The following is a 55,577-nucleotide window of genomic DNA, read 5'->3' on the forward strand; positions in this document are numbered from 1 at the left end:
AGCGTCTGTGACCCACCCGATCCCATCCCGAACTCGGCCGTGAAACCAGTCTGCGCCGATGGTACTATTGCTCAAGCACTGGAAGAGTAGGGCGTCGCCAGGCATTGAAGCTCGCGCATATATCGGACAAACATAAAACCCATTCATAACGTCTCATAAAAGGGCGACCCAAAAGGTCGCCCTTTTACCGTTGGTGACGCGGGATGAAGCAGCCCGCCGTCAGACCGCAAAAGCGGGATGACAAGCAAAAATGCTTCGCAGGCTGCAAAACGCAGCCCATGTTGGTGACGCGGGATGGAGCAGCCCGGTAGCTCGTCAGGCTCATAACCTGAAGGTCGCAGGTTCAAATCCTGCTCCCGCAACCACAGAAACCGACATACCGGGCCCCCCTGATGCGAAAGCATCGGGGGGGCTGTCGGCATTGGCGCAATTGCGCCGTTCCAGCCATTCCAAGATGGTGCCAAACTCGCCGTGCAGCATGGCGTTGACCTCGCCCCGTTTGGCGCCGGGCGTCAGAACGATGCGCTCGATGAGCGCGCGCAGCGCGTCGGCCGCCTCCTGCCGCTCCTGCGGATGCGCCAGGGCTTCCGCAAACCGCTCAACCTTGCGGCGATAGATCTCCGAGATATTCGGATGGATGTCCGGTACATCGGCGGGAGCCGCGGCAAGCCGCGCGCGAATGGCGTCTTCCTGCGCCTCGAGTTCGAGCAGTTGATCGACGAGCGAGCGCGTTCCCTTGCCTTCCGTTGCGAGCGTCACCAGTCCCTTGATAGCTTTGAGGACCTTGTCGAGCTCAGCCCGATCTGCGCTGTCTGTCGCGCGACGCTGGCGATTGATGCGATTGGTTTCTTCAACGCAGGTACGAATGGCTTCGGCCGCTACTTCGGGACTCATCAACCGGTCACGAAGACCGTCGAGAACGCGCGCCTCCAGCTTGTCGCGCGCAATGCTATGCCCATTGGAACAGCTTCTCGTGTCTATGTGGTTCGAACATGCAAACCGCCCCTGCCCGCGAAGGGTATAAGACCCGCCGCAGCAGCCGCAGTAGACAAGGCCCGACAGCAGGCTCTTCGGGCGATGAGTCCTGTTCATCGCATTGTGCGCCGAACGCGTCGCTTCGATGACGCCGGCATACTGGATCGCGATATCTTCCTGTCGCGCTTTTGCGGCCTGCCAGAGTTCGTCGTCCAGGATCCGCAGATGAGGCACGTCGGTAACGATCCACTCGGACTGCGGATTGATACGGGAGACACGCTTGCCGGTCTGCGGATTCTTCAGATAGCGAAGCCGGTTCCAGACCAGCTTGCCGATATAGAGTTCATTGTTGATCAAGCCCGTGCCACGCTTTGCGTGACCCCGGATCGTGGTCGATGTCCAGAGCTTGCCGGTCGGTGCGGCTATCCCCGCTTCATTGAGGCGGCAGGCAATCGCATGCGGACTGAGGCCATTGGCAAACTGCCGGAAAACCTGACGTACAACTTCCGCTTCAGCGTCGTTGATGGTGCGCTCGCCGTGAACTGCCTCACCTTCGCTGGAGAAACGACGCACGACGTCATAGCCGTAGCAAAGGCCCCCGCCTGATTTGCCCTTTTCGACACGCCCGCGAAGGCCACGATGGGTCTTCTTGGCAAGATCCTTAAGGAAGAGGGCGTTCATCGTGCCCTTGAGGCCGACATGCAGTTCGGAAACCTCGCCTTCAGCCAATGTAACGATCTGCACGCCCGCAAACTGAAGGTTCTTGTACAATGTCGCGACATCGGCCTGGTCGCGCGACACGCGATCAAGAGCTTCCGCGAGCAGCACATCGAAGCGGCCCATCTGGGCGTCCTGGAGCAGCGCCTGAATACCGGGCCGCAGGATGACACTCGCCCCCGAGATTGCGGCGTCCTTGTAGCTGCCGACGATGCGCCAACCTTCGCGAGCAGCCTGTTCGCGGCAGACCAAAAACTGATCCTCAATGGAAGCAGGGCTCTGCTTGTCATCGGAATAGCGGGCGTAAAGCGCTGCGCGGGTCATTTTTGTCTCCTGGATGGAAGGAAACGTAACATGATCTGCTTTGCAGGCCAAATATGCGCTGGTTGCGGCCAAAGCACTCGTCCCATCTGATGCCCCTGGCGGCCCCGGAAGGGAGCAATTCCCATCCCTGCCTTGCCAATGGCTCCACGTCGCTTGGAAATCCGCTGTTCTGGAAAAGAGCCTGAGGCTTACCGGAACATATGGCGAAATTCCGTAAACCGGCTATGCTCCCTTGGAGCAAATTTACGGCAAGGAACGATGGCGCGCGGTGAGTTGATGAAAAAGCTGCTGGCGAGCTACGGGCGCGAGGAGGAATTCCGCGCCGTCGCCGAGGAAATTATCGGCGAAGAGGAGAAGAAGAACAACCGCGTCCTGGCTCGTTCGCTTCGCCGCTCGCTCGATGCCGGCCCGGCCCGTTCTTCCCGTCCAAAAGCCTTAGCGCCGCTCATTCCGTTTCCGGAAGCAGCGGGTGATTTCGTCGAACTGGTTGAGCCGAAGCACGACAAGCAGGACATTATCCTGTCTCCGGAAAATATCCGTATTTTTCTTGGGCTGCTGCGTGAATCCAGAGCGGCGGACTCGATCCGCAGGCGGGGTCTTGCCGTACGATCAAAGCTTCTCTTCTGCGGACCGCCCGGTTGCGGCAAAACGCTGTGCGCAGAGATCTTCGCCGGCGAGCTGGGGTTGCCTCTCTACATCGTAAAGCTTGATCGGCTGATCTCCTCCTATCTGGGAGAAACGGCGACCAACGTCCGCAAGATTTTCGAGTTTGCCCGCAAACAGCCTTCCGTGCTGTTTTTCGACGAATTCGATGCCCTGGCCCGAGCACGTGACGAGGATGGCGAGCACAATGAACTGCGGCGCGTCGTCAACAGCCTGCTAATCTTCATCGACCGGATTCAACCCAAGGGTTTTGTGGTCGCTGCCACCAATCTCGACCAATCGCTCGACCCGGCCATCTGGCGCCGCTTCGACGAGGTGATCTGGTTTGATCGCCCTGACACGAGGATGATCGCGCGCTTTCTCAAAATGCGTTTCAGAAATGTTGCCGTGAGCTTCGAGCCAGAAGCGCATCTTGCCGAGCTTGAGGGCTATTCCTACGCTGAACTGGAACGGATGTGCCTTCAGGCGATCAAGGCATCCATCATTGATAAAAGAAAACTCGTCAGGGAGAGGGACTTTTTGGATGCTATTGCCGACGAGCGACGCCGCCGGCGCCGGACTTCACGCATGACCACTGCCTGATCCGCCCCCAGTGGCGCAATATGATCATTTGCAGCTCGTCCGCTTGCCCGAGCGGATGCCGCGCCGAAAAACCGGGGGCGGTGGACCGCCGCCGGCACGCGATCCTGGTGGGCATAGCGATCGTCTAGCCCAGGAACTCGATCAGGCAGTTGCGGTTCAGCAACGTCGACGCCGCGCCGATGCCGTCGATCCCGCATTGATCCTTCGGGTCCAGATGAGTGGGCCGCTGCTCGAAGAGGAATGGAACAAGGTCGGACTCACGGTCCTCTCGATCGACGAGGATCGTACACTGGTTCTGTTCTCGACCGGTGATGAACTGATCGCTTTCCGCCGCAAGCTGGAGAACTACGGCAGAGGTACTCCGGCAGGGCAGCAAAACCCCTCCTTCGCCGGGTTCATCGCCAATATTGAATCGATCGACGAAGTGGCCCCGCGAGATCGGATTGGCATGCGCGCGCGAGAAGCTGGGCTGGTCGAGGTCGAGGACTTCCAGCCGGGCCAATCCTATGTCGTCGATATCGAGCTATGGGATCTCGGGCGCCGCGAACTGCGCGAGCGCAAGATCGACGATATCGTGGCCTATGCCGAGGCCCGTGAAGGCGAGGAACTCGACCGGCATATCGGCCCTAATCTGACTCTGGTCCGACTACGCTGCGATGGTGGGCTTGTGCGAACACTACTGACGATCGAGGAGATCGCGGAAGTGGATTTTCCCCCAGAACCCGATCTCCTCACCGCGCAACATATCGACCAAACCCTCGCCGAACTTCCGGAGCCGGACGCACTCGACGATGACGCGCCGCTCATCGGCATCATCGATAGCGGGGTGAACGACCATCCGCTGATTGAGGATATCATCGTCGGTTCTATCGCTATTCCCGATATTCTGGGCACTGCGGATGATCATGGCCATGGGACCTTCGTCGGAGGGATTGCTACTTTCGGAGATCTGCGTGCCCAACTCGGCACCCAGAGTTTGGTGCGCCAGGCCCGGCTCTGTTCGGCGAAAGTCATCGACAACTCTGGCAATTTCCCTAGCAGTCGCCTGGTCCCGCGCCTCATGCGTGAAGCCATCACCCGGCTGAATGAGGAGTTCGGCTGCCGCATCTTCGTCATCGCATTGGGCGATCGTACCAAGGTGGTTGAAGGTGGCAAGGTTGGTCCATGGGCGCAGACGCTCGATGAGTTGGTTCGCGAACTTGATGTCGTCATTGTCGTTGCCGCAGGAAACCGGCAACCGCGGCGAGGAATGCGGATCGAGGAAGCCGTCACCGACTATCCGGCCTATCTGATGGAGGATGCAAACCGATTGTGTGAGCCGGCCGGCGGCATGAATATCGTGACAGTCGGAGCGATCGCGCATGGCAATGGACTTAGTCGACGCGCCCAAGACAATGTTGGGGTGCGGCCTATCACCGATATGTTCGAGCCATCGCCTTTCTCCCGCGCAGGACCGGGAGTGCGTGGCGCGATCAAGCCGGATTTCACCGACGTCGGCGGCACCCTGATCTACGACGGGCCTACCGCTTCTTTGCAAGGCGGCGAAGTTCGCCCCGAGGCCGGTATCATGTCGCTTCATTACCGCCCGGTCGATCGGTTGTTTGCGGCCCGCTCAGGTACGTCACATGCGGCGCCATTGGTAGCCTTCAAGGCCAGCCAGATTTTGGCCCGCTTTCCCGATGCTTCAGCCAATCTCGTGCGCGCGCTCCTGGCTGGCAGTGCGTCCATCCCGGACGAGACCACACGGCGTCTCGCGGGTCTTGGTGACGCGGCAGAGCGGGCCTTGTGCGGCTATGGCCGAGTGGACAGTGAGCGGGCGGCTTTCTCCGACGATGCGCGCGTTGTTCTCTACGCCGAGGATACCCTGTCGATCGATCATTTCGCGGTCTATCAGATTCCGATTCCTGAACCATTCCAGACCGAACGAGGGCGACGCACGATCCGGATCAGTCTCGCTTACGATCCGCCGGTGCGGCACAGTCGACTGGATTACAACGGCGTCTCAATGAACTTCCGGCTCATTCGCGGTTGCGCGCCAGAAGATATCTTCGAGCATTTCCGTCGGCGAACGGCGGCGGAAGGCGCTGTCCCCGACATGGCGTCGCGCTTCAACTGCAAACTTTTGCCTAGTTCGACCCTTCGGGAGAAGTCGAGCCTGCAAACCGCAGCCGTGACCTTCTCACGCGACATCAGCACCTATGGGGACACCTATTATTTGGTGGTGCGATGTGCAGGAGGGTGGGCGGGAGACGCCGGGCAGCAAGATTTCGCAGTCACCGTGGAGATATCGCATGAAGCGGAAGTCGCGCTCTATGAGCGACTCCGGCAACGCGCTCGCGTGCGGCTCTGATATCGACGGTTGGTCCCTATGCCACTCGCCCACATTCTATATCTGTCTGATCGGGTAGTTAGCAGAGGTTCGGAAAATTTTGCCTCTGCGGATTCTTCAAAATCCAGCGGCGTAGTGCCGGCTTGATCCGCCTGGCCTTGATCGAGTAATTTACCATATCGGTAAGGCCAAGACGTTAGGCCGCACCGTCGATTATTTCTACCGACGGCGGAAAGCTGGCTTCGGAACTGGCGAAGACGACACGATTGCCTCTTCGTTCCGCTGGAATTGCGATTGCACGGCCATCGAAACTTGCGGCTATGCGACGAACGAGTGTCGCGAAGGCCATGGAATTGTCACAGAGGTTGGCGACCAGCAGGCCATCAGGGCCAAGACGTGCGCGGCAGTTATCATAAAAGGCCTGCTGACTAAGCGTTGAGGGAAGGCCTTCGCTGTCGAATCCGTCGATGAACAGAATATCAGGCTTGCCAGCCGACGCGGCGAGATAGTCGGCGCCATCGGCACATATGACGCGAAATCTGTGATCGTCCGGCGGGATGTGGAATTGCTGCCGCAGGGCGATCACCTCCGGATCGATCTCGATCACCGTGATGTCGCAATCCGGAAGCGAGCGATAACACGCCTTGGCAAGCGATCCGCCGCCTAGGCCAATCATCTCGATTTGCTTTGGCGCTGCCCTGAACAGCCTGAACCCCATCATCACGCGGGTATAATCGAACAGAAGATGATCGGGATCGCTGACCCGCATGCCGCTCTGAACGGTTGACCAGCCGAACAAGAGCGACAGTATGTCTCCAAAGCGAAGCAGCATCGGACCGGTTGGACCGAAGGGGGCCTCCAGCGAAACCGAAATATGTCCGGCACTCTCATAGCGATCAGGAAGATCCGAGCCAGGCTCTGGGCGTTCGAGGCGCAAGCCAAGGACGAGATCGTGAAACACATCGAGATCGACGTCTGCAGAGAGCGCGGATCCGTCAGTCATTTGCCCGCTTTCTTAATAGGAGTTGCGAAGGGGACTGGCCGGTGATGAAGCCATGATGCCAAAAGGAGCGCCGCGCCTGCGGCGACCCATATCGCTGAGTGCCCAACAACCCGATAGCTTAGCGCACCCAGGATGGCGCCCGTTACCAGGCCAATCCACAGCAACAGATAGGGCAACCACCCGAAGCGATTGCCGCCCATCAACGCGGAAAGCAGGTGCTGCCCGAACTTCACAAGCGTGCCAGTCATATAGGTGAGGCCGATCTGGACCTCTCCATCGCGCTCGAAGAGCGCGTTCTCCGCGCCCATCGCCATCGCCAGCACGGCGGCGGCTGCCCAATTGGCGCCGAACATGGCGAGGAGCGCCGCCACCGATAGCATTACCGCGATGAGATATATCAGCGCACTATGCCTGGAACGCTGAATGACACGGCCACAAAACGAACCCAGCATGACGCCGACCACAAACGACCCGATCAATCCGGCCGCCGTCGCGGCGTCCGCGAAATGCGTACTCAGGCCGACCGCAAGCCGCGTCGAGTTGCCGCTCATAAAGGAGACGAAAAAGCCTCCGAGATAGAGGAAGCCCAAGGCATCGACATAGCCTGCAAGAGCGGCGAAACACGCTGCAAGCCCCCATATTTTCCGGCCATACCGGTTCATTCGGCGTGATCTTTACCAAACGGCTTGCTCGCGCCGCCACTCGAAAGATCGCTGTCCCACCGGGCAATTTCCTGGAGATTCAGGCTTGCTACCTGGTTCAGGCGCGCGGCGTCCTCAGTTGCGAGCGATCGATTAGCCAGGCCATGTCGGATGAAATCCTTCAGCATCATGTTCTGGAGCAAAAGGAACCCCCTGAATCGCTCTCCCAGCTTCATGACACCTCGCCTGCCTGTGGGCTATCCACGGTTCCGAGGCAGGCCATGGTCATCGCAAACAGCGCCTCTTCCGCCCGTTCGCGGGGTAATGAATCCGGAGAGGCCAGATCGGAACGCAGCCATTGCGGTAACCGCTTGAGCAGCCTGTGAATGGCTTCTCCGCGCGCGGCATCGGGCATGTCTGCGCCCTCGATCGGGGCCAATCCATCTGAATCATTCCTTATACTCAACGCAGCCTCTGAGATTCGAACCGTCGATGCGCCTTCGTTCATAAATCGGGGTTCATCGCTCAGCAGGCAGTTCACATCTCACGTCCCCGGTTCACGAACGAAGGCGCATGAACACGAACGCTCACCTAACATATGCATCATCAATTTGTAAGATTGAACTCTGATGTGTGAAGCATCATAAAGGGGGATGATTACATCACAGCAGCTGCGAGCGGCGCGCGCCTTGCTTGGGGTCGACCAGAAAGAACTGGCGGCGCTCGCCGGCGTATCGCTGCCGACCATTCAGCGCATGGAAACGTCCGGTGGGCAGGTGCGGGGAGTCGTGGACTCGCTTGTCAGGGTCATTTCAGCACTGGAGCGAGCCGGTATCGAACTCATTGGCGACAACGCGCCCAGCCAGGGCATGGGTCGTGGCGTACGGTTGCGGGACGCGCCCTCGGACCAACGCTGAAAACAAACAAGAGCAAGGATTAGATGATGCAGCAGAGCGACGATTATGTTTATGATGAAGCGAGCGGCGAATGGATGAGCGCCGCTGACGTGGCGCATCGTAGCGCGGAAGCGGAGCGTGTTGAGGTTCGCGATGCCGTCGGCAATCTGCTGGCGGATGGCGACAGCGTGACGCTGATCAAGGATCTGGTGGTAAAGGGCGCGAACCAGACGCTCAAGCGCGGTACCGTCATCAAATCGATCCGCCTGACCGGGGATGCGCAGGAAATTGATTGCCGGCACGACGGCATCAAGGGCCTCGTGCTGCGTGCGGAATTTGTCCGTAAGCGCTGATCGCACAGGGTTGGAGTAAAACTCGGAGCTGATGAACCAATGATCGTCCGCTCCCGCATCGGATACCAAAGGCAGGGGTATTATGAGCGATATAGCCGAACGCATAACCGAGATCGTCATCGAACATATGGGCGTCTATCCGGATCAGGTCACTCCCGAAGCTCGTTTCCTCGAAGATCTAGGGGGCGACAGCCTGGATGTTGTGGAATTGGTCATGGCGCTGGAAGATGACTTCGGTATAGCCATCCCTGATGCAGATGTTGAAGGCATCAAAACCGTGCAGGATGCAATTCGTTATGTGGAAGCAGCCGGCCGTACCTGATCTTCTCCAGGCACCTGTTCTCAGCCAGGGGTGACGGAATGGAAATGGCACTCTGTCCTCATACAATCGTCGCATCTACTTTTCCGGCTCGAGTCTGCGGCTCAAGTATGTCTGGTGTTGATTTCAATCTGACGCATCACGACGCTTGTGCGCATGATGGCAGTGGCAGGCGCGCTCGCAGATCCCTGACCCTTCGGGTCTTCTGGATCGCTGCATTGACCGCAGCGGCAGTAACCCCAAAGCGCTTTCCGATCTCCGCACCGCTCATCCCGTCCTCGTGGCAAAGCTTCAGCATCGTTTCGCCAAGCTTAAATCTCTCCGCACGTGTTGCCGCACTCTGTCTGATCATGCGCAGATAACGAGGAAGGGAGGAACCTAAAAGCTCCAGCGCCGGAGGTTGCGGCTCACCCGTCCAGCGATCGTGAAAACGCCAACCGTAGCAGTCCATGACGGCTGCGATCTCGCAGTAGCATACGCGGCCCAGGTTGGGGAGCCGAAACAGATCCACTCGCTCGCAATGCGACAGGTCGCTGAGCTGCATATTTTCAATCCGAACACCAGCCACGGTCGATGCCGGCTCTGTGGGCCTGTTCAACTGTCCCAGGCAATTGCGGGTACGCGAGGAAATGACATGCCACGCTTCAAGCGCGAGAATGGAAACATCCCGAGCCGGCTCCACCAATCTCAGTCGGGTCTGCGACATCATGGCCCCATCGTCGGTTACGCGTTCGACCGCGAGCATATCAGTTCTCTCGCAGAATACTTACAGCCTCAACCGCGCTTTCAGCTTCGCGGTCGCCCTTATGTGAACGGCGGAGCAAAAGTCGGCCATGCGGCGACGTAAAGCCAGGCCATCGTTTTACCTGCCGAGGGGAGTGGCGTATCCTTGTCACGCTTTTCCAGCTGCATTCCGTGACCGCATCCCAAGCAACCTAGCAAGTGCCGCTGCGACGCACTTGGCTTCGCGCGTCGATCCGAGCATCATAGTCCCATGGGTTACCGGCAACGAATCGCAGATGCAGCTGTAGCAGACGTAAGATACCAGCTTGATCCGCAATATGTGGGACAGGAGGGCACCTCGGTTCAGATCGAGGGCAGCTTCCGGATTTCCAGGGTCGCCGAAGCAATCATAAAAGCTGCCCTTATTCCTGAAGAGCTAATAATCGAGGAGGTGGCAAAAGCGATCACGCCATCCGGGCATGCCTGGGAGGGTTATCGTGAGCCGGCGGTCGATGCCATCGCCGCAGTGCGCGGGGCAATTCTAACATTGCTCGACCCATTGCCCTAAAGCGCTTCGACCGTGTGGGCCGGGCCTGCTGCATGCGCGGTAATCTCGGAGGGAAAGATATCAAGGACGCGCTGAAGGCGGTCGCCGCTTACAGCCCGAACGGCTTGAGGCACGGTCATCCACGCGCGTTCGCGAACTGCCATTTCAGGCCAGACGTCAAGCTCCGTGGTCACCAGAAGAGGATAGATCTTCGGTTGGCTGGGATCGAAGATCCTTGATCGAAAAAGAGGCGTTGCGCTGATGTCGCCTTCGACGCCCCCTTCCTCGCGGGCCTCCAGCGCAGCACGTTCATGGCCGTGCTCATTCGCTTCGAGTTTTCCTTTGGGCAATATCCATCTTCCCCGCCGCCGGGACTTTACCAGAAGCACCTCCAGGACGCCGGATGGAGTGTATCTGTATGGCAAGGCTGTAACTCGGGAGGGCATTCAACGCTCATGACAGTGATTTCACGAAACTGTCATAATTCGGTGCCGTGTCCATGAGCCGGTTTGAAACATGGATGCGATCACTATGGTTAAGGGAGGCTCCTTCACCCGCATTTTCGGCTATCTGTCGGGCGGGTGCATGCAGCGCATGCCCTCAACCGGCTCGAGTTCGATCGCCAGACTTTTGGCCTCTTCGACCGTGATCACACCCTCATTCCGGACCTTTTCCATCGCTTCCGCAAGGATCCGACCAACTTCTTCGTCGCCATTTGCCGAAATGGTTGCGACCTAGGCGATCTCGCTATCCGCGCTGACCTTTCTGACAGGCGCGAATCCCGTTGCTGCTATGCAGCTCGTCAGGGCTCTTCGCCCAACCAGTCCCGGCGCCATAAGCGATGCGCTCGCCGGCGAATGGGAGCACCGCAATGACGGCACGTGCCGACATAGTTAAGACCATCCCAGGTTACGGCTGAGCGATGAGGAGCGTGCCGGTTCATCCAGCAAAATGGAAAATCTGGTCGCATTGAACATTTCCGTGCTGCGAGGCGAGTCCTCTGTCAGCAACCTCTCCGGCAAATCTTCGATATGGTTCTTTTCGCGATCATAGGATGGCCCGCACCTGCAATACCACTCGCCAGCATACCCTACTGAGGCGCAGCCCCGCCCTGAATCTTGGTTGCGACCGCTTGGATGCGCTGCTGAAGGGCCGTGTCTGCCTGGGAAGCCGTGGCGATCTGGTTGAATTTCTCCGGTGTCAGCCCCGCACCCTGCACGGCGGCCGCCATCTTGGTCTGCTTATCCGTTTCGGGTATCGCAGTGTCCTGCTGGATCTTCTGAACCGACAGCGCAGCCTTCACATATTGTTCAAGTTCCGCGTCCGTAAAGCTCGCTGCTTGTCCAGGGGCGGAAGGCGCCGGCGCCGGCGCCGGTGGCGAGGCAGCGGGCGGAACAGTCGGACTGGTTGAATCCTGTGCGCGGGCAATCCCGATGCTGCCAAGAAGAACTACAGCGCAGATGGCCCAGGCCGGTTTGATCGATTGAGTGAACATCATTGGTTCTTTCCGTAGAGGCTGAACAACAAGGTTCATACTCTCGCGCCCTTAATCCAACCCCTTTATGGACCCGCGGTGCTTCGAACAGGACAAGACGACTAGTGCTCGCCTCCGCGCAGGAATTCTCGAATGCGCCCTTTTGCTCGCGCTCAGCCATTCCGCCTGCGATTGTCAGCGTTTCCCCATCACATGCGCCCCAGGGTCGATGATCGTCACGGCGTCTTGCGAAGCGTTGGCGATCGCATCCGCCATCCCGAAGAGTTCGACCCGACCACCATCGTTGTAAATACGGCCAGCGACAGTTCCCCGGACAATGGCGCGGGCGCCTTTCTGGACTTTGAGATCACCGGCAATCGTGCCGTGGAGAATAAGCCGTCGGCCGCTGCATAACGTCGCGCCGCCGGTCACCATGCCATAGAGCGCCATGTCCTCCTGGATCTCCATCGGACCCTCGAGATTCTCATGGATTGCCTTCACGTCCTTACCTCCTCATCCCTCCATATCCATGCGCTTGCTTCGCGCGTCCAGGCCGGATCACAGACCGAACACAGCTTCGAGTTCGGCGATATGCTTGGCCGGCGGTGAACCGTCACAGAAATCCGCCCAGTCGATATAGCCCAGTTCGCGGAGCTTTCCCGCTACCGCATATCTGGTCTCGCCGTTGTCATTTGTTTCATCGCGTGTTTCAATGCCGTCAGGCGTTCATTCGTACTCTTCATAGTTGTTCCCTGCTTTGCCTGCCGGCCCCCGGATCCATACCATAAAAGCTGCCGTCGGAGGGCAAGAGGCCACACAGATGCAAAGCATTTGGACTGCCCGACACAGTTCAAGGTGGCTGTTCCGGGCTTTTCGTTTCCTTCGCAACACGCTCTTCATGAAGCTCGCGGGCGATCTGACGTCCCAGCAGCCGGGCAAGGCGTATGATCGCGGCATCTGCCTCAGGAGAGATTTTCGGTCTGTCTGCAGACCGGCGCGCCTTGGTTTTCATGGCCGCGCATCCTGTCCGTGCGCGAAATGGGCCGGAATGGATACTGGGAACTGAGTGGCCAGGAGAGGAGGAAGAAAAGCGGGGAGGGGGAAATCGCATGAGCGGGCTGCTTCGTCGGAGCGGACAATAGCAGCTGGAGGTTTTGCCCAATCGTGATCCGTGCTAATCTTCTTTCCGGAAAGGCTCTGCTCATGCAGGAAGTTAACGAACCTGATCAGACGGACGGGGCAGCCCCGCAAGCACCGTCTCCGCGTGCTGCGGATTGGTTTTGGCGTCCCTGGTATGCCAAGCTCTACCTGGCCCTGACGCTGCTCTACTGGCTCGGCCACGAATTCATGATCACTGTCCCCTACGATCAGCTGAACATCCCTCTTGCCAACACGATGGTGCTGCTGATCTTCGTGTTCAATCCGATCACTGTCATTGCAGTGCTGGGATATGGCTTCCTCAAGGCGAAGGTCGCATGCGGGGAATGGGTGATAACGCCGGGACCGCCTTCGCAAAGAACGGGGATCGATCCCTATACCGATCCATCCGACCCTCGATCGGGCGATATCCACTTTCGCCATATCGGCGTGATCCAGGACTGACATCATGGATCCCGCCGCTCTTTAAAGCTCGGATCGCCGTCTTCCATTCCATTGTCGCGATCAAGAAACAGCCGTCCGGAACTCAGGATTGACGACTGCTCTATTGACATGACCGGACCCGTGACATCGACTGTGCCACGGCCAGCATCCGCCTGTCTTAAATACCGGTTTCGCAGACCATCGTTTCCAAGCACCTTCTCGCTGAGTTCCTGGGCAAAAGTCTGTTCGGGACGGCCGGAACGAGCTGCGGCTTTCTCTGCGGATGCGATGGCCTCCCGAACATCATAGTTTACAATGTCGACTGAAGAGCGCGCAGAGACGGCCGCAATACCGCGATCGGAAATGTCGGCGCTCAACTTGCCGGTCAACGAACCTGCGGCACTGCTCTTGGCAACACCGCTCTTGGCGCCATCGCCATCTTTTTCGTCGCTGCCCTTGCTGCCGGAGCCAACGCCGCGCGATGCTGAAGCCGTGAGATCGCCGGAGATGCTCTGACTGTCCGCGGTTGAGTGCTCCGCCGACCGCGAAAGCGACCGCTGCCATCCGGTCTGAACCATGATCGCGGTGACATCGCGCTCGAGCGTATCGGCGACCTGCGGCTTGAGCCGCCAGTTGCCGCGCCGATCCATCTCGAACCCACCGCGAAGCCAATTGGCCATGGCAGCCTGACCCTCGGCGCCGCTGCCCAGGAAATGCTCAATCGTATCGGGGCCCGCCTGCTTGCCGGCCTCGAACCGCGTGCTGGTGTCATTGCGCGCCGACTGGCTGAACCCGGTGCTGCTGGAAACCAGCAGGTCATTGTGCGCGAAGCTGAAGCGCGCGTGCCCGCCACTGGCGATCGCACCGAGCTGGCCCTCGTTGATGAGGCCGCCGCGCCACATCTGCGCCGCAAGCTCCGGTGTCAGGTTGAGGCTGACATCGCCATTCTGGCTCATCGCGATCTGTCGCTTGGACATCTCGACGCCATGCGCACGCAGGAGCGCCTGCGTACGGGTGAGACGCTCCTTGTCGACGATCCCCGTCAGCCGCTCGTTGCGGGCGCGGTCGGCGACCCCTTCCGCGCCGCCTTCGGCCATATCGACCTGGTTGCCGGCGGTGCCGGCGAGCGCGCGGATAAAGGAATCAAGCCGCGCGGCCTCACGAACCGATACGCCCGCCGCCGCCGCGCCTTCGGCAAAGCCGGCATTGTCGGCCTGTCGCCGCTGTTCGCCGATCTGCGCATTGCTGCGCACGCCGTCGGGACCGCTCTCCCGCTGGGCGTCGAGCTTGCCCGAGCGTTCTGCAAAATCATAGCCGGCAGCCTCCCTCGTGCGCCCATAGACGCTCGTACCCTCCCGTGCCGCCTCTGCGGTCGCACCATCGGCCGTGCCGACCTGAACCGCGGCATTGTAGCTTTCCAGCGCGCGCAGCACCTGTGCCTCGTTGCGCCCGGTCGAACGCGACAGCTGGCTGATCGCCGTCGATCGCGCCTCGCCGGACAACGCATTGATGAATCCGATGCGCCGGCTGGTCTCGGTGACGGAAAGCCCGAGCATCGCGGCCGCCTGCCGCTGCCCCTGATTGCCACCTGTCCGATGCGCCTGCTCGGTCGCGACGTTGCCGCGTTCTACGGCGGCCACCCTGTCGCCGGCATAGTCGCGCCGCCCTTCCATCGCGCCGACCTGCGTTTGCGCTGCGGTCAAATCGTTGCGCAGCATCTGTTCCTGATCGAAGGCATTGGCGGTGATCTTGGCGAAGGTCGGATCGGCGCTTGCCTGCCCGATCACTGTAGACGCCTTCAGAGCGGCATCCCTGGCATCATAACCGTTGCGCTCGAAATGCCGCTGGGCACCCGATTGCATCATGTCATAGGCACGTTGGTCGCCGAACGCCTTCCATTGCACCATGTTCTGCGCAAAAGCGGCAAAGGCCCGCTCTCCGGATTGCCCTTCCCCAAAGTAGCTCGTGCCGAGTTTACGCAGCGCGTCGCTCTGCGCAAAACCATGGATCGCTGTCGTTGCGGCATTGCTGCGTATCGCGCGCGCGATGGCAGGATCGCTCAGATCCCGTCCGACAAGCGCAGGGGACAGGCCGCCCAGTTCCCGCGCCGCATCGGTCCGCCCCAAGCCGAATGCCGCAGTCCCCGCCGCGCCGCCGCCGTGCTCGCCCATGACGGTTCCGGCGGCCCCAAACGCCCGGTCGAGGCCAAAGCTGCTGCGCTCGCCAAAATCGCCAAACCCTGACGAAGCCGAACGCCGCGTCTGGGTACCGCTGGCAGAAGCCTGCGCTTCGAGCGCGGAGGCATAGCCCTCGCTGGTGCCCACCGTCGCCGCCGCCATGCTGCCCTGACCCTGCACGCCGAGCATGCCTGAGGTGAAGGCAGTGAACATATTGCCGGAGAAGCGGAACACAGTGAACACGAAGGCGCCGGCAAGACCTGCCGCCGCGGTCCGGAACGAGCCGAAGATGGCGAGCGCTTTCATCGCGGCCGATGGTGCGAGGATCCAGCTGTCGGCCGCGACATTGGTGGCGCGCAACTCCGCCAGCACGTCCATCGCCCGCCCCAGGGTCAACTGATAGATACCCGCGTCGATGACGCCCCAGAGCGCCACGAACACGAACAGCCCCAATGCGAAGCTCGCGACCCTGAGGTTGATCGGCGTCAGGATGAAGAGCAGCGCGATCGGCATCATCATCAGCATGATGGCGAAGACCGAGGCGCGAATGGTCGGCATCCACTCATTGGCGGTCGAGAGCGTCGCCAGGCCGTTGGATTCGATCGCCCGGTTCGCCATCACCCGCGCGGTCGCCGCCGGGGAGTCCTCGAACAGGACGTCGCCGACGGTCTGTCCCAGCAGGACGTTTGTCAGGAACTTCTGTCGGCTCATCGATTGCCCGAGCATCATGTCGCCGAGCGCGTCGATCTGCTGGCGACAGCGGTCACGCTGGGTTGCCTGGGTCACGTCGAAGCCGGTACGGGCACAGACCTGGTCGCTATAGGCGTCGAACAACGTGCTGTCAGCCAACCGATCCGCAATATAACCCCAGGCCGCATCGCAGCTCATCGTCGTCCCGGCCTTGTCGCTTGCGGTATAGACTGTCGAAAATGTCGCCGGGCCGGCCATCGCCGCGAACGAGGCGGGAAGGTCGGTCGAGGTCCGGAAGAGCTGATCGTCATCGACGCCATAGGCGGGCGAAACACGCGCCACCGGATAGCATTGCCGCACATAGTCTTTCACTGTCGCATCAAGGAAGGTGTCGACGATCGGACTGCGCGGACTGACCGCGTTCAGGAACAGATCGAAGGCATGACCGCCAGCACCGAACTCCAGCTTCGCGCCCGGATCGGTCGTGTTGTCGTCGATCGTCTCGGCAAGCGCGCGCTCCATGAGGTTGGTGACGCCTGCGACCAACACGATGAGATTGGGAACGCCTCCGACCGGCTGGTAGGCGTTGCGCACCCGGTCATAGATGTGGACCGTGCCCGTCGTGGCGATCATTCCCACGAACAAGCCGATGCCGATCAGCATCTGGAATCCGAAGGCGACGAGCCCCATGCCGGAACCCTTGATGCTCGCCAGCATCGCGCCCATGGCGATACCGGCCACCGCGATGATCACGACCAGCGTCTCGTAGCGCGGATCGCTGAAGATCATGGCGACGAGGTGAAAGGCATCGACCGTTTCGGAAAAACCGTCCCAGGTGTGATAGCTGGCATCGATCGCCAGTGCGGGCGTGGCGCTCAGAAAGCCCAGGAGAGCGACTAGGAAGCGGATGAAGCGGCGCATGACGATCCTCACCGGTTGCGATTGGCATTGGCGCCCGCGGCGTCGCGGGCATCCCGGTCGCGTTGGCGCACGACGCCGGCATAGCTCGCCGACAGGTTCGCCTGGCTCATCGCCGCCATGTAGGACTGGCGCATCTGCGCGCGCTGGCGCAGAACCTCGTCGCGCAACTCGCGCAACTGCTCGATGCCCTTGGTCAGGATGCGGGTCTGGCAGATGTTGGTGTTCTCGGCATCGGCGGCGCCCGCGGTGGTTGCACCGCGCTCCGCATTCTGCAGCGCGAAGTCAATCGACCGGGTGAGGTCGTTGAGCATCTGATAGGCAAGGGTGAGCGCGACCAGTTCGTCGGTATCGGCGATCACGCTGTCGGTCAGCCCCTGCCGCACGCCCCATTCCAGAAGACGATAGACCGGCAGGGTCCGCACATTGGCGACGAACTGCTTTTCCTCCGTGGTCAGCGCCGCGCGCGTCCGGATCTTGGCCGCGACCGTCTCCATCCTTTCCCGCGCCAGCACCAGAGCGCCGCGCCCGGCGCCGTTCACCGAGCAATCCGCGGCGGTCGCGGGAATGTTGAGCGCGCGGGTCGGGACGCGGCCGGTCAGGAAGTCGTCGGCGCTCTCGGTATCCTGGCGCGGACAGGCGGGAATGGCCGAGAAGATCGGCACCTTGTCGTTCGCATCCCAGCGCATGTAGACGTCACCCACCCGGGCACGCATGACGCCGGCCCAGTCGGACGCGCCGACCCGCGCGGCGGCATGCGCGAGCAGCGAGCCGGTCTTGAAAATGTCCGTGACCTCCGCCGGGCAATTGGCGAGCGCATCTTTCAGATCCTCGGTCGGATTGCCCTTGTTGGCCTGGATCTTCTCGCGGCTCTGCTGCCAGCTATTGGCATAGCCTTCGCGGATCGACTTGTAGCCGGTCATCTCCTCGACGATGCCGGACATGTTGTCGTCGCCCTTGGCGATCTGGACCATGCGGTTGGCGAGCCGGCAGTCGTTCACCTGGATCGAGTTCAGGAAATTGGTCGCCGCCTCCATCTTCGAGAGGATATTCCCCATTTTCTCGTCCAGCGTTTCAAGAAGATACTGGAAGGCGACCGCCGGCGCGGCCTGGAGGATCGTCTCCAGCTTCTGGACAAGATAGTCGGGGTCGAGAAACGACATGCCGCCCAGAAACATGTCGATGCCGCCGCAGCCCGCCTTCACCTTGGGCAAGGTGAGGCTCATCAGATAATCGTCATGGACATCGACCCGGCCCGACATGCCGCCCGCGGTCACATAGCCGCGGGTCTGGTCCTCGAAACTGCCCGGCGAGGTGTAGGTGACATTGTCGAACCAGCTCTCGGCCCAGCTTTGCGCATGCGCTGGAACCGCATGTCCGCACGAGGCGGCGATCAGGCAGAGGGCAAGGGTCGAACGACGAAGATAATGTCCCATGGCAGGCTTCCTGATGAGGAGGAAGGGTGACGCCGCCCCGCCATGATCAGCGTCCCTTCGGGCTGGAGGAGGCCGGCGCCCTCACGCCGACGATCCCGGTGAATTTCGACATGGCACGCACGCCGACAGCAGCCCGGGCGCCGGTGAGCATCCGGGCGGCAAGCCAGGCATTGCGCGCGATATTGGCTTCGTGATCGGTGCCGATCGCAATGGGCACCATGCGGTTCGGCTCGCTTAGCGGGCGCACCCATGCGACCGGGTTGCCGACCCACGGGAGACCGAGCCGTCCCGACCGCAGCATCGCCTCCTGCGCGCCGATGGTTCGAACCTGCCACCCGTAGTGAGTGCGGAATGCCTGGAGCTTTGCCCAGAGATCGCCGCAGGGCAGGCAGCCCGGCGCGGTGCTGATCTCGATCACATAAAGCGATGCCTGGCTGCGTAGCATGGTCTGGAAGTCGGGGGGGAAGTCACGCGTCACCGGTACACGGGAAAGCCACAGGCGCATGTCGGCGGGTGTCGATACCGGATGGACTGCCGCCCGCATCGCGACCTCCCGACTCACCTGCTGCGCATCGGCCATCGCCGGCAGCACTAGCGAGCCCAGGATCATTAGCATCGTCGCGAGCCGAACTCGCCCGTGGCGCCTCACGGCCTGGGCTCTCTTGCATCGATGAGATCACCGCCGAGAACGCGCGGATCGGTGGACGACACCGGACCATTGGCGAGCGCGTCGAAGAACCCGTTCTCCTCGCCCGCGCCGGTCAGCCATTGCTCGGGCCGGATATCACCGCTCAGCAATCGCACCGCCTGATAGGCCATCTGCGCGATGTTGGGATAAGTCTCGACCCCGGCGGCGATCACCATGCGCTGGGCACTGTTCCTGCGAATGACCATGGTGGTGGGCGTCACTTCGACCCCGAAACGCTGGCCAAGCTCGGGTTTGCGGTCGAGGTCCATGAGGCTCACCTGCCAGCCCATTTCGTCCTGGAAGCGCTGCACGATCGGCCACTGCACCTTGCAGTAACCGCAGGAAGTGCGGGCGAACATCACAAGCGCGAACTCTCCCGCGTGCGCGCGCAGATACTGGCGGCGCACCTGGTCCTTCTGGGCGCCGAGCGCATCGCGGGCCTCGCCGACCAAAGGATTGGCGGCTCTCGCATTGAGCTCGGGATGGGTCAGCATGGCAAGCTGGGTGACGCCGGCGAAGGCGCGGGCCTTGCGCCGCGCAAAATCCTGCAGGCGCCAGAAATCGGCGACGGCATCGACGGTGAGCACGGTCGCCGCATAGTCGCGCTGCTGCTCGATCAGTGTGCGGATCTTCGGCGGCGTCCAGGTCGCCAGTTCGGCTATAGGCGGGATTACCGGCTTCACCAGAGCGTCAGGATCGGGCTTCTCCTGCTCTGCCTTGGGCGGTGCCTGATACCACCAATAGCCGCGCGCTTCGCGATCCGCGGCGCCCGTGGATTGCGCGGCTGCCGATCCTGCCAGGAGAAGGGCCGCGCCTGCGATCACAGCGAGCCGCTTCACAGCAGCTTCTCCATCCGGGTGAGGCGATCGATGGCGACCGGGCCATAGTAGCGGCTGTCATATCCGTCGGGATGGCTCGACCCGACGAAGATCATGCCTTCCGGAATATTGGGGCTGGCCGGCTGCCAGTGGTTGAGCGCCTTGCCGCTGCGCGTCGCAGGCTTGCTGACGCCCACCAACCTGTCGTTGCAATAATACCAGCCATTGCGGCCCAGGCCGAGACTTGCGGGCTTATCGACCATGACGATCTGGTCGCCGGGCATGCACAGCGCATATTTGGTGACGGCGACAGGCCTGGGGCCGGCAATCGCATCGGCGAGCGTGAAGGAGACGAGGTCGCCGCGATGCACAGGCCCGGAAGAGCGGTGCACCACCCAGGCATCGATCGACGGCGTCATGACCAGGGTGATCTGCGGCATCGTTACCCAAGCGAAAAGGCCGATCGGCAGCACGATTCCATAGGCCTTGAAGAGCTGCGCGGGCCGCGCCGGTTGTCCAAGGCCGCTCGCGCCCAGCGCTACGGCGGCCCGCAGCGGCAGGTCTTTCAGTTCACGCCAGGCGCGCTTACCGCCGTGCCAGATGAGCGAGAGCATCCCGCACCTCCTCCCTGCCGCCGAGGCGGCCATATTCCTCGAGAAGCCCGGACAAGGCGGCATCGCCCTGAACCAGATGCGCACCGCGAGGGCTCGCCTCGTCGCGCTCGCAATAGGGGAGCGTCGGATCACCGGGGATCATCGCCAGCGCGGGAACCCGGGCGACGCCATGTTGCCGGAAGACCAGCGGATCGACGATCAGCTGCACGTCCCGCATGGCGCAGGCCGGCCCTTCACAGCCTGGATCGCGCCGCAGGATGGCGGCAGACAGCTTCGCCATCGGCGCCACTTGCCGCATCCCGCCCGGCATTCCGCGAAACGCCATGACCCCTCCGGCGCGCTCAAGCTGCCCGGCATAGGTGCGCAACGTCTCGATCGGCATCGACGAGGACACGAACAGGACCGGCACCCAGTTTTTGCCCGTACCGGGCGATACCACTCCAGCCAGCGCCGCCGCTTCCGGCTGCTCCAGTCCGAGTGCCTGCGCAATCCGGCGACTGGCAGCGTCGCCCTCGGCCGCAAGGCGCTCGCGCGCGGCGGCGATATCGGCCTGCGCGCGTTTCTCCATATCCGGATCGTTCCTGCGCGCCTTGAGCCCCTCGAAGGCCCGGTGCTGCGCTGCGGCGTCGGGCCTAGCAGGCGGAACGGGCCAGGGGGCGGACGTGGCATTCGCCTTGCCGGCGGCGCGTTTCACGCGCTTCATCGCCGCCTCGCCCTGTTCCTGAATTCGCGCGCGGGCGTTCTCACCCGGGGGCTGTTCGGTCGCGGCCGGCGGCTCGTTCGCGCCTGCCGCCCTGGCCGCGCAGGCGAGCCCTGCGAGAAACAGGGCGCGCCTAGTTGCTGATCGTCTGCATATAGGCATCGATCTTGTCCTTCATGTCGATCTGGATTTCGGATTGGGCGCGGGCTTCGACGTCCGCATAATATTCGGAGAGGTCCATCCGCGAGAAATCGAGGGCCTGGAATTCCTCGGGCGTGAAGCCCCGGCAATAGGGGTTCTTCGGCGTGCCCCAGCCAATGGCGCTGAAGGCCTTCAGCTGCGGCCGCCCCTGTTCCTGGATGATCCGGCCAAGCTTGGTGTTGAAGCAGCAATGGCCGCGGGCGTTCTGCACGCAGATGCCGAGGATCTTCGAGGAGCAGTAGCTGCCGACCTCATGACACATGCCCGAGCCGCGCAGCATGCCCACTTCCATGTCCTGCTGGTCGCAGCCCTGGAGCAGCACCTCGATCATGAAATTGACCGCGAGGCTGATCGCGATCGATGTCGGATCGATCCCGACGATGATCGCATTGGCGCCGGCGCTGGCCGCCTGGCTCGCGGTCGCACCTGCCTTAAAGGCGGTGTAGGCGGCTTTCATGCCGGTGAAGACGCCCTTGGCGACCGCGATCTTGGTCGAGATGGACGAGATCGAACCGCCCATGCCGTCTTTCACGATCTTACCCTTGTCCTTGCAGCAATTGGAGAAGGTCGTCTTGAGGCCGGCAGGACGGCAACGTGCGGCGCGGCCGGAAAATATCTCGATCGTGCCAAGACAATTGCCCTCGGCATCGACACCGCCATCGGCTTCGACACCCGGATCGTCGATGACCGGATCGTCGACGATCGGGTTGGCGCTGGTGTCGATGCAGGCATCGGCCGAGCAGGCCGCTGCGCCGCCACTGGCAGGAACCTCGCAGCTATATTGGTCACCGAGCGGGCAGTGCAGGGCGCCCGAAACGTCGGCCTCGCACATCGTCTGGCCGATCGGGCACATCCAGCCACCCGATGCCGTCAGATGACAGCTCGCCGTCTCGCCATCATCGGCGGCATCGCCATTGCCGTCGAGGTCGACCGCGCACAACTGCTGCGCGGACGCGACCGCCGGAAACAACAGCGCGCTGGTCATTAGCAGCATGGCGGCTGCGAAAAGGAACCGCGCGGCACTCATCGCACGCTACTCGTGCAGACGAGGTCAGCGCCGCCCAGGCGCACGGTCTGCATCATCACCGCAGCCTCGGGGAAGTCGTCGAGACAGCCGCATCCCTGGACGAGTTCTTCGCCGTCGCCGACCGGGCAGACATTGCTGTCCTGGCACGCATGATAGACATAGTCCCAGCCAACGGGATCGGTCTGTTTCGAGCCGGTCACGCCATCGGGCGCGGCAGCCGTGTTCACCATTGCCTTGCGGGTTTTGCAGATCGGCTCGCAGGCATTGACGCTGCCGCGCTCGGGCAAGGCAAAATTGCGCGTCGTCAGGCTATAGCTCCCGTCGGCGCTTCGCACCCGGTCAGCGAGCAACGTCTCGGTCGAATGATCGATGATATAGGCACCACGCGAGAGATCCGGTTGCGCCGCCTGTCCCAGGTCCACCATGCACCGGTAGCCTCGCTCGCGCAGGAAGAAGTCGCGAGTGATCTGGGAGGAACAGGCGCCCGTTCCGAACAGTCGCGCCTGCGGCACGGGCGACAGGCCGGTATTGACGCCATTGCGAAAGCTGGTGACCCCGTCCACCACTTCATCCTGCAACCGACATGTATCGTTCGAGGCATAGGCGCCGCAGGTGTCGATGAGTTGCTCGCTCGTCTTGCATCCCGCGTCGACCTTCGCCTCAATCGACGCATAGGCTTCGCCTTCATCGGCGACCGCGACACGCAGCCAGATGTCGTGATCGCCCTGTGTCATCCGCGATGTGAGATCGAGGCCGGGATAGACGGTGAACGCCCCCTTCTTCTCGCATTTGCCAGGCGGCAATCCAGTCCCGGTCCAGCTTTGCGGACCCGATCCGATCAGTTCGCCATCGACCCGGATCTGGGCCCAGTCGTCAGCACCGAAGCGGGTCAGCAGCACCTGCTGAAGCCGATCGACCTCCTTGACCCGCAGCGTCATATGAAAATCGAAGATCGAGCAGGAACCACCCGAGAGGCTGTTGTCCGTAGGGGAGCCCATGACGAAGGTGACATTGCCGGCGCTCGAGGCATAGGTTGCATAGCCGCCCGAGACCCGATCGATGATCTTGTCCGCGGTGATTTCCTCCTGCGTGATCTGCCGGGTGATCGTGCAGCTTCGGCTCACTTCGGACGTGCCGGTCCCGGTCGAGGAAGCCGACAGCGCCCGGAACACGCTGCTCGCCTGGGCGGCGGCATAGGCATCGCCGGCAATGGCGTTCGGATTGGCCTTGTAAGCAGTGGCCCCGATCTGGGGTTGCGCCGCGCAGGCGGTCGTCTGTGCGCCGGTGTAGCGGATCACCGGCCCTTCGATGGCCGCCTGCGCGATACCGATCCGCGCATCGGCGCTGGTGAGCGCGCCGACGACCCCGCCGCCGAGGTCCTTGAGCACGGAGGCCATGTTGCCCCAGACCAGATTGCTGCCGCAGCTGTTGTTGACGCAGTAACAACCGGCGAGATCGGTCAGCTCGGCTTCGCTGAGCTTGAGCGATCCGGTGGCAGAGGTATCCCAGCGGAAGAAGCGGCAGGCATCCCAGGTACCGGGCGTACAGGAGATGATCCCGTTGGCGCAGATGCCCGAGGCAGGAACGGGAACGGTCAACGCTTCGTCGAAGCTGCCGTCGAGATCCTTATCGCGCGAGATGCTGAGCGTGCCGATATCGCCGGTCGCATTGGGCTGGGCGAGCAGTTCCAGCATTGTCGCGGTCTTCTGGCAGGCCAGGTTGGGCGTGAACGTCTTCGAGGAGTCGATCGTGGTAATCGGCTGCCCGGCAAGGCCCGGTGTCACGTAATTCTCGAGAATGGCATCGCTGTCCGCGCTTTTCTCACGCGCGGCAGCCGCAGCGCCACGAGCCCGGTCTTCCGCCGTCTGCGCGTGGGAAGGGATGGGCAGGCACAGCGCCGCGACAAGGGCGAGGGCAGGACGCCTCATGGCCGGATTTCGCTCGGTATGATCAGCCGCGATCCGCGACGCAACCGGAACAGAAGCACCCCGCCAGCGGGCGCGACGAGCTTGGCGCGGAACACGGCCTGTCCTTCAAAAACGGTCAGCGTGGCCACGACGACAGACGGCGAGGAGGGGCGCACCGCCTGTCCATCGTCTGTATTCACGGCCACGCCGACCGCCCGACCGGCGCCGCAGGGGGGATGCGACGCCGGTCTAACCGCATGGGGAAGACCCGGCGCAATGGAATGACGGGCAAGCCATCGGCTGTTCCCGGGCGATTCCATGCGGTCAGGGAATGACGGATCGATCATGGCGTCGAGACCCCGGCGCAGCAGATCGTCTTTTCGAACAGCATGAATTGGGCATTGTCCTTGCCCGGCGCATGCTTGGCACTGGTCCAGAGCGCGCCGGGACGACCGACATTGACGCACTGGCCGCCCTTGACCGGCTCCATCAGCTGGAACTTGTAGCGGCTCTTGGTCCAGACGGGCTGGGGAATGAAGGAACAGCCGTCCGCCGAACTGACGGTGAGCGCACCGAGCCGGCCCATCATGAAGACGCCGCGAGCGGCAAGGCCGGCCCAGGCCTCGACGCTGTCCCCGAAATGGATGTCGCCCGCGATCGGATAGGTCGCGCCCCAGCTGCCCATGCACCAGAAGAGGGGATCGACGACCTTGCCTGCGGCGGCCGCGGCGCTGTCAGCCATGCAGGCGAGCCCCGCCGCCGGATTGCCGAACAGGATCGCCTCGGGTTGGATGATCGCGCCCAGCGTCGCCGACTGCCAGGTCGGCAAAACCTCGGTGATCAGCGCCACATCGAAGCCATCATCCTCGATGCAGGGCAGGTCCGTGAACATGTCGAGCATCTTCCAGACCGGCGCGATGTAGTAGTGCATCTGCGCGAACATCTTGCGGGTGTTCGTGCCGTCGGCGAGGCTGCTCTGGCTTCCCTGCAGCTTGCCGCCGGTGGGCATGATGTCTGCGCCCAGCGCCATCATGCAGCCCGGCTCAGTCACCACATCGACCATCCGGTTGGGTGACCAGAAGCTGACCTTGACGCCAAACCAGAACGTCACGCCCTTGCGGCAGGCGCACAGCGGCTTGGACGCCGACTGGGCATCGAGCGCCTTGCCGAGCGGATCGCTGGGTCCGATCTTCACGCCGCCGATGGTGATCGGGAAAATGCAGTTCCAGCGCACCTTGGTGATCGGGTTGAAGACAGTGCCCGCCTCGCATTTGGAGGCATGAGCCGGAGCAGCGAGTGCCAGCGCGGCGAAACCGCAACCCAGCGCCAGCGGTCGGCGAAGGGACAATCCTTTCATCGCGCGGCCCTCCGGTCTGTGTTGCTCCTGTCGACCTCGGTCAGCACCAGTTTCTGCCCCGCCTGGCTGACGATCACCGGCGCGACCGTCAGGCCGAGCCGCGCCTTGACCCGCGCTTCGAGCAGAAACAGCGCCCGCCCATGGCGTTCGCCAAGGGTGATCGCGTCGGCATCGCCGGGACTGCCAGCCGCCAGCAGGATAAAGTCGGCCGGCCTCGCGGTCCGCAGCGCCCAGCCGAGGTCGCGTGGATGGATGACGATGAGCCGCTGCGGCAGCGACACATAGCTAAGCGGATTGAAGCTGTAGCCTTTGGCATACAGAAGCCTGCCGTCCTGCAGTCGTATATCCTGGTCGAGCGTGTAGAAGGGAACCACCGTGCGATTCCGGTCGGCGCGCGCGATCCCGAGCGTCGCCGCCTTCATCGCGGACCAGCGTTCGCGCGGACCGAAGGCGGCTTTCATGTCGGGAATCTGCGCTGCCCGGCCTTCGATCTCGCTTAGCGCATCGGGCTCGGCGATGGGCCAGGTGCGCCCGATCGTGCTCGTTTCCGCATGGAGCGACGATGCAATAAACATTCCGGCCGTCATTGTCAGCGCCGTGAAAACGCGAAGGAATGTGGGAGGCGGGGAAGGCCTGCACGTTGATCTAGCGGCCATGGCGCCGTCTCCAATATGGCTGGGAGCTCTCGCGATCCTCGCCGAGCGCGGCGCTGATCAGGGCGGCGGTGGCGATGACTGCGGTGATCGCGACGAGAAGGCGGAACAGTCCGGGCACCGCCGGCAATTGCCAGGCGATGAAGGACTGGACCAGCAGCAGCCCCTGGCTTCCGACGATCAGGCGGATCGGCCCTGGTGCCGGCGTCGAGGAGAAGATGCCGTTCATGGCCGCCTCCAGCGCCTGGCGAAGGCACGAACATGCCGGGCCAGCGCATCCCAGGGAACGAGGATGAGACCCGTCGAGCCCGCGCCCATGCCGGCGCAGATGCCGACGACGATCGCGCCCTGCAGCGGCGCCCGCAGGCTCCAGGCTGCCATGAACGCAAAGAAAGACGCGACAACCATGCTGGTAGTCACCAGGATCGTGTAGGTGACCCTCGCAAACCGCCGTTCCGCCTCGATCACGGTGACGATCGCATGCGCCACCGGAGCGATACCGAGCGCCTGATTGTTCAGGCTGCGCGCATAGGCGAGGAGCGCGTGGATATCGGCGCCCGCTTCGTAGGCAGTTTCGAAGCCCTCATCATGCTCCGGGCTCATCGTGCCCTCCACTGCGACAAGCGCGAGAAAAGCATCCCGCATGCGCCCGACAGGCCGATCAGCAGCATCCCGCTTGCAAAGCAGGCGGCCGCCACGATGAGGCCTGTGCGGACCGTCTGGAGCGGTGGCTGCTCCAGTGCGAGACCTGCGGCGATCACGAGACCGCCCATCATGCAGGTTTCGATCGCCACCAGGCGCAGCCGCCACTGGAACGCCGCTGCCTCGGCGCGCTTTGCGACGCGGGCCTCGATGATCGCCTCGATGGCGGGGTCCTGCTCCCAGTCGATCGCCAGCTGGTCGGGATGGGGTCTGGACTTGGGCATCATGCCGTCCTCCCGGACTGATAGACACGGCCGCCCAGCACCTCGACCGGATCGACACCGGCCAGTTCGCAAACCGCTTCCAATGGATTGCGGCCCGCGCGCACCAGCGCCTCGAAGGCGGCGACCTCGTTGGGCGCGGAGGTATTGATCCAGTAGCTGAAGGGGTCGACCACCAGGCGGGCGATGCCGAGCCCCAGGGGGCTGTCGATGAACACCTCGGAATAATTGGGCTTGGCGTTGCGGACCGATTTCAGCAGGTCGAGCACGAAGCCTGAATAATCGAGGATCTTGTTGTCGACCGCCTTGTCATAGGTGGAACCCTGCAGCAGGAACCGGGTCGCGGCATTTTCAAGGATCACCTGGCCCGTACCACCGAAGAGCAGCAGGTCGTTCATGCTCTGCAGGACGATGCCGAAGCTGCCCTGATATTTGCGCGCGCGGCGATAACCCTGACCGAACGCTTCGGCGAGACGCGAGAGATCCTGCCCGTCGCTGCGCGACATGAACTGCGCGGCTTCGTCGCAAAGGACGAAGCGGGGTTTGTCGCGGGCCGAGAGGTAGAGTTCCTGGGTGACGGCGTTCACGACCACCATCACGATCACATTGAAGAGGTCCGGGAGCGCCTTCAACCGTTCCAGTTCGAGCACCACGAATTCGTCGCGGGAGATGTCGAAGGTCGAGGGGCCGTTGAAGAAATGCCCGTACGCGCCCTGCGACCCGAAATCGCGCAGGTTGAACGCCAGTTCGCGCGCCACCGGCACGAGATGATCGACGCGGTCGAGATCGGAAACCGCATTGTCGGGATAGCGGCCCAGCCAGTCGCGAACCGCATCGATGCCGTCCTCGCCGCGGCCGCTATCGACGGTCCACTGCACCGCTGACTTGAGGAGGTTCCATTCCGACGTGCTGACCGGCTTGCGGGTGGAGGCATTGGCCATCTCGGCGACGATGGCGACGGCCATGGCGATCGCCGATTGCTTGTCCTCGCCGTCGAGCGCCAGCCCCATGTCGAAGGGATTGAGGACGAGACGTTCTTCGCCGATGTCGATGTAACGGCCGGAACAGAGCGTGCAGAGCTTGCGGTAGCTGCCGCCGATATCGATGATGCGGATGAGCGCGCCTTGCGCAAAATATTGCTGGCACAAATTGTTGAGCAGGAAGCTCTTCCCTGCGCCGCTTTCGGCCGAGACGATGAAATTGTAATTGTTGATCCGCGGATCGAAGAGGTCGAGGGTAATCAGTTGGCCCTTGCGCCCGACATAGAGCAGGGCAGGGCGCCCGCCGCCGCGAAAATCGGTCTGCACCGGCGCCATCAGGCAAGCGGCCTTCACCGGCATACGGAAGTCGCGTTCGAGCAGCTTCAAGGTGCGCTTTTCGGGGTAAAGACCGAAGGGCAGGCTGGCGGCGAGCAAAACGGGAAGCAGGTAGCTCTCCTCCTGCACCATGAAGGGCAGGGGTTCGGATTCCCACAGCCGCTTGGCCCGCGCCGCCATCTCGCGCGCCTGGGCGCTGTCGCGGCCGAACACCCACATTGTCGGGATCACCGAGACGAAGCGGCTGTTCGACGCTTCGTCCAGGATCCAGCCGATCTCCTCGATCTGCTTGCCGACCTCGACCGCGAAGCTGCCCGCCGCCTTCTGAGCCGAAAGGATCTGGGCACGCTTGTGGATCTCGAACTGCGAATGATCAAAGAGAACCGACAGACAGTAGAGGAACGGCCCGCCGATCTGGTCGCTGTCTTCGGCGCTCCCGCGCATGCCCCCAAGCAGCCGGTTCGCCCGCTCGGCGGTGATGCGGCGGGCAGGAGCCTTGGGCGTCAGGCAGCGCGCGACCTGGTTGCCGAGATAAACCTCGGATCCCTCGAAACAAAGATCAGGGCCTGCCTCGATGATCTGCCGCGCGATCGACGGCGCCGGCATGCCGCCCACGCTCTCGCTCAGGAACACACCCGGCGCAGGGGCGAAGACACCGTTGAAGATACGGCGGTAGAAGCTGACCAGTTTGTCCGGCGGCAGCCGCCGGATGCCCATCTTCGCCAGCTGCTCCTCGACCTGGCGGCGCAGGTCCGCGCCGAGCTTCACCCGCGTCTTGATAACAAGGAACAACCGAAAATCGCGCACTGGGATGCCGTGCAGCGCATCGAGACCTTTGGTTCCCGAACGCAGATATTCGGCTGTCCGCCGCGCAGAAGCCTGAACCAGCGGATCTGGCCGCACCTTGAGATCGAGATAGGCGTCGAGCGCCGGGTCGATCAGCGGATCGGCGAAGGTGATGAGCTGGAGAACCGTGCCTTCGGGGAAGTGAATGTTGAGAAGACCGAGCAAAGCCTGCTGGACATGGGCGAACATATAGGCCGAAGGGACCAGCTCCCAGGCCTGGCCCCACCCGTCGTCGATGCACAGGAAGGCTTCTTCCTCCTCGACCCAGGCGACCATCGGCAGGAAGTCCGAATAGGCATCGCGCGTAACGGCGGCGCGCAGGCGCTGATAGCTGAGGCTGTTGCGTCCGCTCATGGCCGGTTCTCCGGAACGAGGGTGAGTGGCATCTCCGGGGCCGGCACCTCGACGCTTCCTCCTGCGGGTTCGCGCACCGTCCGCAGCACCGGCAGGGCGGGCGTCCGGCCACCGGGCTCCACCAGATAGTCGCCGACCACCCAGGCCGGCCGGTCGATGATCGAATAGACATAGCGCGCCATGTAGAGCCGGTCGGGGCGCTGCTTGTCCGCATAGGGCAGGATCAATGTGCGTATCGTGCGCGAAGGGCGCAGCATGGGCGAGCCGGGGCCCTCGATCAGTGCGCCGACATTGCCTTGTCCGCTCTGGGGGGCAGCAACGCCTGTCGCGGTGGGCTTGTCGACCTTGCTGCCCGACGCGGGCGCCTTGGCTGTCTTGCGCTCCGCGAGCATCTTGCGATCATTGGTGACGGCAGGATCGGACTTGGACGTGCGACCGGCGAGAGCGTCGGCATAGGCCTGGTCGGGATGGATGCACTGGCCATGGTCGCTGTTCTTGCAGGAGAATTTCTCGCTGTAGGGCGACATCACCGAGCCCACCGTGGCGCAGCCCGAAAGCCCGAGCAGCGGCAAGGCGAACAACGCCAGCGCGCGTAGCGAAGTACGGCAAAACCGCAAACGGGCGTGTAGCTGGTATGGCATGGTGCCTCCTGTCGTGATGCGCATCAGAACTTCACTCCCGCGCCGGGTTTGATCTCGAGGGTTGCGCCTTCCTGGATCACCACGACCACGTCCTTGGCCGCGCCCACCTCGACGATGGGACCGGCCTGCCGGGCGAGGTCGAGATAGAAGTCGGTCAGCTTGTCTGAGGATTTGGCGAGGCCGCCGGCAATGCCGGTCTTCGCCGCGTCGCCGGCATCGAGCGTGCGCACCGTGCCCAGCGCTGATGTCGAGGTGTTGCCGAAGGTGCTTTCCACCGATTGCGAGATGCCGCTGATGGTCCCGGCGATGAAGGCGCGCGCCAGTGTGGCGCCGGCCCGCGTCACCACCTTGCCCGACAATCCCTTCTTGCCGTCAGTGTCGACGAAGAAGCCCTTGACCGGCTGATCGACCACGGAATGCTCGTCGAAATCAACGCACGACAGCGATACGAGCTGCACCTCGACCCGTTCCTTGGCGAGGCTGCCGGTGGCGTTGCCGACGACGAAGCAACCGGCCAGGTTCGCCTTCACTTCATTGGGGAGGACCGCAGGCGCCTGCACCCGGGCGATGATCGGCTCGGGGTTACTGGTCGCGTCCCGGCTCGCCAGCGCGTCGATCCCCGTCAGGAGCCGCGCCTTCATGAAACCAGGCGGCAAATAGATCGTCCGATTCTTTTTTTTGGACGAAGCCGATCCACCCGCTGCAGCCTGAGGCACGACCTGGCTTGTCGCCGATCCAATCGCACCGACCGTCTTCTCGACTGGCGGAGCGGGCGGCGCGGGCGGGGCGCTCGGTGCCGAGGGCGGCGCCGGGAGCTTGTCCGCATCTGCGCCGATGTCGCCGACGTCGGGCGGATAAGGCAGCGCGGGCACCTCGCCGCCTAGCGCTGGCGGCAGATCGCCATCGACGCCTCCAGATGACTTGCTACCTGGGGCTCCCGGGCCACGTGACCCGGGAACGACCTTGCCTTCCTCGATCGCGCTGACGCGATCGCCGAGCAGCTGCTGGCCGTCGAGAACCTTCTTCAGGTCACCGCGCAGCTTCACCTCGAGGCTATCGCCACGTAGCCCCGCGCCCATGTTGAGCGAGGATGCGGGATTGGCGGGCTTCGCCTCTTCCTTGCTGCCGGAGGCCATATAAAGGCCTATGCCCAGCGCGCCGACCGCCACGCCGACGGCGAGCTGGCGCGCGCGCAGTTTCTGCTTTGCGGAAAGTCCGGCCCAGAACCCCTGCCAGTCTAACAGGGCAACGGGGCGTCGCGGGTGGGTCTCGTTCTCTTCCAGAGCATTCTGTCCGGCGAGATGCGCCTGATAAGGCGACAGCGGCTCAGGGGCCTCCACAGGCCCATTGTCCTGCGTGCCACTCATTGCCCGGTCCCCCGGCGCACCACGACCAGCCGGGCGTTTTCCCCGGCGTTGAGCCGCAACCGGTCAAGGGTCACGGCGAAAATGCGGGAGCCGAGCGACGGATCGATCAATGACCGTTCGTCGAGCGTCACCGCTGCTGCGGCCCGGATGCGGTATTCCGAAGCCGAAAGGGCGGCGCCCTCTATGGCAACGCGGCGGCTTTCTGTGATCGAAACACCGGGCATCGCCGGTAACGCGATCGTTCCGCCGGCGGGCGCAACCTCGCTGAACGAGGCGGGAATGCGATCGTCCAGCAGCGCCATGGTGATCGAGACCGCGCGGTCTTCATCGGCGAGCGCGGCCATCAGTTCATTGTTGGCCTGGGCTCTTTGCCGGGCGCCCGGCATCAGCACCACCGTCTGTGCAGGGATCTCCGCCGGTTCCGCATAGAGCGGATAGGTGGCGCCGTTGCAGCTCACGAAGAATTCGGAAGGCTGGGTCACATAGCTGCGCGTGATCTGCCCCGCATCGTCGATCTCGTGCGCGAGGAACTTGATCCAGGCGTCCGCGCCGCCTTTCTCGACCGCGACGCCCTTCTCGGCGGAGAACTTGATATCCTCGATCTCGCCGCCCTCGCACACGACATGGTTGATGTCGCGATTGGACAGGCGGATCCGGCTCGTCTGGTCGGGCGGCGCTTGCACCGTCTGCGCCGCGGCCGGCATAGCCAGCAGCAAGGCGAAACCCGATATCGCGGTGCACGCGACGGCGCGGGGGGAAGTATAGTTTGCCCGGACTGCCAGGCGTGCAGGCATGGATTCCTGCTTCGAAATCCTATCAGCGTGTTTCGGCATCGAACTGCTCCTCGGAAAGACGGGTCAGCCAGAAGCGGCCATTGTCGATGGCGTAACCAATGCGCAAAATGCCCCGGAACTTGCGGATCACGCCGCCGATCACGCGTACCTTCTCGACCGGCACGACGATCTCGTGCGCGGTCCAGCGGACCGGCTGATCGTTTCGGATATAGGTGGCAATCGACAGCGTCGAATTATTTGCCAGTTCGTCGAGAATGGTATTGAGGCTGTCGCGCATCCCGCCATAGGCAGAAGGGTGCACGAGCCCGAGCAGTTCCTGGAATTGGCGATCAGCCGAATAGGCCGACCAGGTTCCCGAGAGCGCGACGATGTTCCGCGTCATCGCGACGATATAGGCCTCGGACGGTTTGTTCCCCGAGACGTGGAGATCGCCGGTGGAGCCGAAGGGCACGATGATGGTCCGGGCGTTCTGGTTGGTCGTGTAGATCACTGCCCCCAGAACCGCGGTCACACCGAACATGCCCGCGATGGCGACCTTCAGCAGCCGGTTTTCCTCGAACAGGTTCGCAGAGCCCTGGAGGTAGCGATGGATGCCGAAGCTTGCCGGTTTGCCCAGCAATACGTCCTCGCCCGGTGGCTTGCGCGTGAAGATGCCCATGGCGCCTACTCGAAGAAGCGGGTCTGTGTCGGACCCGGATAATGAGGGAAGGAAACCAGACCCCAGCGCCACGCGAGATGGGCGAGATAGCCCCGGGGCTTGGTCCGCTTCCACGGGATGAAAAGGAGAAGGGCGGCGATGAGCGCCCAACCGACAAGTCCGCCTACGATCGCGGCCACGAACACGCTCGAGGTCGCGAGCAGGAACTCGTCCGATCCGAACCACAGGATCTGGACCGGCCGATGCAGATATTGCGGAAGGCGTTCGTCCACTTGCCCTTCTCCTCCTGCTTCATGACACCTGAAAAGGTGCCGGTTTCCGGGAGCCGACCATTCGGCTCCCAGCACTTTGCCGGTGCGGGAGGCGGCCGACCAAACGGTCGGGCCGCAGCCGCGCCCGGCGTCTCAGACGACCATCCCGAAGGTCTGGAGAATGGAGTCCGCCTTGATGAGGCAGACCGCCGCCACGATTGTCGGGATGCCGATCATGATGTTCGAGAAGAGGCGCGAGACGCCGAACAGGAAGGCAGCGACGCCGCCCACAAAGCCCATCGGACCCTTCACGCCCTGGTTCACGACGATATCGTAAATATCGTAGCCAAGATCGCCCTGGGCGGGCGCCGAGAAGGCATGGGCCGGGCCGCCCACCAGGGCCATCACGCCCAAAGGGAGACCGAGATTGGCCACCGCCAGGGCCTTGTTGCTCAATGTACGCATCATAGCTTTGCTCCGAAGATAGAGCCGTCCAACCCAAGCCTGCCGGCATCGAAGAGAAAATCGGTGTCGGCCGGGGCGTCGGTGGACGGCTCCCTGAGCCCGCCGCCGCCGGCATCTTGGTCCATCCGCCCGCCCGCGATCAGGCGGGACCGGATGCCCTCCGAAAAGAAATCGTCTGCGCCGCGACAGCGCACTTCCGGTCAGTGCCGCGCAGCGGGTACTGTCTTCGCCAGTGCGGGCTTCGCATGCCGGTCGAGGAACGCCTCGAGCTCGGCCTGCTGGAAACCCGAAATGAGCTTGCCATCGGCGATCAGGGTCGGTGTGCCCGAGACGCCCACTTTCGCGACCAGTTCCGCGTCTTCCGCGACCTTGTCATGCCCCGCGGCGCATTGGCGCAGCAGCGGCGGGGTCTGGCCCGAATAGGCTGCCTGGAACGCTGCCTCGCGATCGGGTGAGCACAGGATATGCTCTGCCTTGGCAGCCGCCGTCGGGTGGATGCCGCTCACGAAGAAGATGAGGCGCCTGACCGGTTTGCCCTCGGCTGCCTTGGCCTTCCAGAAGCGATCGAGCGCCTGGCAATAGGGGCAGTCGGGATCGGTGAACTCGATCACTGTCGGCGCGTCCGCGGGGCCGATAGCCAGAGCCTTGGCGGGGTCGATGGCCTTGAGGCGCTGGGCTGCGCCCTGTTCCTGGGCCAGAGCGGTCAGATTGACCCCATTGCGGTCGTAGACTGTGGCGAACAGCAGATGTTCGCTCCGCGGGGCAAAATAGATGATCTTGCCGCCCGCTATGGCCTGATAGATCGGTCCTTCGACCGGGGCGGCGGCGAAATCCTCGAAATGCAGGTTGGTAAAGGTCTGTTGTAGCTTGACCTGGGCTTCCGCAGCGGCGTCGCGAAGCGACGCTGCTGCCTGCATGCGGGAGGCAAGCTCGAGCTCTTGGGGCGGTGCGCCTTGCGCTGCCGCGCCATGGAGAGGCATAATGCCCGTTACGAGAGCGACGAGTATTGCCGCGGAACTGGAACGCGTTCTGGTCATGACCGCTAGTCTCCCTGAGTGGGGATGAGACGGACACCGGGCTGCCGATCGTTCGGAAATTCTCGCCCTTGCTGCCGTCTCGACACGGACTTGAGTGGCGGAACATCCTTTCTCTGCACAAGGGATGAGGAATCTCAGTTCCGGTTTAAGGCACTTCAGTTCCGGTTATCGGAAAATCACTTCCGCAAACCGGAAGTATATTTCCGATTTCATCTTTTGTTCCTTGCCCCGGAATCGCTCGCGTCACGCGGAATCGGTAGACTCGCAGGCATATCGACCGCGAAAGAATCGCCGCCTGCCTCGGGAGAACGACTATGGGGAGTCAGCAGTCCAGGGCGTACAAGCTTCAATTGTCCGACGAGGGCATTCATCTCTTCCTGCAGTGCCATTGCCGGCTATGCCATCTCGCCGGGGATTTTCTGCCTTATGGAACGACACTGTACATTGCCGTCGATCTTCTCCATCGATGTGCGGCGGACGATCTCATCGCGGAATTGCTCGACCCGAAGTTGGATCGCCTTGGCGGACGCAAGGTCCGGCATGTCGGCACATCCAACACTCTCTCGCGCCTCGTCGATGACATTGTTCAAACCGCAGGCCGGTCGGAGGCCGTCCATCCGTTGCCCCAGGTCTGGCGACTCTACTTGTCCGCCCTCGTTCACATGCAGACGACCGAAGACATCAAGGTCATTCAATGTTTTCGCGAGATGCCTCTCAAGACCGGACGGCCTTCCCACCGCTCCCCATGATAGTTGCACACGCGGGACCAATTTTTGCCGTGGTTCGCAATTGGTCCCACACATGCAACATTCAGCATGTTGACGAGCGGTTTTATTTACAACAGATTGCTGCGCATAGGCGATGTGACTTGGACTTTTGAGCCGCTGCCAGGGAGACCTGCAGATGACGCTTCAAAGTCCCCAAGCGATCGATGGCGACATATTCTCATCGATCAAGGAGCTTTCGGGAAAGCTCGTTGAACGGTGGCGGCGCAGAGACCGAATTTCTCAACGCAGCCTCGGAAAATCTGTCGGCCGCACTGAACGCTGGATCCGCGAGCTCGAGGGCGGGGCCGGCACGGCCTCCCTTGAGGACCATATCCGCTGCGCGCATGCGCTGCGCAGAACTTCGTCTCACCTGTTCATTTTCCTTCTTGCAGTGGAGCAAAAGATGGCCGTCCCTCACGAACTGCTTCTCCTGGACGACCTGTGGGAACTGGAGCGCGACATTGTTGACGTCGTGAGCCGTCACCAGGCAGCGGCTGTCGCTCGGCTCGCTTCAAGGGGTGGCCCTGCTGTCATACGCCCAGCGTGATGAACGGCGCAGTCCGGCATGTCTCCCGAGCCCGTCCTGGCCGAAAGGGCCTACCTCCTTCTTAAGGCCGATATCATGGCCGGGCGGTTTGCCTCGGGCGGAATCCTCAACGAGAGGGCGCTGGCCGCTGAATATGGCGTATCCGTGTCACCCCTGCGGGACGCCGCGCAGCGCTTGGTAGGGGAGCATATGCTCGAGATTGCTTTTGGCGGCGGCTATCGCTTGCCGGTGATGTCACCCGACGCCTTGCGCGATCTCTACCGGTGGCACGGTCACCTGATACGCCTCATACTCAAGGCAAGCCGTCCGGCCGCTGCCTTCGAAGCACAGTCCTATGCCGAGACGGAAGCGGATGGGCGCGCACTTGCGACGGCGGCGACGAACTTGTTTCTGGCGATCGCGCAGGCCTGCGACGATCATGAACATAGCAGGGCGCTTCGATCGGCGACGGAACGACTCCACATCGCCCGCCTAGGAGAAGCTCGGGTGTTGCGAAACCTCGAAGAAGAGCTCCGGGCGGTCGGGATCGCGACCATTTCCGGTCGAGGTCCCGACCGATTTGAGGTTCTTTGGGCCTATCACCGGCGACGAATTCGTCGCGTAGGCAGGATATGGGAAGCCATCTCATCATAGCTACGGCAAATGAAATCAGATGGTTACATGGTACCATCGCTGCCGAAATTGGCTTCCGTAAGGGGCGGTACCAGTTAGTCGCGCGCTCGCAACCTTATAAGATCGCTTATCATGCATTGCCTGATTTACCCTCGTGGAGCTGCAACTGGGCAGCAAGTCCATGAAGGAGGTAAGTATGGAACGCGAAGACCATCTTGACGCTACTCTGCTCGATCTCGGCTCTGTGGCCGACGAAACCCGGGGGGGCGGTGTGATCGGCCTCGATCAACAAGGGTTCGAACGCGAGCAGACCGGCTTGGCGGACGACTGAAGAAAACTGCGCGCGAGGCGTGCGCGTTTCGCGCGCAGTTCATTCGCTGGGACAGACAATATGAATCTAGCACTTCGGGACCATTTGGCTTTTTGCATCGGCGAGGAACGGGCGGTGTTCCTCGATACCGAGAAATGGCGATATTTCGCTCTTTCTGAAAAATTGGATGAGATTTTCCGCCAATGGGCTACGGGCGCTGTCGAAGCCCTATCGATCTCCGAAACGGACCTATTGGTTCGTGCCGGCGTAATGGTGCAGCTGGATTCTGGATGTCACCAGCCAGAGCGACTTCATGGTACCGTGAGCAGCGTGCTATATCCGCAGGAAGATTTCCAGCAGGACAGTCACCGGTCGGCATCCAAAATTGCAGTTGTACGAGTTGCAATTCAACAAGCATGGTGCTGGTGGCTGGTCCGGCGGCATAAAATATCGAACTTTCATCTTGCCCAACGCTCTAACCATGAATGTAGAACTGACCTCCTGTCGGATCGAAATGCTGAAATCCTGTCCGATCTTGTCCTGGCGTTTGATAGAACCGACAGTCTTTTTGGGAATCACGATCGTTGCTTGGTCAGGTCAATGGCCTTCACGGCTTTATGCCGTCAGCGCGGAATCGAAGTGATGCTCATTTTAGGCGTGCGCGACCTTCCTTTCGCCGCGCATGCATGGGTTCAGCACCGACGGTTGGTAGTGAATGATACCCTCGAAAGGGTTCGCCTCTTCACGCCGATACTGGTGATGTGATGAGATTGGAATATATACTCTTGGTCCAGCCTAACGGGGGACTTGCGGTCGAGGACATCGACGAAATTTCGCGCAAAGCCGCTCTTGAGGTGATAGCCCGTACTGATCGGCTTGCCATCCTGGCGAATGATCGTGAGGCTTGCGTTCCCTTGCCCCACTGTGACGGCTTCGTCCTCGGTACGCTTTTTCGACAAGGAACCCAATCGCCGCTAACCAGAATGCCGGACCTCATGGGCGGGGAGGGCTCGTCATACTCCGTTGGAGAGCGTCTACTGAAGGGCTATTGGGGAGGTTACATCGCTGCCTGGCTCGATGGTCAAGGCGAAGTGCATATATTGCGAGATCCGTCCGGAGCGGTCTCCGCCTATTTCCGACAAAACAAAGGCTCGATCATGGTCTCATCGGACCTGAAGTTGTTGGTGAAGTGCGGGCTCTTGAAGCCATCGGTCGACTGGCATGTAGTGGCAGATATGCTCTTTGCGCATCAGCTGGGGTCTAGTGCGACGGCGATTTGCGGACTGGAGCAGATTATGCCGGGTTCAGAAACAGTGACAATCGGAGCGGCGGTCCGGAAGCTGCAACTTTGGTCTCCGCAGTCGTTCGTGGATTCATGCGATCCAGCATCATCAGAGGAGAACGCACGGGAGCTGGAAAGCGTCGTGAAATCCACTATCGCTGCATGGTCATCAGTTCATTCACAGCCGCTACTGGGAGTTTCGGGTGGTCTGGATTCCTCGATAGTCGCGGCCTCTCTTGTTGCTGCAGGTTCCCGACCCAAATGCTTTACGCTGATCACGGACGATCCCGGCGGCAATGAAAGTGAATATGCCAGGCTGGTGACCGATCATTTTCGGCTTGATCTCGATACATGCGAATATCGGCTTGCCGATGTCGACCTGGATCGTTCAGTAGCGTTGGACGTTCCCGTCCCCAGCGGGAAGATACATGAAGCCGCTTATAACGCGGTTGTGAGGCGCTCTGCCCAGGCAACCGGAGCCAGGGCATTTTTCACCGGTGTCGGGGGGGATAACGTCTTCTATTTGACCCATTCCGCCAGGCCCGTCGTTGATCGGTACATGCGATACGGCCTGTCAAACGGACTTCTCCAAACATTGCGCGACGTGAGCCGCGTCACCGGAGCGAGTTACGGACAAGTCACAATGGAAGCTCTCCGCGTCTATCGAGCACGAAGTAGACGGTGGATGTGGCGCACGGTTCCCACATTCCTCCATGCAGACGTGCTTGCGCAGCGGCAAGGCCGACGCTTCGAGCACCCCTGGATGTCTGGCTGGCATGATATTCCGCCCGGCAAACAGGGGCATATCGTCAAACTTCTGCGAGCCGGTAATCACCTCGAGCATCGCGACAAGATGTTGAATGTCCCTGTCATCAATCCGCTTCTGTCACAGCCGGTCCTGGAAATGTGTCTGCGATTTCCAACATGGCAATCCGTTACCGGCGGTATCGATCGTTCCATCGCCCGACGTGCTTTCTCTAACGATCTTCCGCGCTCAATCTTGCAGCGCCGTGAGAAAGGCGGTCCCGATGGATTTACTGTGAAAATTATCCGAAAACAGCGGCCGGCGATCACCGAGCGTCTTCTTGACGGCATTCTGGTATCGCGCTCCATTTTGGACAGGCGCGAGCTGGAACGCACATTGTCAAACGACGATGTTTTTCGCCCCGACATTGCTCCCCGGATAATGACGTTGCTCGATGCCGAGGCCTGGGCACGCTATTGGACCACCTTGGCCTGATGTCTCAATGTCCCGCGATCTCTTATCGAATTTTGCCAGGGGAAGGGACGCGACGCTTTCAAGCGAAGAGCCTCCCAGTTTAACGCTTCCTGGCGCTGCAAGGGATCGGACGGCAGCATGCCATTGAGCCAAAACTCAAACCAGGCAATGTTGCGTTTGTACATCGCAAGGCGGTGAGCCGGCTGCCATTTTACGTGAAATTCGTCGGGAAAGATGAACATGTCGACGGGCGTTCCAGCTTGCGCCAACGCCGTAAAGCTTTCGACCGCGCCGAGGAACTCGCCGTCCGCTACTTGGAAAAGCAACGGCACCTTCACGCGCTCGGCATTTTGGGTGAAAGATATTGCTTTCCAATAGGGATGCGATGCCTCCAGCAGGCTAGGCCAGCCCGCACGATGATAACGATCAGCGACAAGAGGCCCAAGCAATCCATCCTGTGCCGGCTCCCAGCAACAGCCTCCAAGCGATGCGGCGGCGAACATCGAGCTATTCACGGTGGCAAATTGTACGGTGGTCGATCCATCACTCAGGCCAGTTATCCCAACCCGCTGAGCATCGACCAAGCCACGCGCAATCAGTATATTCGTTATCGTCTCGATTTCGGCCAATTGTGCCTTGCGGCCAATAAAGTCCTTGGTGAATGCTGCAAGTTCCTTTTCGGGCGTAGCGCGTTGTCCGACAATTGCCTCATATTCCAGATTTTCGACGCTTAGAATCATAAAGCCCCGGTTCGCAAATGCCTGAATTGGCACCTCGTCCCCGGTTCCACCTCTGAGAAAGCCTCGTGTCCGATACTGGGTAATGATCAGCGGATAGCTTTTGCCTGCCTGATAGCCGACCGGATATACCAGATCTCCATAGCAGGCTATTCCCGTGTCCGTCCTCCAGTGAAGGCGTTCGACTTTGCCCATGGCCAAAGTTTGGAATATAGGATTCGGATCGAACACAAGTGTTTGCTTGCGCGTCGCCACATTCAGGCGGACAATATGCCTTGGATTCAAGGCGCTTTCTCTGAGACAGATGAGGTCGTTGACTAGCGAATGACACTCAACGAGAAGATCGCTTGTCGAGTAAAGCAGCCGCGGGCTGCGTGCTCCCGGGCGCCATTCATATATCGAGGTAAGACTGTCGGACCATCCTTCCCGCCGCGTAAAGCGTAGATGCGTGCCTGCAGCGTTCCAGAACAGCGACGACCTGGAATCGAGCTTGCATGCGTCGACATCGCAAATAAATTGTCTTCCATTATGTGCCCGAGCGACAAGCTGCAATGTCGCATAGCTTGTAGAGCGATGTATAATCTCGCCCCAGGCGACGTTGCCGTTGCCGGTTACCGTAGTCATGATGTTTGGATGGCCGTTGCCAATTTCTTCGAATAGTGAAATTTCTACACTTGATGCGGATTTTTCCATCCCCGTGGCAATATCGACCCTGAAATATTCCGCAGGGGCGCTATCGGGTGTTTGCGGTCTTGCGCTGCGAATGGGATAAGCCCGGTTATCGAGGCGCCACCCTCGATTCTGTCCTTCCCGCGTTATGGCAGCCTCCACGTCGAGGAGTTGCCGCCTTGTTTTATAGACCAGCGATTGCCCGTCATTGGTCAGGCGGAAATCCTCAACGTCAGATGGACTATGCGTCACGGCCGAACCGCCGATTCCGCCAATCTCCGCCCGCCAGACCTGGATGGATCCTTTCGTTCGCTTCAGATAGGCTATCCATCTGTTGTCCGGCGACCATCGTGGCATGACTACTGTCGGAACCCCTGAGGGTACGCCTGCCCACCCATAACTTTTGACTTTGTGAAGTATCAGAGTGCCTCCGACATCGATGACACGGGCGCCGCCGCCTCCTGTCGGCATGATGGCCATTCCTAGACAATAGGTGTTAGAAACCGGGTCGGCTTGCCGAAGCTGAAAAGCAATCCATTTGCCGTCCGGTGACAGCGAGAGCATATCGCTCCTCTTGTCGGCCGACGCGATCGGCCCAATGTCACGAAGCCGGGTGAGATCATCGACGGTTACGCTGCGCCTCACAGATGTCTCCCGCGACGATGGCAGAAGTTCCGTGCAGGTCGCCGCGTTTGCCTTCTCCAGGGGAAGCGGGAGAAGGCTGGTGGTGATGGCTACAAGTGCCATCACCCCATGGAGTAAAGCCGCCGCCACCTCACCATTCCTTGGAGAGCGTGAAGCTTACCGCGCGACCGGTCGTGGGATAATTCGTGGAGTCGAAACGCAAGCCGATAGGGTTGGTTGTACGGATGTATGATGGCTTTTCATTCAGCAGATTCTGGATCGCGATGGTCCAGACAAGGTTGGCAAGTATTCCGTGTTCGACCGATGTACGTATCCTGGCGATTGCGTCGAAAGAAGCAAATGGCTTGACACGCACCGTTGGTGCCAGTCGGTTATCGACAGTGCCTCCGATATAGGATCCGATACCTGTCAATGTGATACCATTTTGCTCCCAACTCAGATTGAGGCGGCCTCGCCAGTGAGGTGGATTGAAAATGATTCCTGACAGGGGCTGTGAGGGAAGGGATTGTGTGACCTGACGCTCACTGTCGAGGTAACTCGCGGTCGCATTTGCGGTGATCTGACCCTCGGTAGGCGTTCCACGTTGATATCGTGCTGAAAAGTCAACCCCTTGCGCATTCTCGATCGAGACATTTTGCAGTTGATTATACACGATCGCTGAAACCGCATTCGGGTCGAACGAACCGATAGTCAGATTCGTGAAGGCACCGCTCAGGCCCGCAATCGCCTCGAGAACCTGTTGTTCTGTAGGATTGACCTGTACGAAATTGCTATTGATCGCCTGAAAGGCGCCACCGACTGAAATAATAGGCTCGGTAACGCGGTCGCGATATTTTATGCTGAAATAATTTATGTGAAGATCAAGGCCTTCGGCAAATCTTGGCGTGTATTTTCCCGAGATTGACCATGTAGTAGCCCTTTCTGGCTTGAGGTCGACATTCCCGCCATAGAGATAAAGAACGGGTAACATGCTTGCCGGTGCCGGTGTAAACGTGGTGGCAGCGACCAACTGCGCGTTCGATGTCTGTCCTGTCTGATAAAGGGTTGGAGCCTTGAAAGATTTTCCCCAACTTACTGCTAGTTCGGCACCATCTAAAGGCGAGTAAAGAAGGCCGAGCTTTGGGGTGAAGATGCGATCGATATGCTTGTGATCTTCATATCGGACTGCCGCCTGCAGTTCCAGCTTTTCGACACCAGGAAAATTGTTATCTCGGGCAAGTACGGGGAGAAACAGCTCTGCATAGCCGAAGAGCACTTTCCGGCTCTGCTGGAATACGTTGACCGGTGTCTCAAGGCCGTTCCGATATCGCCGCATATCGACGCTCAATCCGGTGGCTCTGTAACCGCCGCCAATTGCGAGCCGTACCTCCCCGCCGGGTAGGGCAAACAAGGGGCCTTCTGCGCCTATCTCTCCGCTCTTGAGGTCATTGATATAGTTTGGGCGGACCACGGTCGTTTCTACGCCGGCTGCGTGGGCATGGGTAACGAGTTTGCTGTCGCTCTTGCTATACGTTCCCGCGAAGCGCGCATTCCACCGGTTGTCCAGTGTCAGATTCAACGCCGGTGAAACCGAGAAGCTCTCTACATCGACGGCAACGATATTTCCCTGATATCCGCAATCTGCCGTAGCCGTCGTTGGCGTACATTGTGAGGTACTCCGTCGTAGATAATGCCCGTCAAGTTCGATCGAAAAATTGTCTGACAGACTCTGATAGCCCGCGCCTACAATGCTGAATTGTTTGAGAGGCTGAATGAGCGTGGCCGTCCGATATTGATTGTTGGTATAAGATCTTTGACCCGCCGTTATTCCCGTTGACCGTTGAAAATCACTAGCCAGCATGACGCCGCCGCTTTGCCATTGGTGTCCTCCGACGACGTCATACTGCTGAGTAACGGCCCCGCCGCTCGTTGCAGCACCGAGCCGAGCTGAGGTGAAGAGACCATCATATGCACGGCGAAGGATTACGTTGGCTACGCCGCCTATGGCGTCTGATCCATATAGCGCTGATGCACCGTCGGTCACGATATCGATCCGCTCGATTGCCACGAGAGGAATGGCTGAAATGTCGACACCTTGGGACACGGCGTCGAACGCGACACGATGGCCATTGAATAACGTCAAAGTAGCATCCGGTCCAAGTCCTCTTAAATTAATAGCGGAAGACCCGCTTGTATTGAACGAGTCGCCTTGGCCCGTTCCCGCAACGGTCGGGTTTTGTCCGCCGCTATAATTCTGCGGCAGATCCCGGATGACCTCTCCGAGATTGTTTTGGCCGGATCTTTGGGCTTCGTCCTTCGAGATTGAGACAACCGGAGAAATGGCAGCCCCGCCACGAATTCGTGACCCGGTGACGACAATATTCTCACCTGAGGTCAGCGCGTCATCTGATGCCGCTGAAAATCGCCGCCGAATGAGGATGGTCCCGTCGCGTTCCACTGCTGTCAATCGGGTGCCTCTGAGTACCGTCTCGACCGCTTCAAGCGCGGTATAGATCCCGTTGAGCGGTGGAGCTTGCCGCCCCTTAACCGCCTCGGGGCGAAAAATGATTTCACGACGGCTGGAACGCCCGATCGCGCGTAACGCGCCGTCAAGGTCCTGCCGCTCGAGATTCCATTCCTGCTTTTGACCCGGTGCACCCAGCAAGGGAGCCGGCATGCTCGCCAGTGCAAGCGCAAATACCGAACCGACCGCCCACCGTCCAAACTCGTTCATCGTTGCCCCCGATTTCAATCCGGTTTCGTTCGAGACCGGTTCCATTGGGGGCAACGACGAGCAAAGAGAGCCGATTATGATGGCGGGCGACAATTTCCTTTCGGATGGGCAGGGCACCGTCGGGCCAGGGCAATCGAGTTAGGCCCACTAATGACTGCCAGCCCCAGTACGTCCCCCAGATTGCGTGCCAGTCGCGCGCTGTCTGTGATACGGAAATGTCCCGAGACCCGAACATCATCTATATCCGGTGTTGTTCCCACCAGGGGAATGTCAGCATAGCGATTGGCCTCCGCGAACAGGTCTCCCAGACGAACATTCCTATATTCCTTCAATCCGTCAGGCCAATCACTGTCATTGGCCTGTGCCTTGACGACCTCGAGGGCAAGGGGTGTCGGAGCATCGCGCAGTTCGACCTGCTGACCTGGAGAGAGCCGAACCGTCGCCGGTGCACGCTCGGTTGTGGGGGTGTCTGTCGTGACGTCAACGGCTCCTCTCACTAATCGCACGACAATATGATTGTCCGGCAGGAGATTGACGTCAAAGATCGTCCCCCGTGCTGTCACTGTTCCGCGGCCGGCATGAACCGCAAAGGGGCGCCGCTCGTGAGCTACGGTGAAACGGGCGCGCCCGCGCAGCAAGTGAAGGCTTCTGCGCTCAGCGTCAAAATCCACCAGCACCAGGCTATTCGTATCGAGCGCGATGACAGAACCGTCATTGAGACGAAACGAACGGATTTCGCCGATGGCCGTAGCAATCTTTAGTTGGGCAGGGCGATCGGATGCGCCAGGCGCCGAGCCTATGGCAAGCGACGGGTGTTTAATATCATCACTCGGCGAACCTGCAGCCCATTGCGCAACAAGGGCAACGGCTCCGAGCATCGCCAGTATAAGCACCGCGCGTTTTTTCGTCTTGGACCGTGACAGGCTCTGCCGGATATCGTCGCCGGGCGCGGCGTCGGAAGGGAGGGCGTCGTCCTCTGGTGGGTCCTTCAAACGCTTTCCGATGCTGTAGGCTTCGGCAATGCGGTTATAGGCGGCGCGGTGCAGCGCGCCGCGTGCCAGCCAAGCTTCGAATTCCTTGCGTCTGGTTTCTGCCTCCTCCGGGTTTCGCATGATAGCGAACCAGTCGGCGGCCTCTTCCCTGAGTTGTCCATGCCGACGCGGCGGATCTGTGTCTTCCATCATTCCTGTTCCAGAGCTGCGTCGATATGGGCAAGCGCGCGGGCGACATGATATTGCACAGTAGGGATTGAAATTCCCATGCTTTCCGCGATCTCCCGGTAGGTCAGTTCATCCACCCGGTGAGCCAGGAATATCGCTCGCGTCCGTTGAGGTAGCTCCTCCAGGGCGCGCCTGTAAATCCGCATCACGTCTTCGGCCTCGATGCATGCGGTCTGATCCGGCGCGACTGCGACGTCGAAGTCCTCGCTAATCGGTACATGAAACGCCAGGAGCCGGGTCTCGAGGCGCTTGTACCGATCCAGCAGAAGATTTCGAGCGATGCGCTGGAGATAGGCTGCCGGTCGTGGAAGGCTATTCCTGGCCATGCAGCCGACCAGGCGGACAAAAGATTCCTGAACAAGATCGACGGCGTCATCCCGCGAGCGTAGGCGGCTTTGAAAATATCGCTGCAGCCGCGGCGCTTCGGCTTCGTAGATCTTTTGCACGTCCGCCATCCCGGCACTTGGGCTTTTCTGAGCGACATCGTCTTTCAGGCCTTCTGGCCGCTTGAAATTCTCGGACGACATGAAATCACGGTTCCTCACGACGTGGCAGTGCCGTCCTTGCTAGTGCAAGGGAGAAGCGGTGTGAGGTGAGCCGAGTTGTCGCTCAACGAGGCAACCGGCGCTCGACCCGTATGTCGAGCTTCGAGATACCTGACAGGATAATCCTACGGGCGGCTGCCAGATTCCAGCCCGCATTGGTATTATGCCGTGAGAGCAGGACTCAATCAAGCTGCCGGTATTCTTGTCCTATCGGTACATCTCCATCTCTAGCTTGGATGCTCGGCATGACGCGATAAAATGTCTGAGGTTTTGAGTAGGATCCAATCGTTCGTAGGCATGAGAATTATCCGGCATCACAGGCCGCTTCCAACACAAGCGATGCACCTTCACCGCGCCCCATGCGGCGAATAAGGCCGGTAATTACCGCATATCCAGCAGGACCGGGAGGTATCCCGGGAGTCGCTGTCGGATTTCAATCCGCAAGCAGCATTTGGACGGCATCAGGCATCGTATCGGCTTCACGGCTCCCCTTTTGCGTCCGTCTCCGCAGCAATTTTCAACTTCGCAATGTGTTCCGAACAGACCTCATGCACGAGGGTGCCAAGTATCTCTATTCGTGTTTTGAGCCACTCGAGTTGTTCGGATGAAATCTCAAAATGTTTCGAATGCTGGCCTTTGCGATAAGCGTCCTTCAGCTTCTGATACATGGCGCGGTCGGCATGCGTTGCGCGGGGCCAGGCATCAAATAGCCGCCTATCGAGGCCTTCTGCCATGCCCCTGAGAAATACGATGTTCGTGCTGCGCGGTGCGTAGAAGGTGAATGTCGTCAAAACGCATCTGTAGAGTTTTTCAGTCGCCTGGTGAAAATCAAAAGCTGAGTCTTGATACCAGCCTCTTTCATAACCGATTTCAGCGAAAGCAAAACGTCGCATCGCGCCGGGAAACAAATCTTCGAAATATTCCTTCGCCATAAGATACGCCTGTTCGGGCGTTTTGGGCTTAGGATTTGCGAGCGGCCGATCGTCGGACTGGTACAGGACCACACCATCCTTGGCGATCTCGGTGAACAAAAGCCGTCCATGGGAAAGGCCGTCATTCACCTGCTGCAGCGTATGCACGATGAAGTTGACCGGCGTGCGGATGATCTTCTCAACCTGATGGGCGTCGAAGAGGCGTTGTTCGGTTGCTTCCCAATAGAGCGCGCCGTCCGTCAATTCCTTCTGGTTCACGATGATCAGAATATCGTAGTCCGACATGAACTGGTTTGCGTCGAAGGGCGCATCGACCCAATCGCCTCTGGCATAAGAGCCGAACAGGATGACCTTGAGGATCCGGGCCGACTTGCGCCGGCCCGTCGCCTCCTGGGTCGCCTCACGGAACCCATGAAATAGCATCTCCACGACGCGGTCGAGCTCGCGCTGCTTGGCGCTCGGAAGATGATTGAGGTCGGTACGCATCAGTTCAATCTCTCATCCCGCTTTCCATCAACCGACACCCCACTCATCGCGCCAGTTCCACCACTACACCGACGTCAAGTGCTTCCCATGCCCGGTCGACCGTCACCGCGGTCGCATTTCGGCACAGCGCCAGAGCTAGGCAGGACCGGTCGCCAAGAGACAGGCCGATGTCGCGTGTTTCCGAGCGCAGCTTTCCGCCAACGTCAGCCTGATCACGATCAGCCGGCACAACGTCGATATCGAGTTCGGCCAGCATCATCTGCGCTTCAGCGGCATCTACGCCGTGATCGGTGAGCTTTGCCAACACCTCATGGTAGTTTACCACCGACACCAGAGCACCGGTCAATCGGATTTCCACTTGGTCTGCGCCCGGTTCGCCAAACAGCAGGCACAGTAGGGCTGAGGCATCGAGAACATAAACGGCCTTTGCATCGACATCAGTCACGTGCCGCTTCGGCCCGTCGCTCAGCGATCAACTCCTCGGAAACAAGGCCCTCCTTGGGCGCAAATTCACGCAAACGCTCCTGCACTCGTCGAAGCGCAGAGCGGGCGGGGCGGATACGCACTTCGTCGCCTTTGACCTCGAAAAGCACGGTGTCGCCATTTTGCAGGCCAAGCGAACGGCGGATATCGGCGGGGAGAGCAATGCGCCCACCCGCAATGACCTTGCCTCGCAAGATGGTCATGTCACTTATGTCCTGAATGGTACCAACATGATGATCGTACCTCATCTCCATGATCGGCATCAAGCTCGCAGATTGTCCACACGTACAAATTTCCGAACTCAGGCTCAGGCATTGCCCGATCAGCAAATCAATCGCGTCTTCCAGAGCCTCCTTCGCTGAACGCGCGAGCTTCAAATCGGTGCATCGGCCGTCCACTGGATCGTCCTCGCGCACGACAGCCCCTAATTCCGCCAGCCGGGCCGAGCGACGATGGGCAGTCGATGATGCGTGCTCGGGCGAGAAGCAAGCCGGGTATATTCTTTCGCCGTCGATCCCGGCAATATAGATCTCGAGCAGATATGCCAGATAGGGGCTCGACGACAGCTTCGTTCCCATCTTGCTGTTGAGGATGGCCACCATTTTCAGAAAGGTTCGACATGCCGCCGCCCGGGAGACCAGGGGCCAGCTATCGACTCCGCGCTTCTCCCCCGATGCTATCGACGCGGAGAACATGACGTGCCTCCGGACCCGAGTTTAAGAGGGGACCCGGGCTGGCTGCTCGTGCTGGCGATGTCGGCAAGGCAACTTGGGCCGGTCACAGATAACCTGCCTTTCGAAAGCTCGTCGTCCCATTGCGCGCCACCACCAGATGGTCATGGACAACGACGTTCAGGCATCTGGCCGCTTTCGCGATCCTTTCGGTCAATTCGCGATCTGCCCGCGATGGCCTGGAACAACCGGATGGATGATTATGGACCAGCAAAATCGCCGTTGCCTCCAGATCGAGACAGCGCTTCAGAATTTCGCGGGGCCATGCATAGACGGCCGAGACCGTTCCCATGCCCAGCACCTCGTCCGCGATCAACTCATTGTTTGCGTTCAGGAACAACACCCGCAACTGTTCAATCGGCTCGTAGGCCATGCGGCCACGCAGATAGTCGAGCACAAGCTGATCGCTGGACAATATCGGACGCTGCATCAGTTGGCCCCGGAGCATCTGGGTCATGGCCCGTCTGAAGCAGAGGAAGGTCTGTTCAATCTCGATCGCGTCATCCAGCAGTTCGATCCGTTCTGCTGAACGTGCCGATATCGCTTCGCCGAGCGAGCCGAAGCGGGTAACGAGGCGCTCCGAGAGTTCCCGCGCCCGCGCGGGACAGGTTAGGCCGATCAGCTCTTCCAGGACTCGTCGACACCCAGGCGCGTCAGTCGCCTCCGGTGTCGCCAGGTCGCGATCACCAGTGCCAGTTGAGCAAGCCACCCCCATAGCGCCAGCCCGTGCATATAGGCACGAGGAATCACTTCGGGCGCGATCACGAGCGCAACATGGATGATGACTTCCGCGCCCAGTATCGAGGCGATCCATATCGGCCAAAACCGGGTGCTGCGTACTGACAGCCATAAGAAAATACCCATTATCGATATGTCGATGACAAGAATGCCGGCTTCGACATCCTGAAAGCGGGTACCGAGGGGAGACGCCACAAGAACCGTCAGGCTCGCACCTCCCAGAAGGGTGACCGCACCGATCTTCTCGGGCTGATCACCCCTTCTAAATGCATAGGCGCTGCTCAGAAGCAGAAATGCCAGGAACAGAACTTGTCTCGTCATGATCCAAAGGAACGACAAATGCATCGGTTCGTCAATTTCCCCCGGCACATACCTCACACTGCACGAAGATGTTGTCCCTCGGGCCGGGTTCCCGCCGAGGCCACCTTGAGTAGGTCACCATAGCTGGTCTCCGGCAAGCCGATCGCATCACTTGCCTGCTTGAGGTTGGCATGTGTGGTGACGATCTTCTGTCGGGTTTCGGCCATGAGCAGCATGGCCGATGCGGAACTCTGGATCGCATCCTGGCCGATCATGGCCGAGAGGCGGGCGTCCAGCCGTGCAATGGGTAGCGCCGCGTTCAGTTCGGCAATGCGGGCGGCTGCAATATCGATGGCCTCTTCGGCAGCGAACAGCCGTTCGGCTACATGCTTGGCGATGGATTGGCGTTGAGCGCGCATGGTTTCTCCTTCCTGCTCCGCTCGGAGCAGGTCATGTCGATGGATTTTCCTGGAGTGCTGCTCTATTTTTCTACGAGGCCGTTGAGCGCCAACAGCAAGGAAAAGCCGGCGCCTACGGCAAGAAGCAGCAAGGTTGTGAGGATCGCGAAAACGATCAGTATGAAAGGGCCACTCAGCTCATTACGGTGCCTCCCGGCTACGCGAAACGGCACAATGTCGAGCAGGGAAAAGCTTTGTTCGCGAACGCCATAGGGCTTTTGTTCATTCGCGAAAATTATCTCGCCTTCGCCTTGCACTGCATCGTCGTCCGCCTGGGTTTCGGTGACGCCAGTTGGCACGGGAGTCGGGTCATCGAAAATAACCATTGATTGGGGGGGTATCTTTTGCCCCCCCTTGCGCGTTTCCCATTCCACGAAAAGTTGCGCCGATTTCCACTTCGACACATTGCCGAGCTGCCTGCGGATTTCCAGAATGTGATTGTTGACCGTGTTGGGCGAGATGCCCAAAGCACGCCCGATCTCTTTTGAGGAGCTGCCTTTAGCGGCCTCTCGCAGACAATCGCCCTTTCGAGGGCTGAGCCGCTCGAATATCTCTGAATAGTCGTTCTCGTTCAAGGGTGGTTCCCTTTCGCCGATTTACGGCGATCGCAAGCTGCGTCCTCTCCCACCTTCTTCTTCAATCAATCTGTTGGCAGCCTCCGAGCGCCTCCATTCTGTTTCAAGTGAAAATCTTTATAAAACATAGCTGCGCTGCATTCGGTTTGACAGATTATTTCGCAATTGGCTGGCACACGGCTCGTGCGGTGTAAGCGTCGGCCGATCGAAGGATGGTGCGCACGCCGAACGATATGCAAGGTGGGTCGCTAGCGTTGTGCCCCGGGTTTGTCTGAAGAGGCAACGGGGTCGGAGGAGCACGATACTCGCACGAGCATGGCTCGGAAAAGGGAAGCGGGGGGTGAGCAGGGGAGCTTCCGGTAGGAACGAACCATCATGCACAATTCTGAAATAGTTTCGCTGCTTCACGACCTTAGAGCCCAACTTCTCGGCCGGACCTGGTTGCGGTCCCGCCACAAGGCCGCTCCATTGCTTCGCCGTCTCAACGCTGTTACAGATCAACTGAGCGGGGTCAGGCATCCGGCAATCGCAGTTGCGCGGGCGAGGTTGGAGGGCGCTCCTGTCCTGCGCATCGACATTGACGAGGCCCATGTCGAGGAGACTCCGCAGGGCGTGTGGGTCAGGGGATGGATCTGGGTAGAGCAGCAAGCCTTGCGATCCTGCGACGCGATGCAAGAGGCTAAATTCCGCAGTGCCCTTGCGGACCTTCCGCAACAAAGCCGCGTCATATACCTCGCTCATTGCATCGAGGGCCTCACCTATCCGGCGATAGCCGCCAAACTGGATCTCGACGTGGTTGACGTCCAGCACGAGTTGGCGGCGGCGCTTCTGGCACTGTCGATAGCTCTTGATGAGACATGAATAGTGCAACGTTTGAGCGTGCGACGATGAAAGCTGTCCAACTGGAGTTACAGGGGGCGAACCTGTGCCAGCGGCTGGGAGGGAAATGGCAGAAAGATCGGGGCCTGTGCCTGTGCCCCGCTCATGACGATCATAGTCCCAGCCTTTCGATCCGTGTCGGCAGACGCGCCTTGCTGTTCAAATGCTTCGCGGGCTGCGACACACGAGAGGTCTTGTGCGCGATCCGGCGTCTGCGACTCCCGCTTCCTGATGGGCCCATATCGGTCCCATCGGACCAAATCCATTTCCCTCAAACGGGGGCAGGGCCGGCGCTGCGGACATGGGACGCATCCACCTCACTCGCCGCGACACCCGCTGAAATCTACCTCGCCAATCGCCTGCTCACGCCGCCCTGGCATGATCTGCGCTACAATGCGCGCACGCCGCTGGGAAGGGGCCGCGCTGTGGTGTTCCGTCCGGCGATGATCGCCGCCGTGCGCGAACGGCACCGGATCGTCGCTATCCACCGCACCTTCCTGGATCCCGCGACGGCTACCCGCGCGGGCGATCTTGCCGAACCACGCATGATGCTCGGGCGTCCCGGCCGCGGCGCGGTCCAGCTTATGCCCGCCGGACCGGTCCTGGGCCTTGCCGAAGGTATAGAAACGGCGCTGGCCGCGATGCGACTTCACCGGATCCCGGTCTGGGCGATCCTCGGAACTGAACGCGCCGGCCATATCCTGCTGCCCGATCGCCTGAAACGGCTCGTCCTGCTCTTCGACAGGGACGCGGCCGGCTGGAAAGCCGACCAACGTGCCCGTCTTGCTTATCGGCGACCTGGTCTGGAAATCATCAGCCCATGGCCGCCGCTGCCGAACAATGATTGGGCAGATGTGCTGCAATCCTTGCCGCGCGCTGCCTGACGGCGATGGGCGAGGGGATGCCGCCCCCGCCCATGCCGGACCAAGGCATCGGTGCCGATCAGCCGTTCAGGCGATCCTTGACCGCCTTGGCGGGCGTGAACGTCAGCTTCTTCGAAGCCTTAATCGAAATGGTCTCGCCCGTCGCGGGATTGCGGCCATCGCGGGCTGGTATGTCCTTGATCTTGAACTTGCCGAAGCCGTTCAGCGAAATCTCTTCCCCTTTGGCGGCAGCGTCGGCGATCATCCCAAATACCGCGTCGACAAGCTTGCGCGCATCGGCCTTGGTCAATCCGTGAGCCGTCCCAAGTGCTTCGGCCAGTTCGGAATTGTTCATAACCATTCTCCTGAAAATTGCGAAGCTGTCGTTAATAGCGACGTGTCAACCTGCCGTCACGGGCCAAACGGCAGACACAAGAAGGAGAGGGGGAGAGAGGGCGACGCGCGGTTCGATGTCCGGGCCGTTGCTCCTGTCGGAGTCCGTTGCATGACCAAGCCATCCATTCTCGTGCCCGCAACCCATCTTACTAAGTCCCCCGTCAATGTCCGCAAGCGGAGCGACCCGCGCGCCGATGCCGAACTCGAAGCCAGCATTGCCGGCCACGGCCTCATCCAGAACCTCGTAGGCGTGCCCGTATCCCGTAGAAAGGGCCATTATCGCATCACCGCCGGCGGCCGCCGGCTCGACGCTATCCATCGCTTGATCGAGAAGGGCGCACTACCCGCCAACCATGAAGTGCCCGTCCTGGTGCTCACCAATATGAAGGATGGCCGTGAGATCAGCCTGGCTGAAAACTACGACCGGCTTCAAATGTCGGCTGCCGAGGATTGCCAGGCATTTCGCGATCTCATCGAGGTCGAGGGTCGCAGCACAGCCGACATTGCCAAGCGTTTCGGTATCGAGGAACGGTTCGTCATCGGGCGCCTGCGCCTGGCCAATCTCGCACCGCCCATCTTCGAGGCGCTCGAGGCCGATGACATCACCCTCGACGTTGCCAAGGCCTATGCGACGACTGCCGACACCGCCCGGCAAACGGCGGTATGGGAATCGCTTCGTGGCACCTATTCCCGCGATAATGTCAACGAGATCCGCCGCGCGCTCAACGGCTACAGCTATCGCGCCAACGACCCCAAGGCCTTGCTGGTCGGGAGAGACGCCTATCTGGCCGCAGGCGGGCGTGTCGAGGACGCGGACTTGTTCTCCACCGCCGCCGACGAGCGCTGGATCGACACCCATATCCTCGATGAACTGGCGGAGGCGAAGCTCGCCGCGCAGGCCCAAGCCATCCGTGACCGCGAGGGCCTGGGCGAAGTCCGCGTCGTCACCGGCACACAAGTCCCCTATATGGAGACCTATGCGCTGCGACCGCTGACCGGCACCGCCGAACCGCTCAGCGAGGAGCAGCAGGCGCGCAAGCACGAGATCGAGGCGGAGATTGCCGAGATCGAGCTTCTTGCCGAAAATGAGGATTATGAGCCCGAGCATGACGACGACCAGCGTTATGCCGCGCTCCAGACGGAACTGGCAGGCATCGTCGAACGCGCGCCGCTCATCGATCCCGAACAGAAAGCAACGGCACTTGCCTATGTGGTACTGGCACCCGACGGGACGCCACACGTCCATCACCAACTCTATATCGCGCCGGTTACCGATCAGGGCAGCGACGAAGTCGATGGGAACGGTGACGACGACGCGGGCGATGAAACGAAGGACGCCAGCGTTGCCGACGATGCGCGCCCCGCTATGAGCCAGCGACTTCGTGAAATGCTGGCGATGATGAAGACCGAACTGCTCGCAATCCATGTGGCGAGCGATCCCGCATTCGCTCTGGATCTCGGCACCTTCATCATGGTCGATCGCGAAACGCTCCTCGCATCCTCCGAAGTCCCAAGCGATCTGCGGGCGAGTGCGCCCTCGCGTCTCCTCCCCGATTTCAAACCGGCCACAGCGGCCGCGGGTGAATGGACTAAGCTCGATGAGGCGCTCGATCGTAGCTGGGTCCACCACGAGACCGTATCGGATCGCTACGACGCCTTCTGCGCACTGCCTGATGAAGCCCGCACCGCCTGGCTGGGCTGGGCGATCGCTCGCACGCTTCACGCGGTGCCTGACGGGCGAGACGAAGCGCGCTTTCTCGATCATCTGGGGACCAGGCTCGACATCGATGTCGCAGCCTGGTGGCGTCCGACGGCACTCACCTTCTTTGACAAGCTGACCAAGCCCGCGATCCTCAGCCTGTTCGAGGAGATCGGCGGACAGGACTTGCGGCTACGCTATTCCGGATCAAAAAAGCACGATCTTGCCGCCTCGGCCGAACGGCTGTTTGGCGGCGACGTCATCGTCGAGCCTGAAATCCAGGAACGCGCGATGGCCTGGCTTCCCGATCCGATGCGCTTCGCTCCCCAGCTCCGCTCCAACCCGGCTCCTTCCGATGATAGCGGGCGTGACCTGCCCAATACGGGGGATAGAGCAATCGCCGGCATCGGCGACGAGAGCCTCGCACAAGCCGCCTGATGCCGGCCGGGGACCGGCACTATAATCCGGTCCCCGGTTTTGCGGTCTTTCACCTCGGACAGCAACGCCAGACAAAGTGCCAAATCAATGTCACCGCTGCCGTCTCATGTCAGTCTGCGCCCATTCAGTTCAGGCCGCAGCATTTCTTGTACTTGCGCCCTGATCCGCAGGGACATGGATCGTTCCGCCCGATCTTCTGCCGCTTGATGGCGGTTGGACGGTGCGGATCATTCTCCACCCGCCACTGGTGCAGCATCTCGACCCAGATCGGTATGAGGCTGGGTGCTTCCCGGTCCCATCGATCCTCGGCTGCCCGCGAAAGCGTCCTCGTCCCGTCCGCGAAAGAGCGCAATTCACGAATGCCCGCA

The 55,577-nt window shown here is 60.9% G+C and carries 61 protein-coding genes, 1 tRNA gene and 1 rRNA gene (1 of these 63 running past the window's edge); 18 read left to right on the plus strand and 45 right to left on the minus strand.

Annotated features, from left to right (window positions below; translation table 11 throughout):
* Together rrf and EWH12_RS14765 are read left to right on the plus strand one after the other, a co-directional pair.
* Nucleotides 1-103 (plus strand): 5S ribosomal RNA (rrf, locus tag EWH12_RS14760); the annotation flags it as partial.
* Between the two features lie 185 nt (nt 104-288).
* Nucleotides 289-365 (plus strand) — tRNA-Met (locus EWH12_RS14765).
* Here EWH12_RS14765 and EWH12_RS14770 read toward each other — a convergent pair.
* Nucleotides 322-2,016 carry a recombinase family protein gene (locus EWH12_RS14770; RefSeq protein ID WP_129927078.1) on the minus strand — a complete coding sequence of 565 codons (1,695 nt, stop codon included), beginning with the start codon at nt 2,014-2,016 and terminating at the stop codon, nt 322-324. The genes EWH12_RS14765 and EWH12_RS14770 overlap by 44 nt on opposite strands.
* A 258-nt stretch (nt 2,017-2,274) precedes the next feature.
* Here EWH12_RS14770 and EWH12_RS14775 point away from each other — a divergent pair, with 258 nt between their 5' ends.
* Both EWH12_RS14775 and EWH12_RS14780 read left to right on the plus strand, forming a co-directional pair.
* Nucleotides 2,275-3,261 carry an AAA family ATPase gene (locus tag EWH12_RS14775; RefSeq protein WP_129927026.1) on the plus strand — a complete coding sequence of 329 codons (987 nt, stop codon included), beginning with the start codon at nt 2,275-2,277 and terminating at the stop codon, nt 3,259-3,261.
* A gap of 10 nt (nt 3,262-3,271) precedes the next feature.
* Nucleotides 3,272-5,611 carry a S8 family peptidase gene (locus EWH12_RS14780; protein WP_129927027.1) on the plus strand — a complete coding sequence of 780 codons (2,340 nt, stop codon included), beginning with the start codon at nt 3,272-3,274 and terminating at the stop codon, nt 5,609-5,611.
* A gap of 175 nt (nt 5,612-5,786) precedes the next feature.
* On the opposite strand, the gene EWH12_RS14785 is transcribed toward EWH12_RS14780, so the two are convergent.
* Genes EWH12_RS14785 through EWH12_RS22955 form a run of 4 tightly spaced genes read right to left on the minus strand, consistent with a single transcriptional unit; the run spans nt 5,787 to nt 7,775 of the window.
* Complete coding sequence (locus tag EWH12_RS14785; protein ID WP_242496071.1) at nt 5,787-6,593, minus strand: fused MFS/spermidine synthase; 807 nt, start codon at nt 6,591-6,593, stop codon at nt 5,787-5,789.
* Nucleotides 6,590-7,255, minus strand: coding sequence for a YoaK family protein (locus EWH12_RS14790; protein WP_129927028.1), 666 nt, complete (start codon nt 7,253-7,255; stop codon nt 6,590-6,592). Before EWH12_RS14790 ends, EWH12_RS14785 begins: the two co-directional genes overlap by 4 nt.
* Nucleotides 7,252-7,470, minus strand: a complete 219-nt coding sequence (locus tag EWH12_RS14795) for a hypothetical protein (RefSeq protein ID WP_129927029.1) — start codon at nt 7,468-7,470, stop codon at nt 7,252-7,254. Before EWH12_RS14795 ends, EWH12_RS14790 begins: the two co-directional genes overlap by 4 nt.
* Nucleotides 7,467-7,775 (minus strand): hypothetical protein, encoded by a 309-nt coding sequence (locus EWH12_RS22955; RefSeq protein WP_340640835.1) that lies wholly within the window; start codon nt 7,773-7,775, stop codon nt 7,467-7,469. Before EWH12_RS22955 ends, EWH12_RS14795 begins: the two co-directional genes overlap by 4 nt.
* Nucleotides 7,776-7,887: 112 nt before the next feature.
* On the opposite strand from EWH12_RS22955, the gene EWH12_RS14805 reads away from it, so the two are divergent.
* The 3 genes from EWH12_RS14805 to EWH12_RS14815 all read left to right on the plus strand — a co-directional run bounded on the left by EWH12_RS14805 (nt 7,888) and on the right by EWH12_RS14815 (nt 8,805).
* Nucleotides 7,888-8,151 carry a helix-turn-helix domain-containing protein gene (locus tag EWH12_RS14805; protein ID WP_129927030.1) on the plus strand — a complete coding sequence of 88 codons (264 nt, stop codon included), beginning with the start codon at nt 7,888-7,890 and terminating at the stop codon, nt 8,149-8,151.
* 23 nt (nt 8,152-8,174) lie between these two features.
* Nucleotides 8,175-8,483 (plus strand): alkylphosphonate utilization protein, encoded by a 309-nt coding sequence (locus tag EWH12_RS14810; protein WP_422917736.1) that lies wholly within the window; start codon nt 8,175-8,177, stop codon nt 8,481-8,483.
* 82 nt (nt 8,484-8,565) lie between these two features.
* Entirely contained in the window at nt 8,566-8,805 is a 240-nt protein-coding gene (locus tag EWH12_RS14815; RefSeq protein ID WP_129927031.1) for an acyl carrier protein, read from the plus strand.
* Nucleotides 8,806-8,941: 136 nt separating this feature from the next.
* Here the strand turns inward: EWH12_RS14815 and EWH12_RS14820 are convergent, their stop codons facing one another.
* Nucleotides 8,942-9,547, minus strand: coding sequence for a hypothetical protein (locus tag EWH12_RS14820; RefSeq protein ID WP_129927032.1), 606 nt, complete (start codon nt 9,545-9,547; stop codon nt 8,942-8,944).
* A gap of 249 nt (nt 9,548-9,796) precedes the next feature.
* On the opposite strand from EWH12_RS14820, the gene EWH12_RS14825 reads away from it, so the two are divergent.
* Complete coding sequence (locus EWH12_RS14825; protein WP_129927033.1) at nt 9,797-10,093, plus strand: hypothetical protein; 297 nt, start codon at nt 9,797-9,799, stop codon at nt 10,091-10,093.
* Here EWH12_RS14825 and EWH12_RS14830 read toward each other — a convergent pair.
* From EWH12_RS14830 to EWH12_RS22265, 4 genes are all read right to left on the minus strand, one after another.
* Nucleotides 10,090-10,518, minus strand: coding sequence for an NUDIX hydrolase (locus tag EWH12_RS14830; protein ID WP_277986029.1), 429 nt, complete (start codon nt 10,516-10,518; stop codon nt 10,090-10,092). The genes EWH12_RS14825 and EWH12_RS14830 overlap by 4 nt on opposite strands.
* A gap of 644 nt (nt 10,519-11,162) precedes the next feature.
* The gene (locus EWH12_RS14840; protein ID WP_129927035.1) at nt 11,163-11,570 is read right to left on the minus strand and encodes a DUF4168 domain-containing protein; all 408 of its coding nucleotides are present in this window, start codon (nt 11,568-11,570) and stop codon (nt 11,163-11,165) included.
* Nucleotides 11,571-11,741: 171 nt separating this feature from the next.
* Nucleotides 11,742-12,047: a hypothetical protein gene (locus tag EWH12_RS14845; RefSeq protein WP_129927036.1), complete on the minus strand. Its 306-nt coding sequence runs from the start codon at nt 12,045-12,047 to the stop codon at nt 11,742-11,744.
* Nucleotides 12,048-12,396: 349 nt separating this feature from the next.
* Nucleotides 12,397-12,558, minus strand: coding sequence for a hypothetical protein (locus tag EWH12_RS22265; protein ID WP_165363636.1), 162 nt, complete (start codon nt 12,556-12,558; stop codon nt 12,397-12,399).
* 191 nt (nt 12,559-12,749) lie between these two features.
* Between EWH12_RS22265 and EWH12_RS14850 the strand changes: the two genes are divergently transcribed.
* On the plus strand, nt 12,750-13,148 hold the full coding sequence (locus EWH12_RS14850) for a hypothetical protein (RefSeq protein WP_129927037.1): 399 nt from the start codon (nt 12,750-12,752) through the stop codon (nt 13,146-13,148).
* Between the two features lie 2 nt (nt 13,149-13,150).
* Here EWH12_RS14850 and EWH12_RS14855 read toward each other — a convergent pair whose 3' ends face one another.
* From EWH12_RS14855 to EWH12_RS14960, 22 genes are all read right to left on the minus strand, one after another.
* Nucleotides 13,151-16,915, minus strand: coding sequence for a conjugal transfer protein TraG N-terminal domain-containing protein (locus EWH12_RS14855; RefSeq protein WP_129927038.1), 3,765 nt, complete (start codon nt 16,913-16,915; stop codon nt 13,151-13,153).
* Nucleotides 16,916-16,923: 8 nt separating this feature from the next.
* Complete coding sequence (locus tag EWH12_RS14860) at nt 16,924-18,348, minus strand: conjugal transfer protein TraH (protein WP_129927039.1); 1,425 nt, start codon at nt 18,346-18,348, stop codon at nt 16,924-16,926.
* A 46-nt stretch (nt 18,349-18,394) separates the two neighbouring features.
* On the minus strand, nt 18,395-18,958 hold the full coding sequence (locus EWH12_RS14865; protein WP_242496072.1) for a hypothetical protein: 564 nt from the start codon (nt 18,956-18,958) through the stop codon (nt 18,395-18,397).
* A 35-nt stretch (nt 18,959-18,993) separates the two neighbouring features.
* Entirely contained in the window at nt 18,994-19,875 is an 882-nt protein-coding gene (locus tag EWH12_RS14870) for a conjugal transfer protein TraF (RefSeq protein WP_129927041.1), read from the minus strand.
* Nucleotides 19,872-20,468: a S26 family signal peptidase gene (locus tag EWH12_RS14875; RefSeq protein ID WP_129927042.1), complete on the minus strand. Its 597-nt coding sequence runs from the start codon at nt 20,466-20,468 to the stop codon at nt 19,872-19,874. The genes EWH12_RS14870 and EWH12_RS14875 overlap by 4 nt, the downstream gene beginning before the upstream one ends.
* Nucleotides 20,440-21,330, minus strand: coding sequence for a type-F conjugative transfer system pilin assembly protein TrbC (locus EWH12_RS14880; RefSeq protein ID WP_242496073.1), 891 nt, complete (start codon nt 21,328-21,330; stop codon nt 20,440-20,442). The genes EWH12_RS14875 and EWH12_RS14880 overlap by 29 nt, the downstream gene beginning before the upstream one ends.
* Entirely contained in the window at nt 21,302-22,363 is a 1,062-nt protein-coding gene (gene traN / locus EWH12_RS14885; RefSeq protein ID WP_242496074.1) for a conjugal transfer protein TraN, read from the minus strand. The genes EWH12_RS14880 and traN overlap by 29 nt, the downstream gene beginning before the upstream one ends.
* Before the next feature lie 29 nt (nt 22,364-22,392).
* Nucleotides 22,393-24,324, minus strand: a complete 1,932-nt coding sequence (locus EWH12_RS14890) for a hypothetical protein (RefSeq protein ID WP_129927045.1) — start codon at nt 24,322-24,324, stop codon at nt 22,393-22,395.
* Complete coding sequence (locus tag EWH12_RS22680; protein ID WP_242496075.1) at nt 24,321-24,509, minus strand: hypothetical protein; 189 nt, start codon at nt 24,507-24,509, stop codon at nt 24,321-24,323. Before EWH12_RS22680 ends, EWH12_RS14890 begins: the two co-directional genes overlap by 4 nt.
* A 137-nt stretch (nt 24,510-24,646) precedes the next feature.
* Nucleotides 24,647-25,660, minus strand: a complete 1,014-nt coding sequence (locus tag EWH12_RS14900) for a TraU family protein (RefSeq protein ID WP_129927046.1) — start codon at nt 25,658-25,660, stop codon at nt 24,647-24,649.
* Nucleotides 25,657-26,247 carry a conjugal transfer protein TraW gene (locus EWH12_RS14905; RefSeq protein WP_129927047.1) on the minus strand — a complete coding sequence of 197 codons (591 nt, stop codon included), beginning with the start codon at nt 26,245-26,247 and terminating at the stop codon, nt 25,657-25,659. The genes EWH12_RS14900 and EWH12_RS14905 overlap by 4 nt, the downstream gene beginning before the upstream one ends.
* 58 nt (nt 26,248-26,305) lie before the next feature.
* Entirely contained in the window at nt 26,306-26,542 is a 237-nt protein-coding gene (locus EWH12_RS14910; protein ID WP_129927048.1) for a hypothetical protein, read from the minus strand.
* On the minus strand, nt 26,539-26,916 hold the full coding sequence (locus tag EWH12_RS14915) for a hypothetical protein (RefSeq protein ID WP_129927049.1): 378 nt from the start codon (nt 26,914-26,916) through the stop codon (nt 26,539-26,541). The genes EWH12_RS14910 and EWH12_RS14915 overlap by 4 nt, the downstream gene beginning before the upstream one ends.
* On the minus strand, nt 26,913-27,242 hold the full coding sequence (locus EWH12_RS14920) for a hypothetical protein (protein ID WP_129927050.1): 330 nt from the start codon (nt 27,240-27,242) through the stop codon (nt 26,913-26,915). Before EWH12_RS14920 ends, EWH12_RS14915 begins: the two co-directional genes overlap by 4 nt.
* Nucleotides 27,239-29,752, minus strand: a complete 2,514-nt coding sequence (locus EWH12_RS14925) for a TraC family protein (protein WP_129927051.1) — start codon at nt 29,750-29,752, stop codon at nt 27,239-27,241. The genes EWH12_RS14920 and EWH12_RS14925 overlap by 4 nt, the downstream gene beginning before the upstream one ends.
* On the minus strand, nt 29,749-30,393 hold the full coding sequence (gene traV / locus EWH12_RS14930) for a type IV conjugative transfer system lipoprotein TraV (protein WP_129927052.1): 645 nt from the start codon (nt 30,391-30,393) through the stop codon (nt 29,749-29,751). The genes EWH12_RS14925 and traV overlap by 4 nt, the downstream gene beginning before the upstream one ends.
* Nucleotides 30,394-30,416: 23 nt before the next feature.
* Nucleotides 30,417-31,760, minus strand: a complete 1,344-nt coding sequence (locus tag EWH12_RS14935) for a TraB/VirB10 family protein (protein WP_129927053.1) — start codon at nt 31,758-31,760, stop codon at nt 30,417-30,419.
* On the minus strand, nt 31,757-32,464 hold the full coding sequence (locus tag EWH12_RS14940; protein WP_242496079.1) for a type-F conjugative transfer system secretin TraK: 708 nt from the start codon (nt 32,462-32,464) through the stop codon (nt 31,757-31,759). Before EWH12_RS14940 ends, EWH12_RS14935 begins: the two co-directional genes overlap by 4 nt.
* 112 nt (nt 32,465-32,576) lie before the next feature.
* Entirely contained in the window at nt 32,577-33,212 is a 636-nt protein-coding gene (locus EWH12_RS14945; RefSeq protein WP_129927055.1) for a TraE/TraK family type IV conjugative transfer system protein, read from the minus strand.
* A gap of 5 nt (nt 33,213-33,217) precedes the next feature.
* Nucleotides 33,218-33,484, minus strand: coding sequence for a type IV conjugative transfer system protein TraL (locus tag EWH12_RS14950; RefSeq protein WP_014076300.1), 267 nt, complete (start codon nt 33,482-33,484; stop codon nt 33,218-33,220).
* Nucleotides 33,485-33,616: 132 nt separating this feature from the next.
* Nucleotides 33,617-33,931, minus strand: coding sequence for a hypothetical protein (locus EWH12_RS14955; RefSeq protein WP_093021038.1), 315 nt, complete (start codon nt 33,929-33,931; stop codon nt 33,617-33,619).
* A 197-nt stretch (nt 33,932-34,128) separates the two neighbouring features.
* The gene (locus EWH12_RS14960) at nt 34,129-34,908 is read right to left on the minus strand and encodes a DsbC family protein (protein ID WP_422917737.1); all 780 of its coding nucleotides are present in this window, start codon (nt 34,906-34,908) and stop codon (nt 34,129-34,131) included.
* A 407-nt stretch (nt 34,909-35,315) separates the two neighbouring features.
* Here EWH12_RS14960 and EWH12_RS22270 point away from each other — a divergent pair, with 407 nt between their 5' ends.
* The 6 genes from EWH12_RS22270 to EWH12_RS14985 all read left to right on the plus strand — a co-directional run bounded on the left by EWH12_RS22270 (nt 35,316) and on the right by EWH12_RS14985 (nt 39,723).
* Nucleotides 35,316-35,714 carry a hypothetical protein gene (locus tag EWH12_RS22270; RefSeq protein ID WP_165363637.1) on the plus strand — a complete coding sequence of 133 codons (399 nt, stop codon included), beginning with the start codon at nt 35,316-35,318 and terminating at the stop codon, nt 35,712-35,714.
* Between the two features lie 154 nt (nt 35,715-35,868).
* The gene (locus tag EWH12_RS14970; protein WP_129927057.1) at nt 35,869-36,279 is read left to right on the plus strand and encodes a helix-turn-helix domain-containing protein; all 411 of its coding nucleotides are present in this window, start codon (nt 35,869-35,871) and stop codon (nt 36,277-36,279) included.
* Nucleotides 36,280-36,297: 18 nt separating this feature from the next.
* Nucleotides 36,298-36,912, plus strand: a complete 615-nt coding sequence (locus EWH12_RS14975; protein WP_129927058.1) for a GntR family transcriptional regulator — start codon at nt 36,298-36,300, stop codon at nt 36,910-36,912.
* Nucleotides 36,913-37,087: 175 nt separating this feature from the next.
* Nucleotides 37,088-37,222 carry a hypothetical protein gene (locus EWH12_RS22920; protein ID WP_277986031.1) on the plus strand — a complete coding sequence of 45 codons (135 nt, stop codon included), beginning with the start codon at nt 37,088-37,090 and terminating at the stop codon, nt 37,220-37,222.
* A 60-nt stretch (nt 37,223-37,282) separates the two neighbouring features.
* Complete coding sequence (locus tag EWH12_RS14980; RefSeq protein WP_129927059.1) at nt 37,283-37,966, plus strand: lasso peptide biosynthesis B2 protein; 684 nt, start codon at nt 37,283-37,285, stop codon at nt 37,964-37,966.
* A gap of 20 nt (nt 37,967-37,986) precedes the next feature.
* Nucleotides 37,987-39,723: an asparagine synthase-related protein gene (locus tag EWH12_RS14985; RefSeq protein WP_207212412.1), complete on the plus strand. Its 1,737-nt coding sequence runs from the start codon at nt 37,987-37,989 to the stop codon at nt 39,721-39,723.
* Here EWH12_RS14985 and EWH12_RS14990 read toward each other — a convergent pair.
* The 11 genes from EWH12_RS14990 to EWH12_RS15040 all read right to left on the minus strand — a co-directional run bounded on the left by EWH12_RS14990 (nt 39,702) and on the right by EWH12_RS15040 (nt 50,934).
* Complete coding sequence (locus tag EWH12_RS14990) at nt 39,702-41,882, minus strand: Atxe2 family lasso peptide isopeptidase (protein ID WP_207212413.1); 2,181 nt, start codon at nt 41,880-41,882, stop codon at nt 39,702-39,704. The genes EWH12_RS14985 and EWH12_RS14990 overlap by 22 nt on opposite strands.
* A gap of 1 nt (nt 41,883) precedes the next feature.
* Nucleotides 41,884-44,466, minus strand: a complete 2,583-nt coding sequence (locus tag EWH12_RS14995; RefSeq protein ID WP_165363639.1) for a TonB-dependent receptor — start codon at nt 44,464-44,466, stop codon at nt 41,884-41,886.
* Nucleotides 44,467-44,540: 74 nt separating this feature from the next.
* Nucleotides 44,541-45,650, minus strand: coding sequence for a FecR family protein (locus EWH12_RS15000; protein WP_129927063.1), 1,110 nt, complete (start codon nt 45,648-45,650; stop codon nt 44,541-44,543).
* Nucleotides 45,647-46,213: an RNA polymerase sigma factor gene (locus EWH12_RS15005; protein ID WP_242496076.1), complete on the minus strand. Its 567-nt coding sequence runs from the start codon at nt 46,211-46,213 to the stop codon at nt 45,647-45,649. The genes EWH12_RS15000 and EWH12_RS15005 overlap by 4 nt, the downstream gene beginning before the upstream one ends.
* Before the next feature lie 497 nt (nt 46,214-46,710).
* Complete coding sequence (locus EWH12_RS15010) at nt 46,711-47,649, minus strand: nucleotidyltransferase domain-containing protein (RefSeq protein WP_129927064.1); 939 nt, start codon at nt 47,647-47,649, stop codon at nt 46,711-46,713.
* 43 nt (nt 47,650-47,692) lie between these two features.
* Nucleotides 47,693-48,094 (minus strand): type II toxin-antitoxin system VapC family toxin, encoded by a 402-nt coding sequence (locus EWH12_RS15015; RefSeq protein WP_242496077.1) that lies wholly within the window; start codon nt 48,092-48,094, stop codon nt 47,693-47,695.
* Nucleotides 48,087-48,827 carry an AbrB/MazE/SpoVT family DNA-binding domain-containing protein gene (locus tag EWH12_RS22490; protein WP_207212414.1) on the minus strand — a complete coding sequence of 247 codons (741 nt, stop codon included), beginning with the start codon at nt 48,825-48,827 and terminating at the stop codon, nt 48,087-48,089. The genes EWH12_RS15015 and EWH12_RS22490 overlap by 8 nt, the downstream gene beginning before the upstream one ends.
* An 82-nt stretch (nt 48,828-48,909) precedes the next feature.
* Nucleotides 48,910-49,578, minus strand: coding sequence for a JAB domain-containing protein (locus EWH12_RS15025; RefSeq protein WP_129927066.1), 669 nt, complete (start codon nt 49,576-49,578; stop codon nt 48,910-48,912).
* Nucleotides 49,482-49,946, minus strand: coding sequence for a hypothetical protein (locus EWH12_RS15030; RefSeq protein WP_242496078.1), 465 nt, complete (start codon nt 49,944-49,946; stop codon nt 49,482-49,484). Before EWH12_RS15030 ends, EWH12_RS15025 begins: the two co-directional genes overlap by 97 nt.
* A 29-nt stretch (nt 49,947-49,975) precedes the next feature.
* Nucleotides 49,976-50,320, minus strand: coding sequence for a hypothetical protein (locus EWH12_RS15035; protein WP_129927068.1), 345 nt, complete (start codon nt 50,318-50,320; stop codon nt 49,976-49,978).
* A 62-nt stretch (nt 50,321-50,382) separates the two neighbouring features.
* Nucleotides 50,383-50,934, minus strand: coding sequence for a helix-turn-helix domain-containing protein (locus tag EWH12_RS15040; RefSeq protein WP_165363640.1), 552 nt, complete (start codon nt 50,932-50,934; stop codon nt 50,383-50,385).
* A 375-nt stretch (nt 50,935-51,309) separates the two neighbouring features.
* On the opposite strand from EWH12_RS15040, the gene EWH12_RS15045 reads away from it, so the two are divergent.
* Nucleotides 51,310-51,795, plus strand: a complete 486-nt coding sequence (locus EWH12_RS15045) for a sigma factor-like helix-turn-helix DNA-binding protein (RefSeq protein ID WP_129927070.1) — start codon at nt 51,310-51,312, stop codon at nt 51,793-51,795.
* A 26-nt stretch (nt 51,796-51,821) separates the two neighbouring features.
* On the plus strand, nt 51,822-52,697 hold the full coding sequence (locus EWH12_RS15050; RefSeq protein ID WP_129927071.1) for a DUF7146 domain-containing protein: 876 nt from the start codon (nt 51,822-51,824) through the stop codon (nt 52,695-52,697).
* Nucleotides 52,698-52,755: 58 nt separating this feature from the next.
* On the opposite strand, the gene EWH12_RS15055 is transcribed toward EWH12_RS15050, so the two are convergent.
* Nucleotides 52,756-53,031: an HU family DNA-binding protein gene (locus EWH12_RS15055; protein ID WP_129927072.1), complete on the minus strand. Its 276-nt coding sequence runs from the start codon at nt 53,029-53,031 to the stop codon at nt 52,756-52,758.
* 150 nt (nt 53,032-53,181) lie between these two features.
* Here EWH12_RS15055 and EWH12_RS15060 point away from each other — a divergent pair, with 150 nt between their 5' ends.
* A complete protein-coding gene (locus EWH12_RS15060; protein WP_129927073.1) occupies nt 53,182-55,209 on the plus strand; it encodes a ParB/RepB/Spo0J family partition protein in 2,028 nt (675 codons plus the stop codon).
* Between the two features lie 124 nt (nt 55,210-55,333).
* On the opposite strand, the gene EWH12_RS15065 is transcribed toward EWH12_RS15060, so the two are convergent.
* Nucleotides 55,334-55,577 carry the final stretch of a YecA/YgfB family protein gene (locus EWH12_RS15065; protein ID WP_129927074.1) on the minus strand. The gene runs 422 nt beyond the window's last position, so 244 of the gene's 666 nt are visible here — the last part of the coding sequence; its start codon lies off the right edge, out of view; it ends in the stop codon at nt 55,334-55,336.

It is taken from the genome of Sphingobium cupriresistens (assembly GCF_004152865.1).
Classification (GTDB): domain Bacteria; phylum Pseudomonadota; class Alphaproteobacteria; order Sphingomonadales; family Sphingomonadaceae; genus Sphingobium; species Sphingobium cupriresistens.

Coding starts and splice junctions, on each gene's coding strand:
- EWH12_RS14810 (WP_422917736.1), top strand. CDS start 8,175: ATGATGCAGCAGAGCGACGATTATGTTTATGATGAAGCGAGCGGCGAA.
- EWH12_RS14815 (WP_129927031.1), top strand. CDS start 8,566: ATGAGCGATATAGCCGAACGCATAACCGAGATCGTCATCGAACATATG.
- EWH12_RS14840 (WP_129927035.1), bottom strand. CDS start 11,570: ATGATGTTCACTCAATCGATCAAACCGGCCTGGGCCATCTGCGCTGTA.
- EWH12_RS14910 (WP_129927048.1), bottom strand. CDS start 26,542: ATGAACGGCATCTTCTCCTCGACGCCGGCACCAGGGCCGATCCGCCTG.
- EWH12_RS14775 (WP_129927026.1), top strand. CDS start 2,275: ATGGCGCGCGGTGAGTTGATGAAAAAGCTGCTGGCGAGCTACGGGCGC.
- EWH12_RS14980 (WP_129927059.1), top strand. CDS start 37,283: ATGAATCTAGCACTTCGGGACCATTTGGCTTTTTGCATCGGCGAGGAA.
- EWH12_RS14915 (WP_129927049.1), bottom strand. CDS start 26,916: ATGAGCCCGGAGCATGATGAGGGCTTCGAAACTGCCTACGAAGCGGGC.
- EWH12_RS14920 (WP_129927050.1), bottom strand. CDS start 27,242: ATGATGCCCAAGTCCAGACCCCATCCCGACCAGCTGGCGATCGACTGG.
- EWH12_RS14935 (WP_129927053.1), bottom strand. CDS start 31,760: ATGAGTGGCACGCAGGACAATGGGCCTGTGGAGGCCCCTGAGCCGCTG.
- EWH12_RS15005 (WP_242496076.1), bottom strand. CDS start 46,213: ATGTCGTCCGAGAATTTCAAGCGGCCAGAAGGCCTGAAAGACGATGTC.
- EWH12_RS14900 (WP_129927046.1), bottom strand. CDS start 25,660: ATGAAAGGATTGTCCCTTCGCCGACCGCTGGCGCTGGGTTGCGGTTTC.
- EWH12_RS14905 (WP_129927047.1), bottom strand. CDS start 26,247: ATGACGGCCGGAATGTTTATTGCATCGTCGCTCCATGCGGAAACGAGC.
- EWH12_RS14820 (WP_129927032.1), bottom strand. CDS start 9,547: ATGCTCGCGGTCGAACGCGTAACCGACGATGGGGCCATGATGTCGCAG.
- EWH12_RS14860 (WP_129927039.1), bottom strand. CDS start 18,348: ATGGGACATTATCTTCGTCGTTCGACCCTTGCCCTCTGCCTGATCGCC.
- EWH12_RS15030 (WP_242496078.1), bottom strand. CDS start 49,946: ATGCATTTGTCGTTCCTTTGGATCATGACGAGACAAGTTCTGTTCCTG.
- EWH12_RS15035 (WP_129927068.1), bottom strand. CDS start 50,320: ATGCGCGCTCAACGCCAATCCATCGCCAAGCATGTAGCCGAACGGCTG.
- EWH12_RS22490 (WP_207212414.1), bottom strand. CDS start 48,827: ATGTTCTCCGCGTCGATAGCATCGGGGGAGAAGCGCGGAGTCGATAGC.
- EWH12_RS22920 (WP_277986031.1), top strand. CDS start 37,088: ATGGAACGCGAAGACCATCTTGACGCTACTCTGCTCGATCTCGGCTCT.
- EWH12_RS14855 (WP_129927038.1), bottom strand. CDS start 16,915: ATGCGCCGCTTCATCCGCTTCCTAGTCGCTCTCCTGGGCTTTCTGAGC.
- EWH12_RS15000 (WP_129927063.1), bottom strand. CDS start 45,650: ATGATGGAAGACACAGATCCGCCGCGTCGGCATGGACAACTCAGGGAA.
- EWH12_RS14785 (WP_242496071.1), bottom strand. CDS start 6,593: ATGACTGACGGATCCGCGCTCTCTGCAGACGTCGATCTCGATGTGTTT.
- EWH12_RS14790 (WP_129927028.1), bottom strand. CDS start 7,255: ATGAACCGGTATGGCCGGAAAATATGGGGGCTTGCAGCGTGTTTCGCC.
- EWH12_RS14960 (WP_422917737.1), bottom strand. CDS start 34,908: ATGCCTCTCCATGGCGCGGCAGCGCAAGGCGCACCGCCCCAAGAGCTC.
- EWH12_RS15050 (WP_129927071.1), top strand. CDS start 51,822: ATGAAAGCTGTCCAACTGGAGTTACAGGGGGCGAACCTGTGCCAGCGG.
- EWH12_RS14940 (WP_242496079.1), bottom strand. CDS start 32,464: ATGCCGGCCGCGGCGCAGACGGTGCAAGCGCCGCCCGACCAGACGAGC.
- EWH12_RS14865 (WP_242496072.1), bottom strand. CDS start 18,958: ATGATCCTGGGCTCGCTAGTGCTGCCGGCGATGGCCGATGCGCAGCAG.
- EWH12_RS14850 (WP_129927037.1), top strand. CDS start 12,750: ATGCAGGAAGTTAACGAACCTGATCAGACGGACGGGGCAGCCCCGCAA.
- EWH12_RS14825 (WP_129927033.1), top strand. CDS start 9,797: ATGGGTTACCGGCAACGAATCGCAGATGCAGCTGTAGCAGACGTAAGA.
- EWH12_RS14925 (WP_129927051.1), bottom strand. CDS start 29,752: ATGAGCGGACGCAACAGCCTCAGCTATCAGCGCCTGCGCGCCGCCGTT.
- EWH12_RS14970 (WP_129927057.1), top strand. CDS start 35,869: ATGACGCTTCAAAGTCCCCAAGCGATCGATGGCGACATATTCTCATCG.
- EWH12_RS14770 (WP_129927078.1), bottom strand. CDS start 2,016: ATGACCCGCGCAGCGCTTTACGCCCGCTATTCCGATGACAAGCAGAGC.
- EWH12_RS15025 (WP_129927066.1), bottom strand. CDS start 49,578: ATGGGGGTGGCTTGCTCAACTGGCACTGGTGATCGCGACCTGGCGACA.
- EWH12_RS14795 (WP_129927029.1), bottom strand. CDS start 7,470: ATGAAGCTGGGAGAGCGATTCAGGGGGTTCCTTTTGCTCCAGAACATG.
- EWH12_RS14995 (WP_165363639.1), bottom strand. CDS start 44,466: ATGAACGAGTTTGGACGGTGGGCGGTCGGTTCGGTATTTGCGCTTGCA.
- EWH12_RS14955 (WP_093021038.1), bottom strand. CDS start 33,931: ATGATGCGTACATTGAGCAACAAGGCCCTGGCGGTGGCCAATCTCGGT.
- EWH12_RS14880 (WP_242496073.1), bottom strand. CDS start 21,330: ATGCCTATATGCAGACGATCAGCAACTAGGCGCGCCCTGTTTCTCGCA.
- EWH12_RS14875 (WP_129927042.1), bottom strand. CDS start 20,468: ATGCTCTCGCTCATCTGGCACGGCGGTAAGCGCGCCTGGCGTGAACTG.
- EWH12_RS14890 (WP_129927045.1), bottom strand. CDS start 24,324: ATGAGGCGTCCTGCCCTCGCCCTTGTCGCGGCGCTGTGCCTGCCCATC.
- EWH12_RS15060 (WP_129927073.1), top strand. CDS start 53,182: ATGACCAAGCCATCCATTCTCGTGCCCGCAACCCATCTTACTAAGTCC.
- EWH12_RS15055 (WP_129927072.1), bottom strand. CDS start 53,031: ATGAACAATTCCGAACTGGCCGAAGCACTTGGGACGGCTCACGGATTG.
- EWH12_RS22265 (WP_165363636.1), bottom strand. CDS start 12,558: ATGAAAACCAAGGCGCGCCGGTCTGCAGACAGACCGAAAATCTCTCCT.
- traV (WP_129927052.1), bottom strand. CDS start 30,393: ATGCCATACCAGCTACACGCCCGTTTGCGGTTTTGCCGTACTTCGCTA.
- EWH12_RS14805 (WP_129927030.1), top strand. CDS start 7,888: ATGATTACATCACAGCAGCTGCGAGCGGCGCGCGCCTTGCTTGGGGTC.
- EWH12_RS14975 (WP_129927058.1), top strand. CDS start 36,298: ATGTCTCCCGAGCCCGTCCTGGCCGAAAGGGCCTACCTCCTTCTTAAG.
- EWH12_RS14945 (WP_129927055.1), bottom strand. CDS start 33,212: ATGGGCATCTTCACGCGCAAGCCACCGGGCGAGGACGTATTGCTGGGC.
- EWH12_RS15045 (WP_129927070.1), top strand. CDS start 51,310: ATGCACAATTCTGAAATAGTTTCGCTGCTTCACGACCTTAGAGCCCAA.
- EWH12_RS14830 (WP_277986029.1), bottom strand. CDS start 10,518: ATGCCCTCCCGAGTTACAGCCTTGCCATACAGATACACTCCATCCGGC.
- traN (WP_242496074.1), bottom strand. CDS start 22,363: ATGCTGCTAATGACCAGCGCGCTGTTGTTTCCGGCGGTCGCGTCCGCG.
- EWH12_RS15010 (WP_129927064.1), bottom strand. CDS start 47,649: ATGCGTACCGACCTCAATCATCTTCCGAGCGCCAAGCAGCGCGAGCTC.